40 protein-coding genes and 1 pseudogene are annotated in these 43,397 nt (G+C 69.5%); 20 read left to right on the forward strand and 21 right to left on the reverse strand.

Annotation, left to right across the window (positions count from 1 at the left end; translation table 11 throughout):
• A pseudogene (locus QQJ79_RS05130) lies at positions 1 to 701 on the forward strand (hypothetical protein); the annotation flags it as partial.
• A 9-nt stretch (positions 702 to 710) separates the two neighbouring features.
• On the opposite strand, the gene QQJ79_RS05135 reads toward QQJ79_RS05130, so the two are convergent.
• The gene (locus QQJ79_RS05135; RefSeq protein ID WP_284221827.1) at positions 711 to 935 is read right to left on the reverse strand and encodes a hypothetical protein; all 225 of its coding nucleotides are present in this window, start codon (positions 933 to 935) and stop codon (positions 711 to 713) included.
• A gap of 222 nt (positions 936 to 1,157) precedes the next feature.
• On the opposite strand from QQJ79_RS05135, the gene QQJ79_RS05140 reads away from it, so the two are divergent.
• Complete coding sequence (locus QQJ79_RS05140) at positions 1,158 to 1,520, forward strand: EF-hand domain-containing protein (protein WP_284221829.1); 363 nt, start codon at positions 1,158 to 1,160, stop codon at positions 1,518 to 1,520.
• 6 nt (positions 1,521 to 1,526) lie between these two features.
• Here the strand turns inward: QQJ79_RS05140 and cysQ are convergent, their stop codons facing one another.
• The gene (cysQ, locus tag QQJ79_RS05145; protein ID WP_284221832.1) at positions 1,527 to 2,312 is read right to left on the reverse strand and encodes a 3'(2'),5'-bisphosphate nucleotidase CysQ; all 786 of its coding nucleotides are present in this window, start codon (positions 2,310 to 2,312) and stop codon (positions 1,527 to 1,529) included.
• Positions 2,313 to 2,402: 90 nt separating this feature from the next.
• Here cysQ and chpT point away from each other — a divergent pair, with 90 nt between their 5' ends.
• The 7 genes from chpT (at position 2,403) to QQJ79_RS05180 (ending at position 7,630) form a co-directional block, all read left to right on the forward strand.
• Positions 2,403 to 3,059, forward strand: coding sequence for a histidine phosphotransferase ChpT (gene chpT, locus QQJ79_RS05150; protein ID WP_284221834.1), 657 nt, complete (start codon positions 2,403 to 2,405; stop codon positions 3,057 to 3,059).
• A 100-nt stretch (positions 3,060 to 3,159) separates the two neighbouring features.
• A complete protein-coding gene (locus tag QQJ79_RS05155; RefSeq protein ID WP_284221836.1) occupies positions 3,160 to 3,531 on the forward strand; it encodes a response regulator in 372 nt (123 codons plus the stop codon).
• A gap of 4 nt (positions 3,532 to 3,535) precedes the next feature.
• On the forward strand, positions 3,536 to 4,351 hold the full coding sequence (locus tag QQJ79_RS05160) for a CheR family methyltransferase (protein WP_284221839.1): 816 nt from the start codon (positions 3,536 to 3,538) through the stop codon (positions 4,349 to 4,351).
• A gap of 309 nt (positions 4,352 to 4,660) precedes the next feature.
• Positions 4,661 to 4,882, forward strand: coding sequence for a hypothetical protein (locus QQJ79_RS05165; protein WP_284221841.1), 222 nt, complete (start codon positions 4,661 to 4,663; stop codon positions 4,880 to 4,882).
• Entirely contained in the window at positions 4,879 to 5,274 is a 396-nt protein-coding gene (locus tag QQJ79_RS05170) for a hypothetical protein (protein WP_284221842.1), read from the forward strand. Before QQJ79_RS05165 ends, QQJ79_RS05170 begins: the two co-directional genes overlap by 4 nt.
• Positions 5,275 to 5,302: 28 nt before the next feature.
• A complete protein-coding gene (locus QQJ79_RS05175) occupies positions 5,303 to 7,177 on the forward strand; it encodes a M20/M25/M40 family metallo-hydrolase (protein WP_284221844.1) in 1,875 nt (624 codons plus the stop codon).
• Between the two features lie 6 nt (positions 7,178 to 7,183).
• Positions 7,184 to 7,630, forward strand: coding sequence for a MaoC family dehydratase (locus tag QQJ79_RS05180; RefSeq protein WP_284221846.1), 447 nt, complete (start codon positions 7,184 to 7,186; stop codon positions 7,628 to 7,630).
• 4 nt (positions 7,631 to 7,634) lie between these two features.
• Here QQJ79_RS05180 and QQJ79_RS05185 read toward each other — a convergent pair whose 3' ends face one another.
• The 4 genes from QQJ79_RS05185 to QQJ79_RS05200 form a co-directional block, all read right to left on the reverse strand.
• Positions 7,635 to 9,182 (reverse strand): bifunctional GNAT family N-acetyltransferase/carbon-nitrogen hydrolase family protein, encoded by a 1,548-nt coding sequence (locus QQJ79_RS05185; protein WP_284221848.1) that lies wholly within the window; start codon positions 9,180 to 9,182, stop codon positions 7,635 to 7,637.
• 90 nt (positions 9,183 to 9,272) lie between these two features.
• Complete coding sequence (locus tag QQJ79_RS05190) at positions 9,273 to 10,499, reverse strand: efflux RND transporter periplasmic adaptor subunit (RefSeq protein ID WP_284221850.1); 1,227 nt, start codon at positions 10,497 to 10,499, stop codon at positions 9,273 to 9,275.
• A 4-nt stretch (positions 10,500 to 10,503) separates the two neighbouring features.
• The gene (locus QQJ79_RS05195) at positions 10,504 to 12,888 is read right to left on the reverse strand and encodes an ABC transporter permease (RefSeq protein ID WP_284221852.1); all 2,385 of its coding nucleotides are present in this window, start codon (positions 12,886 to 12,888) and stop codon (positions 10,504 to 10,506) included.
• Positions 12,885 to 13,562 (reverse strand): ABC transporter ATP-binding protein, encoded by a 678-nt coding sequence (locus QQJ79_RS05200; protein WP_284221854.1) that lies wholly within the window; start codon positions 13,560 to 13,562, stop codon positions 12,885 to 12,887. Before QQJ79_RS05200 ends, QQJ79_RS05195 begins: the two co-directional genes overlap by 4 nt.
• Positions 13,563 to 14,010: 448 nt before the next feature.
• On the opposite strand from QQJ79_RS05200, the gene recA reads away from it, so the two are divergent.
• Positions 14,011 to 15,093 (forward strand): recombinase RecA, encoded by a 1,083-nt coding sequence (gene recA / locus QQJ79_RS05205; RefSeq protein ID WP_055827892.1) that lies wholly within the window; start codon positions 14,011 to 14,013, stop codon positions 15,091 to 15,093.
• 265 nt (positions 15,094 to 15,358) lie between these two features.
• Here recA and QQJ79_RS05210 read toward each other — a convergent pair whose 3' ends face one another.
• Positions 15,359 to 15,706, reverse strand: a complete 348-nt coding sequence (locus QQJ79_RS05210) for a DUF393 domain-containing protein (RefSeq protein ID WP_284221858.1) — start codon at positions 15,704 to 15,706, stop codon at positions 15,359 to 15,361.
• A gap of 133 nt (positions 15,707 to 15,839) precedes the next feature.
• Between QQJ79_RS05210 and QQJ79_RS05215 the strand changes: the two genes are divergently transcribed.
• Both QQJ79_RS05215 and alaS read left to right on the forward strand, forming a co-directional pair.
• On the forward strand, positions 15,840 to 16,310 hold the full coding sequence (locus tag QQJ79_RS05215; protein ID WP_284221859.1) for a hypothetical protein: 471 nt from the start codon (positions 15,840 to 15,842) through the stop codon (positions 16,308 to 16,310).
• Positions 16,311 to 16,402: 92 nt separating this feature from the next.
• On the forward strand, positions 16,403 to 19,066 hold the full coding sequence (gene alaS, locus QQJ79_RS05220; RefSeq protein ID WP_284221880.1) for an alanine--tRNA ligase: 2,664 nt from the start codon (positions 16,403 to 16,405) through the stop codon (positions 19,064 to 19,066).
• Here alaS and QQJ79_RS05225 read toward each other — a convergent pair.
• From QQJ79_RS05225 to QQJ79_RS05235, 3 genes are all read right to left on the reverse strand, one after another.
• A complete protein-coding gene (locus QQJ79_RS05225) occupies positions 19,063 to 19,623 on the reverse strand; it encodes a DUF2939 domain-containing protein (RefSeq protein ID WP_284221860.1) in 561 nt (186 codons plus the stop codon). The genes alaS and QQJ79_RS05225 overlap by 4 nt on opposite strands.
• Positions 19,624 to 19,700: 77 nt before the next feature.
• Positions 19,701 to 20,375 carry a DUF2939 domain-containing protein gene (locus QQJ79_RS05230; protein ID WP_284221861.1) on the reverse strand — a complete coding sequence of 225 codons (675 nt, stop codon included), beginning with the start codon at positions 20,373 to 20,375 and terminating at the stop codon, positions 19,701 to 19,703.
• A gap of 203 nt (positions 20,376 to 20,578) precedes the next feature.
• Complete coding sequence (locus QQJ79_RS05235) at positions 20,579 to 21,796, reverse strand: NADP-dependent isocitrate dehydrogenase (protein ID WP_284221862.1); 1,218 nt, start codon at positions 21,794 to 21,796, stop codon at positions 20,579 to 20,581.
• A 189-nt stretch (positions 21,797 to 21,985) separates the two neighbouring features.
• On the opposite strand from QQJ79_RS05235, the gene QQJ79_RS05240 reads away from it, so the two are divergent.
• From QQJ79_RS05240 to QQJ79_RS05250, 3 genes are all read left to right on the forward strand, one after another.
• Positions 21,986 to 22,147 (forward strand): hypothetical protein, encoded by a 162-nt coding sequence (locus QQJ79_RS05240; RefSeq protein ID WP_284221863.1) that lies wholly within the window; start codon positions 21,986 to 21,988, stop codon positions 22,145 to 22,147.
• A 108-nt stretch (positions 22,148 to 22,255) separates the two neighbouring features.
• Positions 22,256 to 23,326 (forward strand): DUF1176 domain-containing protein, encoded by a 1,071-nt coding sequence (locus tag QQJ79_RS05245; RefSeq protein ID WP_284221864.1) that lies wholly within the window; start codon positions 22,256 to 22,258, stop codon positions 23,324 to 23,326.
• Positions 23,323 to 24,228, forward strand: a complete 906-nt coding sequence (locus QQJ79_RS05250) for an NAD(P)/FAD-dependent oxidoreductase (protein ID WP_284221865.1) — start codon at positions 23,323 to 23,325, stop codon at positions 24,226 to 24,228. The genes QQJ79_RS05245 and QQJ79_RS05250 overlap by 4 nt, the downstream gene beginning before the upstream one ends.
• Positions 24,229 to 24,523: 295 nt before the next feature.
• Here QQJ79_RS05250 and QQJ79_RS05255 read toward each other — a convergent pair whose 3' ends face one another.
• Entirely contained in the window at positions 24,524 to 24,682 is a 159-nt protein-coding gene (locus QQJ79_RS05255; protein ID WP_284221866.1) for a hypothetical protein, read from the reverse strand.
• A 96-nt stretch (positions 24,683 to 24,778) separates the two neighbouring features.
• Here QQJ79_RS05255 and QQJ79_RS05260 point away from each other — a divergent pair, with 96 nt between their 5' ends.
• Complete coding sequence (locus tag QQJ79_RS05260; RefSeq protein ID WP_284221867.1) at positions 24,779 to 25,705, forward strand: LysR substrate-binding domain-containing protein; 927 nt, start codon at positions 24,779 to 24,781, stop codon at positions 25,703 to 25,705.
• Here QQJ79_RS05260 and QQJ79_RS05265 read toward each other — a convergent pair.
• The 9 genes from QQJ79_RS05265 to QQJ79_RS05305 form a co-directional block, all read right to left on the reverse strand.
• On the reverse strand, positions 25,702 to 27,492 hold the full coding sequence (locus QQJ79_RS05265; RefSeq protein WP_284221868.1) for a DUF885 domain-containing protein: 1,791 nt from the start codon (positions 27,490 to 27,492) through the stop codon (positions 25,702 to 25,704). The genes QQJ79_RS05260 and QQJ79_RS05265 overlap by 4 nt on opposite strands.
• Positions 27,493 to 27,508: 16 nt before the next feature.
• The gene (locus QQJ79_RS05270) at positions 27,509 to 29,305 is read right to left on the reverse strand and encodes a DUF885 domain-containing protein (protein WP_284221869.1); all 1,797 of its coding nucleotides are present in this window, start codon (positions 29,303 to 29,305) and stop codon (positions 27,509 to 27,511) included.
• Positions 29,306 to 29,372: 67 nt separating this feature from the next.
• Entirely contained in the window at positions 29,373 to 31,193 is a 1,821-nt protein-coding gene (locus QQJ79_RS05275; RefSeq protein WP_284221881.1) for a DUF885 domain-containing protein, read from the reverse strand.
• 72 nt (positions 31,194 to 31,265) lie between these two features.
• Positions 31,266 to 33,320, reverse strand: a complete 2,055-nt coding sequence (gene cckA / locus QQJ79_RS05280; protein ID WP_284221870.1) for a cell cycle histidine kinase CckA — start codon at positions 33,318 to 33,320, stop codon at positions 31,266 to 31,268.
• Positions 33,321 to 33,418: 98 nt separating this feature from the next.
• Entirely contained in the window at positions 33,419 to 33,784 is a 366-nt protein-coding gene (locus QQJ79_RS05285; RefSeq protein ID WP_284221871.1) for a hypothetical protein, read from the reverse strand.
• A 53-nt stretch (positions 33,785 to 33,837) separates the two neighbouring features.
• Positions 33,838 to 34,929 (reverse strand): Glu/Leu/Phe/Val family dehydrogenase, encoded by a 1,092-nt coding sequence (locus tag QQJ79_RS05290; protein ID WP_284221882.1) that lies wholly within the window; start codon positions 34,927 to 34,929, stop codon positions 33,838 to 33,840.
• A gap of 107 nt (positions 34,930 to 35,036) precedes the next feature.
• The gene (locus QQJ79_RS05295; RefSeq protein ID WP_284221872.1) at positions 35,037 to 36,047 is read right to left on the reverse strand and encodes an alpha/beta fold hydrolase; all 1,011 of its coding nucleotides are present in this window, start codon (positions 36,045 to 36,047) and stop codon (positions 35,037 to 35,039) included.
• A complete protein-coding gene (locus tag QQJ79_RS05300) occupies positions 36,044 to 36,652 on the reverse strand; it encodes a uracil-DNA glycosylase family protein (RefSeq protein WP_284221873.1) in 609 nt (202 codons plus the stop codon). Before QQJ79_RS05300 ends, QQJ79_RS05295 begins: the two co-directional genes overlap by 4 nt.
• Entirely contained in the window at positions 36,636 to 36,956 is a 321-nt protein-coding gene (locus QQJ79_RS05305; RefSeq protein WP_284221874.1) for a DUF3253 domain-containing protein, read from the reverse strand. The genes QQJ79_RS05300 and QQJ79_RS05305 overlap by 17 nt, the downstream gene beginning before the upstream one ends.
• A 50-nt stretch (positions 36,957 to 37,006) precedes the next feature.
• On the opposite strand from QQJ79_RS05305, the gene QQJ79_RS05310 reads away from it, so the two are divergent.
• Positions 37,007 to 37,441, forward strand: coding sequence for a PaaI family thioesterase (locus QQJ79_RS05310; RefSeq protein WP_284221875.1), 435 nt, complete (start codon positions 37,007 to 37,009; stop codon positions 37,439 to 37,441).
• 24 nt (positions 37,442 to 37,465) lie between these two features.
• On the opposite strand, the gene QQJ79_RS05315 is transcribed toward QQJ79_RS05310, so the two are convergent.
• Complete coding sequence (locus QQJ79_RS05315; RefSeq protein WP_284221876.1) at positions 37,466 to 38,035, reverse strand: TetR/AcrR family transcriptional regulator; 570 nt, start codon at positions 38,033 to 38,035, stop codon at positions 37,466 to 37,468.
• Positions 38,036 to 38,183: 148 nt separating this feature from the next.
• Between QQJ79_RS05315 and QQJ79_RS05320 the strand changes: the two genes are divergently transcribed.
• From QQJ79_RS05320 to QQJ79_RS05330, 3 genes are all read left to right on the forward strand, one after another.
• Entirely contained in the window at positions 38,184 to 39,383 is a 1,200-nt protein-coding gene (locus tag QQJ79_RS05320; protein WP_284221877.1) for an efflux RND transporter periplasmic adaptor subunit, read from the forward strand.
• Positions 39,384 to 39,387: 4 nt separating this feature from the next.
• On the forward strand, positions 39,388 to 42,615 hold the full coding sequence (locus tag QQJ79_RS05325) for an efflux RND transporter permease subunit (protein WP_284221878.1): 3,228 nt from the start codon (positions 39,388 to 39,390) through the stop codon (positions 42,613 to 42,615).
• A partial coding sequence (locus QQJ79_RS05330; RefSeq protein ID WP_284221879.1) for a TolC family protein occupies positions 42,615 to 43,397 on the forward strand: 783 nt, incomplete at its 3' end. The genes QQJ79_RS05325 and QQJ79_RS05330, both read left to right, overlap by 1 nt.

Genomic DNA, 43,397 nt, shown 5'->3' on the forward strand with positions numbered 1-43,397 from the left:
TGGACCGGGCTGCGCTCGGGCTCGAAGCCGGGGTGGCGCGCCGCGACGGGCGACTGCTGGACCAGGCCGGGCGCGACCTGCGGGTGCTCGTCGAATCCGCCTCGCCGGACTACCGGCCCCTGACCCGGGCCCGCGCGCTGGCGCTCGCCGGCGCCGGATTGATGGCGCTGGCCCGTCTGGCGAAGGACGAGGCCGCGACAACCCAGGGCCAGGCCCTGTTCGCCGCCGCCGCCGACCAGTTCACCCCCGATCACAGCCCGCTGGATTGGGTGGCCGTGCAGCTGGCCCCGGCCGACGCCGATACGCCGCTCGCGCGGTTGATCCAGGCCGAGTCCCTGACGCGTGAACCCGGTCTGATCCTGGGCGCGCTCGCCCGTGAAAGGCGGCTTGCGGCCGAGACGGCCCTCGCCGAGGCCATGGGCGATGTCGAGAGCCTGACCGGGCTGGAAGCCGTCGTCCGGCGCGGTCTGGCCGAGTCCGCCGGGGCCCAGCCGCTGGAATGGGTCGCCGACCAGATCGGCATGGCGCATCTGGCCCTGGCCAAGGCGCGGCTGACGGCGACCGAACCGCGCGCCGTCGGCATGATGTTGGCCGAGGCCATGGAGACCGCCCGCGAATGGGGCGCTCCCGCCCTGATCCGGCGCGCGACGGCCGCGATGCCTGAAACCGTCGGCTTCCAGCGCTCCAGCCCCTCAGACTAGGCTCAGGGGTCAGGGGTCAGGATTGATCGTGATCTCGACCTCGCGGCAGTTGTTTGAGACCAGGACATAGACGCAGTGGTAGGACCCATCCGGGTTCACAACGCACTGCGGCACCCAGGTCTCGTCGCAAACCGTGGCCTTCGGCGGCGGAGCCTGCTGTGCGAGTGACGGGATGGCCGTCAGCGTGGCGGCCGCAAAGAGCGCTCCCGCAACCAGTCTCGAAAAACCCTTCATCGTCGCCTCCTGCGTTAACATTCCATTAACGTTTAAGGTGATCGACAATTCTTTATGCAGTCAAGAGTTGTTCTCTCAAAAGTGGCGTGCCGCCGGCCCCGTTTCGCACCGGCCTGAGCGAGAGCGCCGCTTTCAGACGCTGCCGTCCGCTAGTCCAAGGTTCTCTTAGGCCTTCCTTAACCGCCAACGGCGAGCCTGTGGTTGCAACCACGGAGGATCGCCATGCTTTCCGCGCTTTTCGCAACCGTACTGATATGGGGCGATCCGTCCTCGGCGCTGAGCCCGGGAGCCCGGGCGACGATCGGCAGCTCAACCCATTTCGTCAGCAAGGATCCTGCTGAGCTGGAACGGCAGTACCGCCGCAGCTTCGAGCTCACCGACCGCAACGGCGACGGCTATATTGATCTTGCCGAAGCTCCCATGGCGGAACGGGGACATCAGAACGCAGACGGCGATCGCATCGCGGAAGAGGCGAGCAACTCCCTGTGGGTGCGCCTCATGGACACGGGCAGCGACGGGCGAGTCGATTGGCCGGAAATGAGAGCCTATCTGATGCCCATAGGCATGCGCGCCAACGGCCTGTAACCCGCGTCAGCCTCCCAGCGCCACGAACCCGCCGTTGCCGAAGCCCGGCTTGCCGTATCGCAGCGGCTGACCATCCCCGGACATGACCCGGCCGCCGGCGGCTTCCAGCACCGCCTGACCCGCTGCCGTGTCCCATTCCGAGGTCGGGCCGGTGCGCGGATAGGCGTCGAACCTTCCCTCGGCGATCAGGCAGAATTTCAGCGACGAATCCATGCCCTGCCACTGGACGCAGCCGTGGCGCGAGGCCAGCCGTTCGGCCTCGACGTCGGTCATGGAGTGGCTCATCACCGCCATGGGCGAGGCGGGCCGGTTGCGCACCTTGATCGGCTGCCAGCTTTCGCCGAACCGGCGGCGGAACGCGCCCGCGCCCGGCGCCCCGCTGCGCCAGGTGGTCGCCGTCGCGGGGGCCGTGACCACCCCGGCCACGGGCGCGCCCTTGTGGATCAGGGCGATATTGACGGTGAAGCTCTCACGCCCTTCGACGAAGCCCCGGGTGCCGTCCAGCGGATCGATCAGCCAGAACCAGTCCTCGGCCGAGGCGGGCAGACCGTCGGCGGCGACGGCCTCTTCGGCCACGGTCTGAACGCCCGGATACAGGATCGCCAGACGTGCGAGGATCAGGGCCTCGGCCTCCTGATCGGCGCGGGTGACCGGACTGTCGTCGGCCTTGGACTCAGCCACCACCCCGTTGCGCCAGTAGGGCAGAATGACCCGCGCGGCGTCCTCGGCGAGGTCGGCCAGGGCCTCGGTCAGTGCGCCGGACGCGAGGTCGGCGGTCAGTCGTTTACTCATGCCCGCCGGATTAGAGCATCGGACCGGTTTCGCGAACCGGCAAATCAGGTCAGCGTCCGGCCAGTTTCAGACTGTTGCGCGCAAGGCCCGATGACCGACACCGCCCCCGCCACCCCCCTCCCCGACGGCCAGGCCTTGGCCGCCCTGATCGCCGGCAAGCTGTGCCACGATTTCATCAGCCCGGCCGGCGCGATCAGCTCAGGCCTCGACCTGCTGAAAGACCCCACGGCCCAGGACATGCGCGACGACGCCATGGGGCTGATCGAGGCCAGCGCGAAGAAGATGGTGGCCTTGGTCGCCTTCGCCCGCGTGGCCTTCGGCGCGGCGACCTCATCCGAGCGGTTCTCGGGCGCCGAGCTGGGTGAGCTGGTCTCCGGCCTGACCGAGGGCGGGCGGGCGACGCTGACCTGGACCGTCGCGGACACGAGCTATTCCAAGGCCCAGTCGCGGGCGCTGGTGAACCTGGCCTATCTGACCATGGCCGCCCTGCCGTCCGGCGGGGTGGCGACCATCGCGACGCGGACCGACGGCGCCGCCCTGGTCATCGAAGGTCTGGCCGAGGGCGCCCGCGCCCGCCTGAAGGGGGAGGCCGTCGCCGGCCTGGCAGGCCAGCCGCTGTCCGAGGGCCTGCCAGGCCAATGGATCCAGCCCTACTGGCTCTGGCTGACCGCCCGTGACGCCGGCGGCTCGCTGGATGTGCAGGCCGAGGAGGGGCGGGTCGTGCTGACCGCCCACATGCCTAACTGACACTTAAGCCGGTTTCCCAAGGAGTCATTAACCGGCGCGGGCCGATTATAGGCCCTGTGTACACGCGGGCGTTGTGCGTTCTTGCATTGGAATCCTGATCTTGACCCCCAGAACCTGTCTGATCGTCGATGACAGCCGGATCATCCGCAAGGTTGCGCGCCGCATCGTCGAGGGGCTCGGCTTTGAGGTCGACGAGGCCGCCGACGGGTCCGAAGCCCTCGCCTTCTGCGGCGGGGTGATCCCGGAGGTCATCCTGCTGGACTGGTCAATGCCTGTGATGGACGGCATGACCTTCCTGCGCCGCCTGCGCGCCCTGCCCGGCGGCATGGCCCCCAAGGTCCTGTTCTGCACCATCGAGACCCGCGCCGAGCGCATCGCCGAGGCTCTTCTGGCCGGCGCCGACGACTATGTGATGAAGCCGTTCGACGGCGAGATCCTGACCTCGAAATTCGCTGAAGTGGGGGCCGTCTGACCCCATGAGCCCGGACGACTTCGATCGCCTGCAATCGCTGATGGCCTCGCGCGCGGGCTTCCGGCTGACGCGCGACCGGATGAAGCTGGCCGAACACCGGTTGGGGCCGGTGGCCCGGCGCGAGGGGTTCGAGACCGTCGATGCCATGCTGGGCTCGCTCTGGGCCAGGCCCGTCGCCAGTCTCGGCTGGGCCGTGATCGAGGCGCTGCTGAATCCGGAGACATGGTTCCGGCGCGACCGGGTCAGCTTCGACACCTTGGGCAAGGAACTGCTGCCCGCGCTCGGCAAGGCCCGCGGCGGCCAGCCGGTCAAGATCTGGTCCGCCGGCTGTTCGACCGGCCAGGAGGCCTGGTCCCTGGCCATCGCCGCCCAAGAAGCCGGCGTCGCCGTCGAGATCGTCGCCACCGACCTGTCCCAGCGCGCGCTGGAGAAGGCCCGGTCCGGCGCCTACACCGGGTTTGAAATCCAGCGCGGCCTCAAGGCCGAGACCATGCTGCGCCATTTCGACCAGGCCGAGGACGCCTGGATCGCCCGCGCCGAGCTCCGCGCCATGGTCCATTTCGCCCGGGCCAATCTGGTCGACGCCCCGACTGACGCTCACCAGTTCGACATCATCTTCTGCCGCCATGTCCTGGGCGACGCCGATCCGGCCCGGCGCGGCGAGATGTTCGACAACCTGGAACGGCGGCTGATCGACGACGGCTGCCTGTTCCTCGGCCCCGACGAGCAGCCGGAGAACGACAGCATCGCCTTCCGCCCGGTGGCCGGCCGTAAGGGCCTGTTCGTCAAATCCCCGGCGGCGCTGCGGCGGGTGGCCTGAGACGCTAACCGGGCCTCCGCAAGGCGGGGGCCAACCCTGTCCCGCGCGCCATCTCCCCGCTCTCCGGTCCCGGCAGCCCCTCGCCTGGCGTACGCTTACCGACACAGCAACGAACCGGGGGCCTCGCGGTTATACGCGGGAACCGCCTGGGGAGGCTTGCTTGATCGTTCGTCGCTACAGGGGCCGGGGCCGGACGGCCAGGAGTGAGGAACCGCGCCAGAGGCGCGGCTGGGTCTATCGTGTGTTCATGGCGTGGTTCGCGAAAGGGCGGCGGGTCCGGCTCTAGCTGGAGCCGCTGGTTCGACGCCCATGGCGCCAAGGGAAATCATCCTCGCTGCGGCGATCGGAACGCGGCTGATCGAGGTCAGGCACGAGATGCCGCGCGGCGTGTCGGTGTCGCGCTATCTGCTCACCCGCCCCGGCGCGAGAGAACCAAACAGGTTCACGACCCTGCGCAAGGCCCGCGCCGCCTTTCGGGCGCAGATCGCCGGGCTCCCCTGCAGCGTCCCGACAGGGACGCAGGACGCGTGAGAGCCGGCAAGTCGGAGCTTCCCTTCCCCCAGCGGGTCGCCCGCGTCTGGGGCGGCCTGAATGAGATCGTGCGGACCGGCGGCGACGCTGACGCTGCGGTGGCGGCCTTCTTTCAGGTCACGGTCGAGCAGCTGGACGCATGGCGCGCCGCCGAGGGTCGTCACCGATGCCCCGGCGTCACCACCAGAGGGCATGGTTGCCGGAACTACGCCTCGTCTGTTGTCGACTATGATCCGCGCGCCTGGGTCGCTCGCGACCCGAATTTCTGCCCGACCCATTTGCATTCACAGCGGGAGCCGGCGGTAGCGCGCCCTGCCCCGCCGGAGCCCGCTCCGCAGACCGTCGATCGAAACCCCTCAGCCGAGGATGACGCCGGCCTCACAGCCCGCTAGCCTGCCCCTTCATCGGGGAGGATGACTCATGCGGTTGCTATGGCTGGTCGGGTCGTTGGCGCTCGCGCTGCTGATTGCGGTGCTGACCTTGCAGGTTCCGGCGCCGGCAGGCGTCGGCGCCCCGGTCGCCGCCTTCTCGGCCGGACGGGCCATGGCGGACGTCCGCGAGATCGCCCGCCGGCCGCATCCGGTCGGTTCGGCCGACCATGCGCGGGTCCAGGCCGTCTTGCTGCAACGGATGGCGGCCCTGGGTCTGCAGACCTCGACCCAGACCGGCGCCCTCTCCCCCGCGGCCGTGCGCCGGCTCGAGCGGGAAGGCGGCTCAGTGGCCGGGGTCGAGCTGACCAATCTTATCGGCGTCCTGCCCGGGCAGGATCCCCGCCTGCCCGCCGTCGCCCTGATGGCCCACTACGACACCGTCCCCGACTCCGCCGGCGCGGCCGACGACAGCGCCGGCGTGGCCGCCATCCTCGAGGCCGTCCGCGCCATCCGCGCCCGCGGGCCCGCCGACCGCACCCTGGTCGTGATCCTGACCGACGGCGAGGAGCTGAACCTCGACGGCGCCCGCGCCTTCTGGGGCGGCCACCCCCTGCGCGACCGCATCGGGGCGGTGGTCAATCTCGAGGCGCGCGGCGGCGGCGGCCGGGCCATGATGTTCGAGACCGGGCGCGGCAACGCCGAAACCATCAGCCTGTTCGCCCGCGCCGGGGCCCGGGCCACCGGCGGCGTCTCGTCCAATTCGCTGGCTGTGTTCGTCTATGAGGCCATGCCCAACGGCACCGACTTCACCATTCCCAAGGACCGCGGCGTCCAGGGGATCAATCTCGCCTTCATCGGCAGACCGGAACAGTACCACGCCCCCGTCTCGACCCCCGGCGCGCTCGACCAGGGCAGCGTCCAGCACATCGGCTCGCAGGCGCTGGAGACGGCCGACGCCCTGTTGCGCGCGCCGGCCCTGCCCGCCGCCACCGCCAATCTGGTCTATGCCGACCTGTTCGGCCGCGTCGTCGTCGGCCATGCGCCGATCATGGGATGGGGCCTGCTGGGACTGGCCTTCCTCGGCCTCGGCCTCGCCGTCTGGCGCGCGCGGTCGCACGCGGGCCTGACCTTCGCCGACGCCGGGCGAGGGGCGGTCGACGGCCTCTGGTTCCTGTCGACGGGACTGGTCCTGACCCAGCTCGTGCGCCTGCTGGCCGGGCCGCTGTCAGGACGGGCCGAAAGCGCCGACGCCTACTACACCCTGCTGGCCCGGCTGCCGTGGATGGAGGCGGGCGCCGCCCTGACCGTGCTGGCCGTGGCCCTCGCCCTGTTCGGCGGCCGCACGCGCCTTGATCGCCGCATCGTCGCGGGCGTCATCGCCATCGCCGCCGTCGCAGCCGTCATCCTTGGCGGGCTGAACCCGATCGTCATCGGCGCCGCGGTCATCGCCGCCGGCCTGTCGCTGTTCCCCGGCCTCGCCGCCCGCTCGACCTGGGGCGGCTGGACGGGCCTGATCGGCCTGATCCTGATCCTCGCGGCAGCAGCCCAGGCGCTAGCGCCCGAGGCCGCCTTCCTGTTCGTCTGGACCGGCCTGCTGGCCGCCGTCGCCGCCGCCCTGGCCGCCTTCCTGGACCCCGGCCTGGCCCGTCCCGGCTCGCTGGCCCCCGCCGCCGTCGCCGCCGCGCTCGGCGCCGGATGGATCATGGCCCAGGCCCACACGGTCTTCCTCGGCATCGGCATGGATATGCCGGGCGTACTGGTCCTGCTCGGCCTGCTGGTGCTGATGCTGATCCGGCCGCTCAGCCCGGAACAGGGCCTGGCCCGGCCCCTGCTGGTCGCCGCCGCGGCGGCCCTGATTCTCGGCGCCAGCCTGTCGGTCGCGGCCCAGGTCACGGAGCCGATGATCGCGGCCAGCACGGCCTGACCGATGATGGCCTCGCCCCTCTGGCTCGAAGACCTCCACGTCGGTCAGACCTTCGTCAGCGACCCCGTCACCGTGACAACCGAGGCGATCAAGGCCTTCGCCGCCGAGTTCGACCCCCAGCCCTTCCACCTCGACGAGGAGGCCGCCCGCGACACCCTGTTCGAGGGCCTCGCGGCCAGCGGCTGGCACACGGCCGCCCTGACCATGCGCATGCTGGTGCAGTGTTTCCCGCTGGCCGGCGGCCTCGTCGGCGCCGGCGGCGAGACCACCTGGCCCCGCCCGACCCGGCCCGGCGACGCCCTGACCGTCCATGTCGAGGTGCTGGAGATCACCCCGTCCCGCTCCCGCCCCGACCGCGGCATGATCCGCACCCGCAGCACCACGCGGAACCAGCACGGCGAGGCGGTCCAGATCTCGACGGTCCGCATCGTGGCGTGGCGGCGGCCGGCCTGAAGCCTCAACCCCCGTCCGTCCACACCGTCTTGTAGAGATCAAACCGCCGGTCCCGCAGATTCCGCACCGTGCCCTGCGACTTGGCCCAGGCCAGGTCCGACAGGTCGAGGTCGGCCACCGTCACCGTCTCGACATTCTCGCTGGCCTCGGCCGCCACCCCGTCCCGCGCGAAGGGAAAGTCGCACGGCGTCAGGATGCAGGACTGCGCGTACTGGATGTCCATGTTCTCGACGTTCGGCAGATTGCCGACATTGCCCGACAGGATGACGTAGCACTGGTTCTCGATCGCCCGCGCCTGCGAGCAGTAGCGCACCCGCAGATAGCCCTGCCGGTTGTCGGTGCAGAAGGGCACGAACAGCAGCCGCGCCCCCTCGTCCACCAGCCGCCGCGCGAGCTCGGGGAACTCGGAGTCGTAGCAGATCAGCACCCCGATCGGCCCGCAGTCGGTGGGGATGGCGTGCACCCGGTCGCCGCCCTTGATGTTCCACCAGTGCCGCTCGTTCGGCGTCGGGTGAATCTTCTCCTGCTCGTGCACCGAGCCGTCGCGAAGGAAGACATAGGCGACGTTCTGGATGTCGCCGTCGTCCGTCTGCGTCGGATGGGAGCCGCCGATGATGTTGATATTGTACTCGACCGCCATCTTGCGCATCGCCTCGACGAAGCGCGGCGTATAGCGGGTCAGGGCCTCGATCGACTCCACCGGGCTCAGCTTCTTCGACTCCAGCGACAGCAGCTGAAGCGTGAACAGCTCGGGGAAGACCACGAAATCGGATCGGTAGTCCGAGGTCACATCGACGAAATATTCGATGTTGGCGATGAACTCCTCGAAGCTGGCGACCTTGCGGGCCTGCAGCTGCACCGTCGCCACCCGCACCGTCTCCTTGACCGCGAAGGCCGCGCCCCGGCCGTGCGTCTCAGTGTAATAGGGATTGCGCCAGACCATGTGCGCCGCATGGCCCATCGAGGCCGTGTCCGAGGTCAGGTAGTTCTCCAGCACCCCGATCGGCTCGAAGCCCGAGCGCATGTGGAAACCGATCACCGGATCGTTCAGCTTGCGCGCCGTCACCGCGTCCAGATATTCGCGCGCGTCCGGATAGGCCGCCTTGCGCCGCGCCAGCCCCGGCATCCGCCCGCCGAAGACGATGCCGCGCAGGTTCTCGGCCTCGCACAGGTCGCGCCGCGCGTCATACAGCCTCTGGCCGATGCGCAGCCGCCGCCGGTCGGGATCGACGCATACCTCCATGCCGTAGAACCAGTCGCCGACCGGATCGTGCCGCGCCGCGTATCCGCCGCCCGTGATCTGGGTCCAGGTGTGCGGCGCCATGGCCGTCTTCTCGTCGATGCGGAAACCGGCGGCGTAGCCGACGATCTCGTCGGCGTATTCGACCACGAACTGGCCGTCGGGGAAGGCCGCGATCTGGCCGCGCAGCATGCCCGGCGTATAGGCCGGCATGTCCTTGTAGACCTTGGCCACGAGGGCCGAGATGGCGTTCACATCGGCCAGTTTGGCGTTGCGGATGGAGAGGACGGCGGGCTTGGAGGGTTTTGTCATCCGCCCTGAACGCATGGCGAAGCTTGAGGATCAATCCCTGGCCGGCGGTCCTACAGGTCATTTTTGTCCTGACCCGCGCCGGGCCCCGCCCTATTCAAGGCCGGGCGAGGAAGACCGGACCCTTACCGCCATGCCGTCCGAAATGGACTGCCCCGGATGGAGCACCACCCGCTCGCCCGGCCTCAGCCCGGCGCGAACCTCGGCGAGGTCGCCATTGTTCTGGCCGATCTCGACCCGCTGCAGGCGGGCGCGGCCGCCCTCGACCTTGAACACGGCCCACTGTCCCTCGTGCCGGAACAGGGCGGCCACGGGCGCCCGGACCACCGACTCGGCCTGCCAGACCGTCACCGCCGCCTCGACCCTGTACCCATGACCCACCGCCGCCCAGGCCGCGGGAGGATCGACGGGATCGATGATCACATTGACCCGCTGCTCCTCGACGCCGAGGGCCGAGATCTTGAGGAAGCCATACGGTTCGACCTGCCGGACCCGACCCTGAAGCGCCGGGCCGTCGCCCCAGGCGTCGATCACGGCCGGCGCCCCCTCGGAGATCCGCGCCGCGTCGCTCGACAGCAGTTCGGCGACCACCTCGAGATCGCGGGGGTCGCCGATCTCCATCACCGGCGCGCCCTGGACGACCACGCTTTCGCTCTCCTGCAACACCCGCAGCACCCGGCCTGTCACGGGCGCGCGAATGGACACGGCGCGGGCGCCGGAACCCGCGGCCGACGGCTCGATCAATCGCACGCGAGCCGCCTCGAGGGCCGCCTGCCGCACGCCGACGCCCGCCCGGGCGTTGCCGACGGCGGCGGCGGCGGTGCGGACATCGAGGCGGGCCCGATCGAGGGCGCTCCGGGAGGCGATATCGGCGGCGAATAGGGTCTCGGTCCGTTCGGCCTCGATCCGCGCATGGGCCAGCCGGGCCTCGACGCCTTCCAGCTCGGCGCGGGCGAGGGCCAGGGCGGCTTCGGCCGAGCGAACCCCGGCCTGGATTTCCAGCCGGGACCGCGCGTCCACGAAGATCGCCGGGGCCGGCTGGATTGTCGCGATCACCGCCCCGGCCTCGACCCGTTCGCCCGCGCGGTTGCCGATCCGAAGCAGCCGGCCCGACACCGGAGCGGACACCACATAGACGTTCCGCGCCCGCGTCCGCGCCTCGTCGCGAACCGCGACCGTCAGCGCACCCCGGCTGATCTCGCCGAGGTCCACGAGGACCGGCCGCGGCCGGAAGGCGAAGACCAGCAACCCGGCCAGCGCCAGCGCGGCGGCGACCCAGAACAGGGTCCGGAATTTGAGATTGAACCGGTTGATCTTCATGGCGCTACTCTCCGGTCTTCAAGGCTTCGGCCAGATCGAGCCGGTCGATCTGACTTCGCACCATCAGGCTCGCCACGACGGTGATGACCAGCACCACCGCCCCGGCCATGCCGAAGGTCGCGGGCGCGACGGCGAAGGGCAGCCGGAACAGATCCGAACTCATGGCGTGGGCCAGATACCAGGCGAGACCGGCCCCCGCCGCCGCGCCCAGCGGCAAGGCCAGAAGGGTCAGAAAGGCCACCTCCCCCAGCAGTATGTAGGACACGTCAGCGCGGGAAAAGCCGAGCACCCGCAGCGAGGCCAGCTCGCGCCGGCGCTCGGCGAAGGAAATGCGAACCGTATTGTAGACCACGCCCGAGGCGATCAGGCCGGCGAAGAGGAAGAAGGTCAGGATGGAGCGGCCGAGATTCTCGTCGAGCATGGCGGCCAGGCGTTTGACGGCCTCCGCCTGCAGACCCACGCCGGCGACCGACGGGGTTTCCTTCAGGCGCGCATAGAGACTCCCGGTCCGGTCGGCGTCGACCGTCAGCCAGGCGCCCGACACCAGCGCCCCCTCTTCCAGGGCCCGGTTCAGATCCTCGATCCGCATCCGCGCCCCGGAGCCGACATAGCTGGCGGTGACGGCCGAGACCGGCAGCGCCAGCAAGGGCCGCCGGCCTTCCGTGACCTGCGCCTCGACGGTGTCCCCGGCCTCGATCCCGAGCTTGGCGGCCAGGTCGCTGGACAGGACCAGCCCGCCGGGATGCGGCTGGACCGGCCGGTTGTCCGTGTCGACCATCCGCGACAGGGTCCCGTCCAGCGGCGCGCCGGTGATCACCGCCCGCTCCTCGCGCGCGCCGTGGCGCAGGCGGACCGGGACGACGCGAAACGGCTCGGCGGCCAGCACCCCGTCCTCGCGGGCGAGACTGAACAGGGCGGCGCGCGACCGGGGCTCGACGAAGCTCACCGACACATCGTGGGGGTTCGATACGTTGAAGCTGGAATCGATCATCACCTCGATCCCGTCCATCATCGACAGGGTCCCGATCAGAAGGGCGCCCGAGGCGGCGATCCCGGCCACGGTCAGGGCCGCGCGCCAGGGCCAGCGGATGATCTGGCGCAGGATCATGCGCGACTGCTGGTCCAGCACCCTCATCCGGGTGATCCACGCGCCCGCGACCTTGGAATAGTCAGGCGGCGGCGCGGGGGTCATGGCTTCCGCCGGGTTCAGGGCCGCGGCCCGCCGCACGGCCAGGGCCGCGCCGCCCATGACCGTCAGCATCGCCACGCCGATCACGGTGGCGTAGTCGGCCGGGTCGGCCTGAAACAGCAGGAAGGGAAAGCGGTAGTATTCCATATAGAGCTCCGCCATGCCCCGGCCGAGCCATATCCCCGCCGCGCCCCCGATCAGCACCCCCGTCGCCGCTATGACGGCGACCAGTTTGAGATAGTGGCCGATGATGTCGCGGTCGCGGTAGCCGAAGGCCTTCAACAGTCCGATGCCGGCGCGCTGGACGGCGATCAGCCTTGAAACCACGACATTGACCAGGAAGGCCGCCACCAGCAGGAAGACCGGCGGCAGGACCCGGCCCATGGTCGCCAGCTGGTCGATCTCGCTGGATACGAAGGCGTCCGATATCTGGTCGGCGCGGCCATAGGCGCCCGGCGCCCCATAGGGCTCGAGAAGACGGTCCAGACGGGCGATCACCGCCGGCTCCGAAGCGTCGCGAGAGAGGCGCACCACCGCCTCGTTGAAGGCCTCGTCCTGGTTGACGGCCTGCGCCAGGGCACCCCGTCGCATCCAGAGCACGCCGAACAGGCGGTCATCGGGCACGAACTGGCCCGGGCCGATGGCGTAGACATGCTCGGGCGACAGGGCGATCCCGACCACGGTCAGGCGCCGGCGACCGCCGTAGAGGGTGGCCGGAACCGTGTCGCCGATCTCCAGCCCGTGCGCGTCGGCGAAGGCCTGGAGCACGACCGCCTCATCCCTCTGTCCCGCGACCGGCAGACGGCCGCGCACCAGATGGAGCCGATTGACCGCCGCCTCGCCCACGTCCGGCAATGACAGGACCTCGCCGGTCGCGGGGGCGCTCATCCCCTCCATGGCGAAGAGCGCCGGAACGCGGATGCGGGTCGTCGCGGCCTGGACGCCGTCGATGGCCCGGATGTCGGCGATCAGACGCTGGGGCGCGCGCACAGTCGGGGCCCACAGGTCCGCGAACAGATAGCGCTCATAGTAGGCCCGTCGGGTCTCCTGCAGCGAACTCAGCATTCCGGCGGCGAGCAGATGGACGGCGACGCCCCCCGCGATGACGAAGGCGATCGCGAGCGCCTGGGTCTTCATGCCCCAGAGCTCCCGCACCAGCTTGCGGTCCAGCGCCCCCATCCAGGCCGGAAGACGGTTCACCAGGAGATCTCCCCGGGCGCCCGCTTGTCGGCGTTCTCGCGAACCTCGCGCACCCGCCCGTCGGCGAAGATCACCACGCGGTCGGCGATGGCGGCGATGGCGGCGTTGTGCGTGATCAGCAGGGTCGTGGCGCCGAGGGTGTCGTTGACCGTCTTGAGCGCCTCCAGCACCAGAATCCCGGTCGCCGAATCCAGCGCGCCCGTCGGCTCGTCGCAAAGCAGCACGGACGGCTGTTTGGCCACGGCGCGGGCGATGGCCACGCGCTGCTGCTCGCCGCCGGACAGCTGGGCCGGAAAGTGATCCAGACGGTTCTCAAGACCGACCATGGCTAGGGCCTGTTCCGGGCTCAGGGGAGCCTCGGCGATCTCGGTGACGAGGGCCACGTTCTCGCGCGCCGTCAGGCTCGGCATCAGGTTGTAGAACTGGAAGACGAAGCCGATGTGCCGGCGGCGATATTCGGTCAACTGGTGCTGGTTCGCCCGGCTGATGTCCTCGCCGCGGAACAGAACCTCGCCCTCGGTCGGGATGTCCAGCCCGCCGAGGATGTTGAGAAACGTCGACTTGCCGCTGCCGGACGCGCCCAGCACCACGACCAGTTCGCCGTCGGGCAGATCGAGATCCACGCCGCGCAGGGCGTGAACCGCCGCGGCGCCGGCCCCATAGACCCGGGTCACGCCGCGGGCGCGAAAGCACAGCGGGTGCGGCGGCGCCCGTTTATCCTCGGAGCCTGTCATCGGCCGGGCGGGCGCCCTGGGTCGCCCGGCGCGTGTGATTGTCTCGTCCATTGTGGCATGAGGGCAGGATCCGGGCTGGTTCTCGCAATATGCCAGCGAACGAACCCTCGACCCGTGATCTGGATCAAGCCGTGCTGGGAACCGGCCCGGCCGGCGAGCGTCAAGGACCGTTCCAGACCGTCCGCCGCCGCCTCACGATCCGGCGGGCGGCGACCCTACGTCAAAATCGGTCGTATCCGGCCGGCGTTCAAAAAAGAACATATTGGCAACCAGAACAAACCATGCACATAGTGCCGCTCACAAAGGGAGTGGGTCACGGTCATCGGACCGAAGGCGGGCCTCTCCTCCAGAGTACCCAGCGGGAATCATGGCAAGGGAGAGCGGCAAGGTGGCGGCACAGGCGAATCTGAAATTGGTGACCCGGGACGACGGCGATAAACAGCGGGCTCTGGAGGCGGCGATCGCCCAGATCGACCGCGCCTTCGGCAAGGGCTCGGTGATGAAGCTCGGCAAGGGCGGGGTGGTGGCGGAGATTCCGTCCGTCTCGACCGGCTCCCTGGGCCTCGACATGGCGCTCGGCATCGGCGGCCTGCCGCGCGGCCGGGTGATCGAGGTTTTCGGGCCGGAAAGCTCGGGCAAGACGACGCTCGCCCTGCACACCGTGGCCGAGATCCAGAAGGCCGGCGGCACCGCCGCCTTCGTCGACGCCGAACACGCGCTCGACCCGGGCTACGCCCAAAAGCTGGGCGTCAACCTCGACGACCTGCTGGTGTCCCAGCCCGATACGGGCGAGCAGGCGCTCGAGATCGTCGACACCCTGGTCCGCTCGGGCGCCGTGGACATCGTGGTGGTCGACTCCGTCGCCGCCCTGACGCCGCGCGCCGAGATCGAGGGCGAGATGGGCGACAGCCTGCCCGGCCTGCAGGCCCGTCTGATGAGCCAGGCCCTGCGCAAGCTGACCGCCTCGATCAACAAGTCGCAGTGCATCGTCCTGTTCATCAACCAGATCCGTCACAAGATCGGCGTCATGTACGGCTCGCCCGAGACGACGACGGGCGGCAATGCGCTGAAATTCTACGCCTCGGTCCGCCTCGACATCCGCCGCACCGGCGCGATCAAGGACCGCGACGAGGTCGTCGGCAACACCACCCGCGTGAAGGTGGTCAAGAACAAGGTCGCCCCGCCGTTCCGCGAGGTCATCTTCGACATCATGTACGGCGAAGGCATCTCCAAGCTCGGCGAGATCATCGACCTGGGCGTCAAGGCCGGCATCGTCGAGAAGTCCGGCAGCTGGTTCTCCTACGACAGCCAGCGCATCGGCCAGGGCCGCGAGAACGTGCGCGCCTTCCTCAAGGCCAATCCCGACATCGCCGACTCGATCGAAAAGGCCGTGCGCGCCTCGACCACCAAGATCGCCGAGGAACTGCTGGGCACGCCCGAGCCGGACGAGGGCCAGGACCTGGAGGGGTAGGGCCGGCCATTCCTCCCTTTCAGGGAAGGGGGACCGTCGGAACGACGGTGGAGGGGCGTGTCCTTCGCACCGAGCCTGCGGTCAGACCCCTCCACCACGCTGCGCGTGGTCCCGTCGGCGGATCGGCTCCGCCGACCCTCCTCCACCCCCTGCGGGGGAGGCATGAACCTTCTCCGGCCGGGTCCCGCGACCCGCCTCGACCCCCGCGGGGCCGGGCCGGACGGAGCGGGCCGCCTGGTCTCCACCCGGACCGGGCGGCCCTTTTTTATCGTCGAAGCCGACGGGCCAGCGCCGGACGAATCCGCAGAAAGGCGATGTACAGCCGCTCCAGCAGCCCCAGCACCATCGTGTTCCGCGCCGCGAGGCCGAACGGCCGCAACAGGGGTATGGCGCGCCACATGGCGGCGAAGGCCGCGGCGCCCGACAGCATGGCCCCGTCCTCGCGCGCATGGAACCGGGCCAGCAGTTCGGCCCGGTCGAGCGGGCAGCTTCCCTGACCGTTCGCCACGTCGGTGAAGGCGATGGCGCCGCGCCGGTCCAGCCTGCGCATCACAGCGATCTCGCGCCGGCACAGGGGGCAGTCGCCGTCAAACCAGACCTCAAGCGTGGACATGGGCGCATCCTACACCTCCGTCGGCCCTCACGCCCGGCGATGCCCGGTCGTGCGGCGATCTGTCCGGAGCCCGTCCCCGCCCTCTTGCACCGGCCCGCCACCCGCGCGAACGTCACACCCAAGGGAGCCCGCTATGACCGACGTCGCCAGCACCGTGACCCTGGCCCGCACCGCTCTCTACGCCGGCCTGCTGGCCGGGGCGCTCGACATCAGCGCCGCCATCATCACCAATCTTCAGGTTCCCGCCCGGGTCGTGCTGCAGTCCGTCGCCGGCGGCTGGCTCGGTCCGGCGGCGTATCGCGGCGGCTGGCCCACGGCCTGGCTCGGTCTGGCCTCCCATTTCGCCCTCATGCTGGTCATCGCCGTCATCTTCATCGCCGCCGCCGCCGCCTTCCCTGCGCTGCGCCGCTTCTGGTTCCCCGTCGGGGTAGCGTTCGGCGTCGCGGTCTGGCTGGCCATGACCTTCCTCGTGGTGCCGATGTCGGCCTCGACGCTGACGCCGCCCGCCGACCTGATGACCGCGCTGAAACCCGTCGCGGTCCATATCCTGGCCGTGGGCCTGCCCATCGCCTGGGTGGCGCGCCGCATGCTCGGCGCCGGCTGAGCCGTCACCATCACGGGCGGGTGATGCATTGGGGCTGAAACCCCTATATGACGCCCGTTCCCCGTTTCTCCCCCGACCGAACGCGCACCGTCATGTCCAGCCTCAAACAGATCCGCTCGACCTTCCTCGACTATTTCGCCGCCGACGGGCACGAGAAGGTCCATTCGGCCCCGCTGGTGCCGCAGAACGACCCGACCCTGCTGTTCGTCAATGCGGGCATGGTGCCGTTCAAGGACTATTTCACCGGCGCCTCGACCCCGCCCTGGCCCCGCGCCACCAGCTCGCAGAAATGCGTCCGCGCGGGCGGCAAGCACAACGATCTGGACAATGTCGGCTACACCGCCCGGCACCTGACCTTCTTCGAGATGCTGGGGAATTTCTCCTTCGGAGACTATTTCAAGGAACACGCGATCGATCGCGCCTGGAACCTGGTCACGAAGGATTTCGGCCTCGACCCGAACCGCCTGCTGGTCACCGTCTATATCGATGACGACGAGGCCGCGGCGATCTGGAAGAAGGTCACCGGCTTCAGCGACGACAAGATCATCCGCATCGCCGGCTCCGACAATTTCTGGGCCATGGGCGACAACGGCCCCTGCGGGCCCTGCACCGAGATCTTCTGGGACTACGGCGACCACGTGCCCGGCGGCCCTCCGGGTTCGCCGGATGAGGACGGCGACCGGTTCGTCGAGATCTGGAACAACGTCTTCATGCAGTTTGAGAAGGAGAACGACGAGATCGTCCGCTCCCTCCCGAAGCCCAGCGTCGACACCGGCATGGGGCTGGAGCGCATCGCCTCGGTCCTGCAGGGCAAGAATTCTGTCTTCGACACTGACCTGTTCCAGACCCTGATCGCGGCCTCGGCCGACGCCACCTCGACCGATCCCAACGGCGCCATGGCCGCCAGCCACCGGGTCATCGCCGACCACCTGCGCTCGTCGTCCTTCCTGATCGCCGACGGCGTCACCCCCTCGAACGAGGGCCGCGGCTATGTGCTGCGCCGGATCATGCGCCGGGCCATGCGTCACGCCCACCTGCTGGGCGCCGCCGACCCCCTGATGCACCGGCTGGTGCCGACCCTCGTCGCCGAGATGGGCGAGGCCTTCCCCGAGCTCAAGCGCGCCCAGGCCTTCGTCGAAGACACGCTGAAGCAGGAAGAGATCCGCTTCCGCACCACCCTCGGCCGCGGCATGGGCCTGCTGGAGGACGCCTCGCGCGACCTCGGCGAGGGCGGCGTGTTGTCGGGCCAGACCGCCTTCACCCTCTATGACACCTACGGCTTCCCGCTCGACCTGACCCAGGACGAGGCGCGCCGTCGCGGCTTCACCGTCGACACCGACGCCTTCGACGCCGCCATGAACGAACAGAAGGCCCGCAGCCGCGAGCATTGGACCGGGTCGGGCCAGACCGCCTCGACCGGCGAATGGCTGGCCCTGCGCGACCGGCTCGGCCCCACCGTCTTCACCGGCTATGACGCAGTCGAGGGCACGGGCGAGGTCCTCGCCATCGTGCGTGGCGGCGCCTCGGTCGACGAACTGGCGCCCGGCGAGACCGCCGAGGTCCTGTTCGACCAGACCCCCTTCTACGGCGAGGGCGGCGGCCAGGCCGGCGACAAGGGCGAGATCGAATGGACCGACGCGCACGGCGAGACCGGCGCGGGGACCGTCCTCGACGTCCAGAAGCATGCCGGCGACCTGTTCGCCCACCGCATCGAGGTGACCTCGGGAACCCTCGCCATCGGCGCCCGCGCCCAGCTACGCTCCAGCGCCGCCGCCCGCCTGACCACCCGCGCCAACCATTCCGCCGCCCACCTGCTGCACAAGGCCCTGGCCAATGTGCTGGGCGGCCATGTGGCCCAGAAGGGCCAGATGGTCGACGCCGAACGCCTGCGCTTCGACTTCAGCCACAACGCCCCGGTCACCGAGGACGAACTGGCCCGGATGGAGGATGAGGTGAACGCCGTCATCCGCCAGAACCTGCCCGCCGAAACGAAGATGATGGGCCCGCAGGAGGCCATCGCCGCCGGCGCCGTCGCCCTGTTCGGCGAGAAATACGGCGACGAGGTCCGGGTGCTGACGCTCGGCCGCGCCCTGACCGGCGAGGGCCCCTACTCCGTCGAACTGTGCGGCGGCACCCATGTCGCCCGCACCGGCGACATCGCCCTGTTCAAGATCGTGTCGGAGACCGGCATCGCCGCCGGCGTGCGCCGCATCGAGGCCCTGACCGGCGAGGCCGCGCGCCAGTATCTGCTGGCCCAGGCCGGGGTGGCGAAATCGCTGGCCCAGTCGTTCAAGGTCCAGGTCGCCGACGTCCCCGCCCGCGTCGAGGCCCTGGCCGCCGACCGCCGCGCGCTGGAGAAACAGGTCGCAGAGCTGAAGAAGCAGCTGGCCCTCGGCGGCGGCGGCGCCTCCGCCAACGCCGCGCCGGAGGAGATCAACGGCGTCAAGCTGATCGCCCGCGTCCTCGACGGCGTCGACGGCAAGGGCCTGCGCGGCGTGGCCGAGGACTTCCGCAAACAGGTCGGCTCGGGCGTCGTGGCCCTGGTCGGCGTGACCGAGGGCAAGGCGGCCATCACCGTCGCAGTGACCTCGGACATGGCGGGTCGCGTCAACGCCGCCGACCTCGCCCGGGTCGCTGTGATCGCCATGGGCGGTCAGGGCGCCGGCGGCAAGCCGGATTTCGCCCAGGGCGGAGCCCCGGACGGGTCGAAAGCCGAAGAGGGCCTCGCCGCGGTGCGGGCGGCGCTGGCGGGTTAGGCCTCCGGCCCCGTCTGCAGGTCCACCGCCGCCAGCTTCCAGTCGAACAGGCCGCGGCGCTCCAGGATCAGGGCGAGGTGGTCGTCCGGCTGGTCCCGGTCGGTCAGGGTGACGGCGAATTCGTTCAGGCTGCGATAGCCCCAGGACTGGTGGATGTCGTCGCCATCGGCCTCGTCCCCGGCCGGTTCGGGCGCGGGGCGGCGTGTGGGATCGGGCGCCTCGGCCGTGGTGACCATGTGCGCGACCACCTCAGGCGTGACCAGAGTGTCGACCGCCCCGGACAGGATCATCGGCGCCAGCATCATCCCGAGGCCGCCGAGACCGCTGTCGGTCACGCGCGGATCGCGGCTCATGCGCGCCATCAGTTCAGCGTTGAGCTCGGACTTCAGGCTTTCGCGCAGCGACGGAAAGTCGACCAGCGTCTCGATCCTGTCCTCATCCCCGGCCTTGGCCGCGCGGATCAGGGCCTGCGCCGCCAGCACTGGCGCGGCGGCCCAGGCGATTCCGAACAGGGCCAGGGCCCCGACGGCGACGCCGACGATCAGTGATCTGTTCATGCAACCCTCTGGCGTCGTAACGCCTCCCTACCGCTACGGTTGCCCGAGTCGCGCAGGGCCGCCAAGGGTGCAAGGGATCAACCGCCGTTCTTGCCGCTCCCGCGGACCGTCGGAGCAGGCGGGGCGGCGGCCGCCGGCGCGACGCCATCGGGCAGACCGATATGGACCAGCTTCCACTCGAACGGCCCCTTGCGCTCGAAGGTGAAGACCGTCTCGGACCCGCCCTCGTCAGCGACGCTCATCCGGGCGCGGTTCATGCCCCAGTAGACCGGCTTCGGCATCGGACCGCCGGTGTCGGCGTTGTCCGGCGAAGGCAAGCCGCCTTCGACGCGCTGCGAGGCGTACCGCCCCTCGCCGCGGGTCAGGGCCGCAATGGCCGCGGGGGTCAGATAGGCGTCGACGTCCGGCGCGGGAGCCGCCGTCGCCTGTTCGATCTGGCGTCGGACGGCGCCGATGGGGTCTTCCATGAAGGACGGCGCCGGAGCCGAAGCGGCCGGATCGCCGTCGAGTTGCGGCCGCAGGGACTGGCGGACGGCGGCATAGTCGATCAGTCGTGAAAGCCCGGCGACGTCGCTGGCCTCGGCCGCCGAACGGATGCCGAAGAATGCGACAGCCGGGGCGGCGAAGAAGACGAACACCGCCATCAATACGGCGAACAGGATCAGCTTGCCGAACAGCCCCCCGCCCCCGCGCCGGCGCGTCTGCTTCCGGGCCCATACCGGCTGATGGTGCTCTTCGGTTGGCGCGTTCAAGGCCGTCCTCCCTCGTGAGAGGACATCATGCACGAACCCGTCGCGGGCTCAAACGAAAGGCCCGCCGGACGCGAGTCCGGCGGGCCTCCCTTGGTTTGGCCGCGGTCAGAGGGCTCCGCCTTCTCGACCCGACGCGGCCTCGCGCTTCGCGCATCCCGTGCGCTCAAGCAGCGAGCGACCGCGTCGCTGGCGTTAGCGCCCTTCTAGGATGCCTTCATCGCCGCGGTCAGGTTCTCGGCCACCTTGTCGAGGAAGCCCTCGGTGGTCAGCCAGCCCTGCTGATCGCCGACGAGCAGCGCCAGGTCCTTGGTCATGTAGCCGGCCTCGACGGTCTCGACGACGACGCGCTCCAGCGTATCGGCGAAGGTGGCCAGCTCGGCGTTGCCGTCCAGCTTGGCCCGGTGCGAGAAGCCGCGGGTCCAGGCGTAGATCGAGGCGATGGAGTTGGTCGAGGTCGCCTCGCCCTTCTGGTGCTGGCGGTAGTGGCGGGTGACGGTGCCGTGCGCCGCTTCCGACTCCAGGATCTTGCCGTCCGGCGTCATCAGCACCGAGGTCATCAGCCCCAGCGAGCCGAAGCCCTGCGCCACCACGTCGGACTGGACGTCGCCGTCGTAGTTCTTGCAGGCCCAGACGAAGCCGCCCGACCACTTGATGGCCGCGGCCACCATGTCGTCGATCAGGCGGTGCTCATAGGTCAGGCCGGCGGCCTTGAACTTGTCGGCGAATTCCTTGTCGAAGACGTCCTGGAAGATGTCCTTGAAGCGACCGTCATAGGCTTTGAGGATGGTGTTCTTGGTCGACAGATAGACCGGGAAGTTGCGGCCCAGACCGAAGGCGAAGCTGGCGCGGGCGAACTCGGTGATCGAGTCATCGAGGTTGTACATGCCCATGGCCACGCCGGCCGAGGGGAACTGGAACACCTCGTGCTCAATGACCTTCCCGTCGTCGCCGGTGAAGGTCATCATCAGCTTGCCGGGGCCGGGGACGAGGAAGTCCGTGGCCTTGTACTGGTCGCCGAAGGCGTGACGGCCGACGACGATCGGCTGGGTCCAGCCGGGCACCAGACGCGGCACGTTCGAGCAGATGATCGGCTCGCGGAAGACCACGCCGCCGAGGATGTTGCGGATCGTGCCGTTCGGCGACTTCCACATCTTCTTGAGGCCGAACTCCTTCACCCGCGCCTCGTCGGGGGTGATGGTGGCGCATTTCACGCCCACGCCGTGCTTCTGGATCGCCTTGGCCGCGTCGATCGTCACCTGGTCGTCGGTGGCGTCGCGGTGCTCCATGCCCAGGTCGTAGTAGTCGAGCTCGACGTCCAGGAAGGGGAAGACCAGCTTGTCCTTGATCATCTGCCAGATGATGCGGGTCATCTCGTCGCCGTCGATGTCCACGATGGGATTGGCGACCTTGATCTTGGCCATGCGGTGTTCGCCTCTGTCTGGAAGGGGGAGTGTGGCGGGCGGTATAGCGGGGCGCGCGGGCTGGCGCAAAGGGCACGGTCGGGCCGGTTAACCCTCATTTCGCAAAGGCTTCTGCGGCCAAGCTGAACCCTATCCCGCCGGCCTCGTTTCAGCATCCTGACAAACGCCTTTCGGGTACGGGGGAATCTCTTGAGATCAGAAACCACGGCGCTGGTTCAGCGCTGGATCATCGCGTTTTCCGAGACGCCCATCCTGATCGACCACGATCTGATGCAGCGCGTGCTGAGCGAATACGACGCCCGGGTCGCGGACACCGGCAGTGCGCCGTCGGTCTCCCGTTTGACGGACTGACAAAGCGGACGCTTCCCTCGCAGATTCCGGTTATCGTTCGGAAGGGCGGCGGCCTGCGGGATCAGGGGATGGACCATGCGCAATCCTGGAAGAACTTGTCTTGCGGCCATGACGCTGGCCGCCTGCAGCCCTGCGGATCAGGCGCCGGCGGCTTCCGTCCCTGCACAGGCGACCGCGAGCGACCCTGGCGCGCCCGCCTCGGCGGCGCTTAGCGAAAGCCGCAAATTCCGCGACTGGCTGGCTGTCTGCGACAACGTCAACGACTGCGTCGCCTTCGGTCCCGCGAGCGAGGGCACGGGCTGGGTCCGGGTTGGGTCGGCCCCCGGCCCGGATGGCGCGCGGACGGTGACGGTCGGCTTCTGGCCTTCAGGCGGCGACGGCCTGACCGGCCCCATCACCTTGACCCTGGACGGTCGGCGCCACATCGCGACGCCGGTCGCCGGGGACCATGATCCCGTCAGTACAGCAGAAGTCCGCGCGGCCGACGCAGCCGCGGCCGCCTCAGATCTGGCGGGCGGACGGACCCTGACGCTGGCGGCGGGCGGCGAGACGGTCCCGATATCGTTGTCGGGCGCGGCGGCGGCCCTGCTCTGGATCGACGAACGTCAGGGACGGCTGGACACCGTGACGGCCCTCGTCCGCAAGGGACCCCGTCCCGCCACCTCCGTGCCCGGCGCGCCCGCGGCGCCGCCTGTGGTCGCCGCGCCGCCGATCGCCCAGACGGGGTTCGGCGACACTGGCCAGACCCTGCCCCCCGCGCTGGAGGATGTCCCCGCCGTCAAGGCCTGCCGGGCCGAGACCGGCGGAACCGGGTTGAGCGACGCGGTGATGTCGGCGCGGCTCGACGCCTCCACCGAACTCTGGGCGGTCCCCTGTTTCGCCGGGGCCTACAACATCGGCCACGACTGGTATCTGACCGGACCGAACGGGCGGAATCCCCGGGCCGTCAGCCTGCAGTCCGCGGACGGCGAAAGCGGCGCCGGCACGATCAACGGCGGCTACGACGCCGGCGCCCGCACCCTGACCGCCTTCTCCAAGGGGCGGGGCATCGGGGATTGCGGCACGGCCTCGACCTGGACCTGGACGGGCCGCGCCTTCGTACTCAGCGCGGAAACGGCGATGACCGAGTGCTGGGGCGTCCCGGTTGATTACTGGCCCAGCACATGGCGCACGCGGTGAACGATCCCGAAATCCTGATTGTCGGCGGGGGTCCGGCGGGGCTGACGGCGGCGACCTATCTGGCGCGGTTCCGGCGGCGGGTTCTGGTGGCGGACGGCGGCGCGCCGCGCGCCTGCTGGATTCCGGTCAGCCACAATATGCCCGGCTTTCCGCAGGGGATCACCGGCGACTCCATCCTGAAGCGAATGACCGAGCAGGCCCTGGAATACGGCGCGGTCATCGAGGCTGGGCGAATCGAAAGCCTGTCGAAGGACGCCGGCGGTTTCATCGCCCGCCTGAACGGCCGCGAGGTGCGGGTGCGGGCGGTCCTTCTGGCCACCGGCGTGATCGACCACCATCCCGACCTGCCGGGCGTCGAACGCGCCATCGAGCGCTCGCTGGTCCGCATCTGCCCGATCTGCGACGGCTATGAAGCGATCGACAAGGCGGTGGCCGTCATCGGCCAGGACGACAGGGGCCTGCGCGAGGCGGCCTTCCTGCGCACCTATTCCGACCGGGTCACCCTGATCCATATCGGTCCGCCGGAAGCCCTGGCCGCGACCGCTGAGCTCGACCGGTTGGGGATCGAACTGATCCGCGCGCCGATCGACAATGTCAGGCTGGAGGGCGACCGTGTGACCGCGCTGAGCTGGGGCGGAGCTTTTCGCACTTTTGATCTGGTCTATTCAGCGCTCGGAACCTCGCCGAACGCAGCGCTGGCCGAGGCCCTCCAAGCGCGGACGGGCGAGGACGGGCGTCTGGTCGTCGATGCCCGGCAGCAGACCAGCATTGACGGCCTGTACGCGGCCGGCGACGTGGTCCGCGGCCTGAATCAGATCGCGGTGGCCTCGGCCGAGGCGGCCGTGGCGGCGACGGCCATCCACAACGCCCTGCGCGAGGCGGACGGCTGGACGCTCGGCTGAGGCCAGACACGGCTCGACCCGAACCCCGGAAGCAGGAGACTCCGGAGTTCGGGCCACGACCCGGGGAGGGGCCGACGGTCACGGGCGGGGGAAGGGTGGTCTCCTGCGGCGGACCGGATTCTGTGGGGCGTCAGCGGGTCGTGGGCGTGAGGATACGCGACGGCGTGCGCAGACGCTGACGGGTCCGGCTGCGGCGCCAGTCCTTCAGGACCTCGGCCCAACCCCATGGGGTTTCCTTATGGGTGTGGTGCGCTTCTTCCATCCTCGCCTCCCTGGATCGAGCTTTGGTGATTTGTCAGGCGGACCAGCCGGCGGGCGACCGTCCGCTCCAGGGCGTCACGACCAGTCCGCGCGAACGGGCGTCGGACCGGCGCTTCATGCGGGCCGCCACGCCGACCATGGCGCTGAACCAACCCGATGAGTCTTCCCTGTGGGTGCTGTGGACGTTTTCCATCACGACCTCCTGTGTTGTGGTTGCGATGACGAATATCTAGGCTTGACGGCGTGGCCCCACAAACCAGATGATCGGCGCAAACCACAAGGACACCTTATGGCCGATCCGCTCGCCGGCATCCCCCTCGCCTCCATCCGGGTGTTCGAGGCCGCCGCCCGTTTGAAGAGTTTCACTCGCGCCGCCGAGGAACTGGGCATGACCCAGGCCGCCGTCAGTTGGCAGATCAAGGCGCTTGAGGGCCGGCTGGGTCAGAGCCTGTTCCGCCGCCTCCCGCGCGAGGTCCAGCCGACCGAGGGCGGAGAGCGGCTTTCGCGCGCCGCGACGGAGGCCATGACCCTGTTGCGCCGGGCCGTCAGCGACCTGACGGAGGCGGACGAGCACATCCTGTCGATCACCACCCTCGCCTCCCTGGCGGCCCAATGGCTGGCGCCGCGCCTCGGCGGATTCCAGGTCGCCAACCCGGGTCTGGCGGTGCGGCTGGACACCAATCCCAACCTGCTGGACCTCGCCCGCGAGGGGTTCGACATCGGCATCCGCTCCGGCTCCGGCGACTGGCCCGGCATGGAGAGCCAGCTGTTGATGCCCAGCGTCTTCACGCCGGTGTGCAGCCCGGCCATGGCCGAGCGGCTGAATCTGAAACAGCCCGGCGACCTGCTCGATGCGCCACGCATCGGCATGGAGAAGGAATGGGCCGCATGGTTCGCGGCGGCGGGCGTCAACGGCGGGACCCAGCCCATGAGTCGGCTGACCGCCGACTATCAGGTGCTGGAAGTCGCGGCGGCGCTCGGCGACCAGGGCGTAGCCCTCGCCTCGCCCATCCTGTTCGCGCGCGAGCTTCGCAACGGCCTGCTGGTGCGGCCCTTCACCCAGACGGTGTCGTTCCACACCGGCTACTATCTGGTCTGGCCCGAGGGACGGCGGCGCTCGCCCAAGATCGCCCGTTTCCGGGAGTGGCTGGCCGCCCAGGCCGACGCCGATCCCACGATCGTCGCCGCGCGGGGGACTTCTGGCGGGGCCGTCTAGGCCCGCATCAGCCCTTCCAGCACCGCCAGCGGCACGGAGCCGTTCAGCAGCACCCGGTCGTGGAAGGCCTTCAGATCGAAGCCCGGACGCGCCTCGGCCTCGGCCCGCAGCCGGGCGATCACGGTCTGGCCCAGCTTGTAGGAACAGGCCTGGCCGATCGAGACGCAGTAGCGATCGATCTCCTTCTCGGCCGACTCCGGCGGCTCGCCGCATTCCTCGATCATGTAGCGGATGGCCTGGTCGCGGCTCCAGCGCTTGTGGTGCAGGCCGGTGTCGACCACGAGGCGCACGGCGCGGAACAGATAGGACTGCAGGTATCCGACCCGGCCCAGCGGATTGCCCGCATAGACGTCCAGATCGTCGGCGGCGACGCGCTCGGCGTACAGGGCCCAACCCTCGTTGAAGGCCGAATTGCCGGCGACGCGGCGATAGATCGGCAGGCTGCCGGCCTCGCGCGCGACTGTGATCTGGAAATGGTGGCCCGGCGAGGCCTCGTGATAGGTCAGGGTCGGCAGACCCCATTTCGGCCAGTTCGCCGTGTTCGACAGATTGATGTAATAGGCGCCCGGCCGGGTCCCATCGAGCGAGGCGGCCTGGTAGTAGCCGCCCGGCGCGCCCAGCTCGATCGACGGCGGCACCCGGCGGATTTCGACCTTCGCGCCCGGCAGGGTGTTGAACACCCGCGGCAGCATCGGCTCCAGCTCGGCCATCTGCCGGTTCAGGGATTCGATCAGCTCGACCTTGGCCTCGTCCGTGTTGGGCCAGAGATGCTGCGGGTCCTCGCTGAGGGTCTTGATCCGGGCGCCGACCGAACCCTCGGTCATGCCCATTCGCTTGAGGATCGTATCGATCTCGGCCTGGATGGAGGCGACCTGCTGCAGGCCGATGTCGTGGATGTCCTGGGCGCTGTAGTCCGTGGTGGTGAAGGCGCGAAGGGCGAGGGCGTAGGCCTTGTCGCCCTGCGGCAGTTTCCAGGCCCCGGCGTCTTCGGTCGCATTCGGGCGCTGGGCCTCGAAGACGGCGATCTGGCGGCTCAGGGCCGGCTTGATCTCGGCGTCGATCACACTGGCGGCCTGGGCGCCCCAATCGCCCATCATATTGCGCTCGTCCGTCTTGCGGATCAGCGCCTGGAGCATGGCCATGTCATAGGCCGGCGTATCGCGCAGCGTCCGCAACTGGGTCAGGGTCTTGTCCATCAGGAAGCTGGGCAGCATGACGCCGAGCGCGGCGTCGGCCGCGATCCTTTCGCTCTCCTGATCCAGCAGCCGGGCGAAGGCTGACAGCCGCGAGATAAAGGCCTCGGCGTCGGCCTCGGTCTCAAGCCGGTGCTGGTTGGCCATGAAGTCCGGTACGGAGAAATAGGCCCCGGACCGCTGGGTCACGACATAGGGCCCGCCCCCGCCGTAGGGGATGTCCGCCGCGCGGGCCGCGCCCTCGGCGGTGAAGCGATAGACGGCCAGCGAGACCCGGGCCTGATCCGACAGGCCCTCATCCGACACGGTCTGGATTTCGGCCCAGCGGGCGCGGGCGCGGACGCGGTCGGCCTCCGCGTCCGCGATCCCGGCCTGACGCAGTTGACCCGAAAGAGCGGCCCGTGCGCCCCTGTCGAGACCGAGGTTGGTCGCATACTCCGGCGACAGGTCGACATTCTCCTCGAACCAGCGCGTCAGCATGGCGTCCAGCCGCGCGTCGGCAGGCGACATCGCCGGTGTCTGGGCCATGACGGGCAGGGCCGCCATCAGGCCGAGGCCGGCGGAAGACAGCATCAGGCGGCGGCGGTCGATCATGCTCAGGCTCCGGGTCTTATGAAGCCATCGCCGCGCGGACGCGCCGCTCGAGGATGGTCAGGGGAATGTTGCCGCCGTCGATCACCGCGGCGTGGAAGCGTTTCAGGTCAAAGCCCGGCCGGTCCTTCAGACTGCCTCGCAGGGCGGTGATGAAGGTTTCGCCGATCTTGTAGCTGCACGCCTGCCCGGGCGCGACGCAATAGCGTTCGACCTCGGCCTCGTTGGGATCGCCGACGTTCTCGGTGAAATACTGGATGGCCCGCTCGCGGCTCCAGTCCTGGGCGTGCAGGCCCGTGTCGACCACCAGACGGCAGGCCCTGAACAGGAAGCTCTCCAGATAGCCGATGCGACCGAAGGGGTCGCCGTCATAGACACCCAGCTCATCGGCCAGACGCTCTGAATACAGGCCCCAGCCCTCGCCATAGGCCGAAAAGCCGCCGACCCGCCGGTAGATCGGCAGTTCGCCCGCCTCGCGCGCCAGGGCGCCCTGGAACAGATGGCCCGGCGCCGCCTCGTGATAGGTCAGGGTCTTCAGCGTCCAGCGCGGCCACTCCGCCGTGTCACGCAGGTTGATGTAGTAGATTCCGGGCCGCGACCCATCCAGACTGCCGCCCTGGGCGTAGCCGCCCGGCGCGCCGGCCTCGATCGCCGGCGGCACGCGGCGCACCAGAAAGTCATTGCGCGGAATGCGCGGGAAGACCTCGGGCATGCGGGCGCGGATGCTGGCCATCTCCGCATTGACAAAGGCCAGCAGTTCCTCGCGCCCGGCGTCGGTGTTGGCGAAGCGGAAGCGCGCCTCGGTGCGCAGGCCGGCCAGCCGTTCGGCGACCGTCCCCTGCGTATAGCCCTCGCCCTTCAGCAGAAGGTCGATCTGGTTCTGAAGGTCGGCGACCTGTTCCAGACCGATGCGGTGAATGTCCGCGGGCGAATAGTCGGTGGTGGTGAAATTGCGCAGGTTGAGGGCGTAATAGGCCTCGCCGTCCGGAACGCGCAGGACCCCGGCCTGATGGCTGGAGCGGAGCCGCAAGGCCTCGACCGCGGCGATCTGACGGGTCAGCGCATCCCGTACCCGACCGTCGAACATTCGGGCGGCGCCTTCGCCGAAATTCGGCAGACCCTTCTCGGTCGACCGGCGCACAAGCGACCGGATCATGGCCTGCTCTTCGCCCGGCTGGTCGCGCAGCGCGGTCAGTTGGAGCCTTGTCTTGTCCAGTACGAAGTCGGGCGCGATCACGCCCATCTCGGCATTGGCCAGCATCCGCTCCGTGTCCTGATCGAGCGCGGTCGGAAAGGCATCGAGACGGTTCAGGAAGGCGACCACGTCCTCCTCGGTCTCGATCGGATGGGTGCTGTCCAGGAAGTCCGGTACGGTCGCATAGGCGCCGCCCAGCTGTGACACGCCATAGGGTGTCTGCCGCCAGCCGTCCGGCGTGTGCCAGGGAAAGCGGGCGTAGCCGACGGCCAGCTCGCGCTGGAACAGGGCGATGTCGAAGCTCAGCCGTCCTTCCGGCGAGAGGGCCTCGGCGCTTATGGCCCGCAGCCGGTCCAGCCGTTCGCGGTTGCGCGGGACTTCCGCCTGGAAGGCGGCGACCGAGCGGTCGTTCAGCCGGCCCCTCTGCGCCGCGCGCGCGCCGACGTCGAGCCCGAGAGACGTTGCGCTTTCAGGACTGCGATTCAGACCGTCCTCAAACTGGCCCTGCAGCAGGGCGTCCAGCCGGTCGTCCTCGAACGCCGGGGTCTGTGCGACGGCGGGCAGCGCCGCCGTCAGGCCGAGGCCCGCGGAGGACAGCATCAGGCGACGGCGGTCGAGCATGGAATATCCTCTGGCTGCGAAGTCGGTCCTCCGACCCGGCGCGGCGAGCGGAGGACCGGGTTTCGTCTCAGGTCCGCTGGGCCGCGATCCAGTCGGTCATGATCTTGTCGAGCACGGTCAGCGGCACGCCGCCCGCGTTCATGCCCGCGTCGTGGAAGGCCTTGATGTCGAACCGGTCGCCGAGGGCGGCCTGGGCCCGGGCGCGCAGTTCGATCCATTTGTTGTGGCCGACCTTGTAGCTGGAAGCCTGACCCGGCCAGACGCAGTAGCGCTCGACCTCGGTGGTGACGGCGGTTTCGGAGTCGCCCAGGGTCTCGACCATGTAGCGGATCGTCTGTTCGCGGCTCCAGCGCTTGTGGTGCAGGCCGGAGTCGGCGACCAGCCGCGTGGCGCGGAACAGCAGCGACTGCAGATAGCCGATCTGGCCGATCGGATTGTCGGCATAGACGCCCATCTCATCGGCCAGTTGCTCGGCGTAGAGGCCCCAGCCCTCGGAATAGGCCGAGAAGCCCAGCACCTTCATGAGCAGAGGACGGTCGGCCTGTTCCTGCTGCAGGGCGATCTGGTGGTGATGGCCCGGCGACGCCTCGTGATAGGTCAGGGTCGGCAGCTGCATGCGCGGCCATTCGGCCGTGTCGCGCAGGTTGATGTAATAGGCGCCGGGCCGGGAACCGTCGAGCGCCGGCGAGTTGTAGTAACCGCCCGGCGCGCCCGCCTCGATGAAGGTCGGCACGCGGCGGATTTCGACCGGGGCGGCCGGGATGCGGCCGAAATACTGCGGCAGCCGCGTCGCCATATCGGCCATCTGGGCGTTGAGGTCGGCCAGCAACTGCTCCTTGCCCGCGTCGGTGTTGGGATAGAGCTGGCTCGGGTCCTTGCCGAGGGCGGAGATGCGCTCGCCGACGGTTCCCTGGGTCAGGCCCTGGGCCTTGAGCAGGACATCGGCGCGGGCCGAAAGCTCGGCTACCTGTTGCAGGCCAAGGTCGTGGATTTCGGCGCCCGACAGGGTCGAGGTCGTGTAGCTGCGGATGCCCCAGTCGTAATAGGCCTCGCCGTCCGGCAGACGCCAGACTCCGGCGTCATGGACAGCGTCGGCGCGGCGGGCGCGCATGGCCTCGGCCTGGCGGCGCAGGGCTGGATAGACCTCGCCCTCGACGATCCGCTGGGCCCGGGCGCCCCAGTCGCCGGCCAGGTTCTTCTCGGCCGTCCGGCGCACGACGGAGGTGGTCAGAACCGACTGGCCCGCGGGGGTGTCGTAGAGGTTGGCGAGTTGCAGCAGGGTCTTGTCGATGATGAAGTCGGGCGGCACGGCGCCGGCCGCGAAATCGGCCTGCATCCGCGCCGTTTCCTGATCCAGCGCGGTCGGGAAGGCGGCGACGCGCGACAGATAGGCCTCGGCGTCCTCGGCGGTCTCGATCGCGTGCTGGGTGTCGAGGAAGTCCGGCAGGCTCTGGTACGAGCCGGTCAGCTGCGAGATCGTATAGGGCGCGCCGTTGCCGTACGGGAACCGTTCGCCCATGATCTGGGTCTCGCCGAAGAAGCGCAGGGCGTCGTAGTAGACGCCTTCGGTCACTGGCAGGGCCGCTCGATCGATGGCCCGGAGCTGATCCATCTGGCCGTGGAAGACCACGCGATCGGCGTCGATCTTGGCCTGGGAGCGGTCGTCGAGGCGCGACTTCATCGCCGCCATCGGCCCCTTGTCCATGCCCAGCGACGTCAGGGTCTCAGGCGACTCCAGCAGGAAACTCTGGACGATCGCGTCCATCAGGGCGGTCAGGGCGGCGGAGGCGGAGGCGGCCGCGGCAGGCGTTTGCGCCAGGGCCTGGCCGCAGGCGGCGAGGCCCGCTCCCGCAGCGGCGGTGAACAGCAGGCGGCGGCGATCGATCATCATGGCGGCAGGCTCCGTGGCGCGAGGCGCCAGAGGATGGCGCCCGATGCGGATTGGCAAGTTACCGATGGTTCAGCTTGCGTGCAGTTCCTGCTTCACGCGTTCGGCCAGGGTCTTGATGTCCAGCGGCTTGGGCAGGAAGGAGACCCCGACCTCGTCCTGCAGCAGGTCCGAGAAGTCGCTTTCGGCGTAGCCGGAGATGAACAGGACCGGCGCATCGCCGAGGTATTGCCGGGCCTTCTTGAGCAGGGCCGGGCCGTCGAGACCGGGCATGATGACGTCGGAGATCATCATGTCGATGGTCCCGGCATGTTCCTCGGCGAGGATCAGCGCTTCCTCGCCGTCGGCGGCCTCGATCACCTCATAGCCGCGCTGACGCAGCAGGCGGGCGGCGATGCCGCGCACGGCGGCCTCGTCCTCGACGAACAGGATGCGGCCGGCGCCGGACAGGTCACGCGGCGCCTTGGCGACCTTCTCGACCACCGGCGTCTCGGCCAGCTCGGCCTCGGCGGCTTCGGGCAGGAAGATGCGGAACACGGCGCCGCCGGCCGGGGCGTTCGACACATTGATGTGGCCCCCCGCCTGTTCGACGATGCCATAGACGGTGGCCAGGCCCATGCCTGTGCCCTCGTTCACCGCCTTGGTGGTGAAGAAGGGTTCGAAGATCTTGTCGAGGAGCTCCGGCGGAACCCCGGGGCCGGAATCGCTGACCTCGATCAGGGCCACGGCGGCCGTGGAGGCCGCGCTCCAGCCCAGAAGCCGGGCCTCGTCGGCGGTCAGGCGAGCGGTGCGGATGGTCACCACGCCGGCGCCCGGCTCGACCACGCCGCGCATGGCGTCGCGGGCGTTGACGGCGAGGTTCATCACCGCCGTCTCGAGCTGGCTCTTGTCGGCCAACACCACCGGCAGGTCGCGGCCGTAGTCGGTCTCGAGCCGCACATCCTCGCGCAGCAGGCGGCGCAGCAGGACGGCGAACTCGCCGACCAGCTCGCCCAGATCCAGCCGCTCGCGCCGCACCGTCGACTTGCGCGAGAAGGCCAGCAGCTTGCGCACCAGATCGGCGGCGCGGATGGCGGTCTGACGGATTTCGTTGAGCCCCTCATACGAAGGGTCGCCGACCGGATGCCGTTCCAGCAGGCCGGACAGCTGCAGCTGGATCGCGGTCAGCAGGTTGTTGAAGTCGTGCGCCACGCCGCCGGCCAGCTGACCCACGGCCTGCATCTTCTGGGCCTGCGAGAGCTGCAGCTCCATCGACTTCTGGGCCGAGACGTCGAACAGCCAGATGCGGCGGCGGTCGCCTTCAGGGGCGACATAGAGGTGGAGCATGCGGTCGGGAAAGGCGCGGGCGACCAGTTCGATCGGGCCGGAAGAACCGGCGTCCAGCTTCAACCGCGCCTCGGCCACGCCCGCCGGATCGAACAGATGGCCGAAGGCGGCGTCGCGGGCCGCGGCCGGACCGGTCAGGACTGACAGGGCCGCGTTGGGCTCTTCGACCTTGCCGGAGAACAGATCCTGGGCGTCGATCACCGCCGAGCCGAAGGGCGCGCCGGCGGCCATGGCGCGGCTCTCGACGGCGTTGGAGGTCGCGGCATGGCGCGGCGAGACAGCGGCCCCCACGGGCAGCACGGCCTCCGGTGCGGCACGGACGAGAAACCGCCCCTCCCCGGCCTGACCGATCAGGACTTCCTGCTCGCGGTCGCCGATGACCACGATGGCGCGGCCCTGTTCGCCGGCGCGGGCCTGGGCGAAGGCCATGTAGAGGGCCGAGGCCGACTTCCCTTTCGGCAGGGCGACCGTGGCGCCGTTGGCCTCCGCCCAGGCGCCGTTGAAGGCCAGCACCTGGCCGGTCGACCAGACCAGCGCCGCCGGCTCGGCCATGGCGTCCAGCAGTTCGACCGTGGCGTCGCCGATCGGCTTGCGTGTCTCGCTGCGGGCGAAGGCGAACAGGCCGATCAGGGCCACGGCGCCGACGGTGAAGATCAGCACCAGCCCCGGCGCGCTCGTCGGATCGGCGCGGAACGCCGGATAGGCCAGGGCTCCGACCGCGACCACGAAGCCGACCGCCATCACGATCAGCAGCGGATCGAAGGGTCGGCCCCTGGTGGAGGTCACAGCGGTTGCGGTCATGGCGCCTCAGCCCGAATCAGCACGGGAAGCATGCGCCATAGTGTTCCGTATGCGCCCGGCGCGCGAATCCAGGATTCCGGGGCGGAAGCGAGCCAAACCTAGTCGTCGTCCCCGAAGACGTCGTCATGCGACACCGTCCGCCGGCGCCTGATCCTCGGGTAGTCAGGCGTCGTTCCCGAGACGAAACTCAGGGCGTCCCAGGACACGCGCCAGATCCGGAAAAGGCCGAGGGCGGACAGGACGCCGCCGATCATCAGGCCGACGACATAGAAGCCGAGGAAGAGCGAATCCAGGGGAGACAGCCGCCGATACCCGCGCCGCTCAGCCAGCCACCAGTCGGGAACCTCGGGCTTGACCTCGCCGTAGAGCCAGGCCACGCCCGCGCTCCAGACGACGAACAGGGCGAGCCAGCAGAGCGATGCGCCGACGGCGCGCCATATCCACGGTTTGGGCCAGCCGTTCATCCCGCCAGCCTAGCCGATGGCGTCGCGAAGGCGAACGGATGGATTCCCGCGTGTCAGGCGGCCTTGCGCTGCTCGGCCTTCAGGTCGCGCGCGGCGTTGATGCGGGCCTCGGCGATGGAGTCGGCGATCTGGTGGGTCGGGCGCTTCTCGGCTTCCGAACGCTCCAGCACCTCCGCCAGCGTGTCCATCAGGCGCGACAGCTTGGTCTCGACCCAGGCCGGGTCATAGGCGCCGCCGGTCTGGCGAGCCGTCAGTTCCGAGGCGACGTTGATGATGCCGCCGCCGTTGACGACATAGTCGGGGGCGTAGAGCACGCCGCGCTCGAACAGGATCTGGCCGATGTCCGGCGTGGCCAGCTGGTTGTTGGCGGCGCCGACCACGGCCTTGACCGTCAGCCGGTCCAGCGTCTGCGGGTTCAGCGTCGCCCCGAGGGCGCAGGGGGCGTAGATGTCGGCCTTGACGTCATAGATGGCGTCCGGGGCCACGATTTCCGCGTTGGTGCGGGCGGCGACCTCGGCCAGCAGGGCCGTGTTGACGTCCGTCATGATCAGCTTCGCGCCGGCCGCGTACAGCTTGTCCGCCAGATAGCCGCCGACGTGGCCGATGCCCTGCACCGAGACGGTCAGGCCGGTCAGGTCGTCCTGCTTCCACAGTCGACGGGCGACGGTGAGGGTCGAGCGGAAAACGCCCTCGGCGGTGACGGGGCTGGGATCGCCCGAGGCCTCGGGACCGTCGTTCAGACCCAGCACATAGGGGGTGACCTTGCGGGCCTCGGCGATGTCGGAGACCGACACGCCGACGTCTTCCGCCGCATAGTAGATGCCGCCGAGGGTATCGACCGCACGACCGAAGGCGCGGAAAAGCTCGGGGGTCTTCTGGGTGCGGGAGTCGCCGATGATGACCGACTTTCCGCCGCCCATCTCCAGATCCGCGACGGCGTTCTTGTAGCTCATGCCGCGCGACAGGCGCAGGACGTCCTCAAGAGCTTCGGCGCTGGAGGCGTAGTTCCACATCCGGGTGCCGCCGACGGCCGGGCCGCGCGCGGTTGAGTGAACAGCGATAATGGCGCGGAGGCCGGTCTTTTCATCAAAGACCGCGTGCACGCCTTCGTGGTTCGCGAAGGACGGGGAATCAAACAGCGTCATGCTCACTTGGGCGTCTCCCGGGGTATTTTTTGTTTGGGCGGCTGATACGCCGGGACGCTTAACAGGGCAAGCATGGCGGTTTCGCGACGAGGAATGGCCGGTGGCCACTAGCCGCTTCTTCCCTGTCGAAGCGCCGGCAGCACCGCCCCGGCTCCCGACGGCAGCGGCGCCGCGGGGTCGCGCAGCCAGGCCTCGACGTCGCGGTACATGACCTCGGCCTGCAGGTCGCGGTTCAGGATGTGCCAGCCGTCGGGATAGAAGCCGGTGCGAAAACCGGGCCGGTCCCCTGCCCGCTCCAGCGCGCGGCGCATCGGGTCCGGCCGGATGACATTGTCGTTCGCTCCGTACAGCAGCAGGGTCGGGACGCGTATGTCGCCAAGGCGGAGTGACGCCGTCTCCATCAGATCGACCAGGCCGTGCAGGGCGTCGAACCGGGTCGAGATGAGGCTGTTCGGGTCGCGATAGTTGCGAAACAGCTCCATGCGGTTGTCGGAGGCCGGAAGCGCCCGGACCGCCCATTCGGGCGCATCGACGGCGCGGTCGCCCATGGCGCGGGCGGCGATCCACAGGCCGGCGGAATTCACCGGCCCCTGCGCCGACCAGCCCCAGACGGCCGGGGCCAGAAGGACGACGCGGTCTGCCTCCGGCGGCCGGTTCGAGCCGAAGGCGGCGACGGCCACCGCCCCGCCCATGCTCTCCCCCGCAACCGCAATGACGGCGCGCGGATGGCGGGCGCGGGCGAGGGCGACGGCGGTGCGCAGATCCCCGGCCATGCGCGCCTCTCCGGCCCAGACGCCGCGGCCCGGTGCCTCGCCGAAGCCCCGCTGGTCGATGGCCCAGGTCTCTATGCCCCGCTCGGCCCACCAGGGCCCCGCCAACCGAAAGGCGGCGCGCGAGTCGTTCATCCCGTGCAGGGTGACGATGACGGCCCAGGGTTCGCCGCTGTCCGGCGCCCAGCGCGCCAGCGGCAGACGGGCGCCGTCGTCCATGACGAGCGCCTGCGCTTCCAGAGCCGGTCCGGCGAATCCGGGGGGCGGGACCATCGGCGGCTGGATGGCCGGCGTGGCGCAGGCGGCCAGTGCAAGCAGGGCGAGGAGGAGGCCGAGGGCGCGGATCATGGCGTCAGGATGCCACGCACCCGCTCGCGCAGGTAGGGCAGGACCTCTTGCTCGAACCAGGGGTTCTTTCTCAGCCAGGCGGTATTGCGCCACGACGGATGCGGCAGGGGCAGGATCGAGGGGGCGCAGTCGCGCCAGGCCCGCACGGTTTCGGTCATGTTCGCCTTCGCCCGCTCGCCCAGGGCCCAGACCTGGGCGTAGCCGCCGACCAGCAGGGTCAGTTCGACCTCGGGCAGGCCCGCCAGCAGTTGCGGCCGCCACAGTTCCGCGCAGCGCCGCGGCGGCGGATAGTCCCCGCCCTTCGGCGCTGTGCCGGGATAGCAGAAGGCCTGGGCCGCCACGCCGATGCGCCGGTCGGCGTAGAAGGTCTCACAGTCCACGCCCAGCCAGTCGCGCAGGCGGTCGCCTGAGGGATCGGTGAACGGCAGGCCGCTCTCATGCACGCGCCGGCCCGGGGCCTGGCCGCAGATCAGCAGCCGGGTCTCCGGAAAGACGCGGACCACCGGGCGCGGCGTATGCGGAAGCTGGCCTAGACAGGCCCGGCAGGCGCGGATGTCGTCCAGAACGGCCTGAAGGCCCTCCGCCGGATCAGGCGAAGTCGTCATCGTCCTCGACGACGGGCGGCAGGGCGGCGAGCGCCGCGGCGGTCTCGGCCTCGGTCGGCAGGCGCAGGCGGATGACGCCCTTGAAGGCGTTGGGATCGATCGCCTTGCCCTTCTTGGTGATCGTCAGCTTGCCCTGACGCATCAGGGCGAGAGCGCAGTGCCGCACCTTGGGCAACATCCGCTGCCATTGTTCGGGCTGCAGCTCCTTGGCCACATCGGCCGGTTCAATGCTCTTGCCGCCGACGCCCTTGGGGTCGGCCTTCGCCAGTTTTTCGAAGATGGCGGTTTCGATGGGGTCGCTCATCGCGCCTATATGCTGCATTGCGAGAGCGATAGTAAGGCGGAGCGCGAACGATGGTTCAGAAGGTCACGGTGACGGAGGGCGAGTTCGCCGGCTGGCAGATGTACGATCTGCACGGCACCTTCGATCAGGTGGTGGGCCCGTTCTACTTCAGGCCGGACCCCGACGGAGGCATGCGCTGCGCCTTCCGCGCCGAACCCAAGCATATGAACGCGGGCCACCGGATGCACGGCGGCTGCCTGATGACCTTCGCCGACATCGCCCTGTTCCAGACCGCCTATCAGGAGATGGAAGGGGCTTCCGGGGTGACGGTGTCGCTGGATTCCACCTTCATCGACGGCGCCTATGTCGGCGAACTCGTCGAGGCGACGGGCGAGGTGGTCCGCGCCGGAAAGAGCCTGATCTTCGTTCGCGGCCAGATCCACGCGGGCGAGCGGGTGCTGATGACCTTCTCGGGCGTGATCCGGAAATTCCAGCCGCGCGACTGAGCGTCGATAACCGCGCTACCGGTGTCAGTTGTCGATAATGTTCTGAAGGATCAAGGCCATCCGGTCGGCCAGCCGTTCGCATTCGGCCGGAGTCAGGCCGAAACCGGCGGTGATCTCGCGGCTCACCGCCATGCCCATGATGGTCGCGGCGGCGAGGCGGGCCCGCACCGCCCCGTCCTCTCCACCGATCCAGGCCGCGAAGGGATCGAAGAAGCTCTCGCTGCCGGTTCGCTGAACCAGTTCCATAGCCTTGGCCGAGCCGATGGAGCGAAGCATGATCAGCAGCTTCTTGAGCTTGCCCTCGCCGCCGCCCTCGAATATGACGTCGCGGGCGACCCGTCGGCCGAAATCGGCCCGTTCGCCATCCATCAGGTCCCGGCCGTTCGCGCAGCTGTCGAGGACCGTCAGGAACAGCTCCTCCTTTGAGCCGAAATAGCGGGACACCAGGGCGGCGTCGACGCCGACGTCCCCGGCGATGTCGCGCATGCCGACGTCGTCATAGCTTTCCCGCGCGAATCGCTCGCGGGCGGCGGCCAGGATGGCGGCGCGGGTCGCCTCGGCATTCCGGGGCCGGGGCGCGACGTGGCAAAACAATTCGTGATCTCCGCAATAGCCCCAATATGCATATGGCTTTGTCATCACCCGTTGACAAGCGAAAGCACGATCACCATTAAGTCACCGGGCGTTGACTACCGGCTTCCTCCCCGTTCGCCGCGGTCGACATGACAGGGATTGATCATTCATGCGCACCGCCAAAATCTTGGCCGCGTCCGTCCTGATGACGGCCGCGCTCTATGGCTGCTCCGGGCCGAGCGAGGCCCAGGCTCCGCCCGCGCCTTCGGTGACCGTGGCGGTCCCGTTGGTCCAGGCTGTGCAGGACTGGGACGAATTCACCGGCCGGTTCGAGGCGACCCAGTCGGTCGAGGTGCGGGCGCGTGTCGGCGGCTATGTCTCGGGCGTGCATTTCCGCGACGGCGACTATGTGCGCCGCGGCCAGCTGCTGTTCTCGCTCGATCCGCGCCCGGCCCAGGCGGCCCTGGCCTCGGCCCGGGCCCAATTGTCGCAGGCCCAGGCGCAACTGGCGCTGGCGCAGAGCGAACTGACGCGGTCCGAGACCCTGCTGGCCTCCCAGGCCGTGTCCCAGGCTGAGGTCGACACCCGGCGCGGCGCCCTGCAGACAGCCCAGGCGGCCATCGCCGCCGCCAACGCCAACGTCCGCGCCCGCCAGCTGGACCTCGAATTCACCCGCGTCACCGCCCCCATCTCGGGCCGCGTTTCGGATCGCCGCGTCGACGCCGGCAACCTCGTCGCCGGCGGATCGTCGGCGGCGGACGTCCTGACGACCGTCGTCTCCAGCGCGCCGATCCATTTCGTCTTCGACGGCTCCGAAGCCGTGCTGCTGAAATACCAGCGGCAGGTCCGTCGCGGGGCCGCCCCGATCCAGGTGCGGCTGCAGGATGAGACGGGCTTCACCCGGTCAGGCACGCTCGATTTCACCGACAACACCGTCGACACCGCCTCGGGCGTGATCCGGCTGCGGGCCGTGATTCCGAACCCGGACGGTTTCCTCAAGCCCGGCATGTTCGGCCAGGCCCGGCTCGCCGGGGCCGGAACCTATGACGCCATGCTGGTGCCCGACGCGGCGGTGGCGACGGATCAGGCCCGACGGATCGTCTATGTCGTGGCCGCCGACGGCTCCGTTTCGCCCCGCCCGGTCCAGCTCGGCCCGGTGGTCGACGGGCTGCGCATCATCCGCTCAGGCCTCCAGCGCACAGACAGGGTCATCATCGCCGGGGTTCAGCGCATCCAGCAGCCCGGCATGAAGGTCCAGGCCCGCAACGGCCAGATCCGTCCGGTCGCCCGCGAAGCCCAGGTCCCGGTGACCCAGGCCGCGCCCGCTTCCAGCGCCACCTTCGCCAACAGCCTGTCCTCGGGCGACTGAGCCCATGAACATCTCACGCTTCTTCATCGACCGGCCGATCTTCGCGGCCGTGATCTCGGTGTTCATCACCCTGCTGGGCGTCTTCGCCTATCCCCTGCTGCCGCTGTCGCAGTACCCGGAGATCGCGCCGCCCACGATCGCCGTCACCGCCGTCTATCCGGGCGCCTCGGCCGAGACCATGGCCGAGACCGTGGCCGCGCCGATCGAGCAGGAGGTCAACGGCGTCGAGCGGATGCTCTACATCTCGTCCTCCTCGACCTCGGACGGGGTGGCGACCGTCACCGTCACCTTCGAGCCGGGCACGGACCTGGACGCCGCCCAGGTGCTGGTCCAGAACCGCGTCTCCCTGGCCGAGCCGCGCCTGCCCGAGCCGGTGCGCCAGATCGGCGTGACGGTGAACAAGCAGCAGCAGGATTTCCTGCTGATCATCGGCCTGACCTCGCCCGACCGCAGCCTGGCCAATGACTATATCGGCAACTACGCCAACTCGGTGATCCGGGACCGGATGCTGCGCCTCGACGGCGTCGGCGCGGTGCAGGTGTTCGGCGGCGGCAACTATTCGATGCGGGTCTGGATCGACCCGAACAAGGCCGCCGCCCGCAATCTGACGGCCCAGGAAATCGTCGGCGCCCTGCGCGGCCAGAATACGTCCGCGGCCGCCGGCGCCATCGGCCAGCCGCCCTTCCCCACCAACGCTGCGGCCTTCCAGCTGCCGGTTCAGGTGCAGTCCCGCCTCAGCGATCCCGAGCAGTTCGGCCAGATCGTCATCAAGACCGACGCCGAGGGCCGCGTCACCCGCGTCAGCGACGTGGCGCGCGTCGAACTGGGTTCGCAGGACTACGGCATCCGCGGCTATTTCGACGGCCAGCCGGGGGTCGCCCTGGCGATCCAGCAACAGCCCGGCGCCAACGCCCTGGAGACCGCCGAACGGGTCCAGGCCGAGATCGCCGCCGTGCGCGCCGGTCTGCCCCAGGGCATGGCCATCTCCGTGCCCTACAACCCGACCGAATTCGTCGCCGAGTCCGTCGAGGCGGTGCAGCATACGGTGTTCGAGGCGATGATCCTCGTCGTCCTGGTGGTCATCGTCTTCCTGCAGACCTGGCGGGCGGCCATCATTCCGATCGTGGCCATTCCGGTTTCGCTCGTCGGCACCTTCGCCGTGCTGCTGGCGCTCGGCTATTCGATCAACTCGCTGTCGCTGTTCGGTCTGGTGCTGGCCATCGGCATCGTCGTCGATGACGCCATCGTCGTGGTCGAGAACGTCGAACGCTACATCCGCATGGGGCTGTCGCCCCGCGAAGCCGCGTACCGGTCGATGAAGGAAGTCTCCGGCGCCCTGATCGCCATCGGTCTGGTGCTGGTGGCGGTGTTCGTACCGACCGCCTTCGTGCCCGGCATCCCCGGCATCTTCTACCAGCAGTTCGCGGTGACGATCGCCTCGGCCTCGGTGATCTCCCTGCTGGTCTCCCTGACCCTCTCGCCGGCCATGGCGGCGGTGCTGCTGAAGCCGCACGACCTGACCCACGAGCCGACGCGCAGGCCGGGCCTGCTGGGCAGCGTGGTCTACTATGGCGGCTGGGCCGGACGGCGGTTCAACGAGGGTTTCGACTGGCTTTCGGACAAATACGGCCGCCTGACCGCGCGGCTGGTGCGGACCGTGGGCGTGGTGCTGGCTATCTACATCGGCCTGCTGGCCCTGACAGCCTGGCGCGTGGTCGACACCCCGACGGGCTTCATCCCGGAGCAGGACCAGGGCTATCTCATCGGCGTCATCCAGCTGCCCGCGGGCGCCTCGCTGGAACGCACCGAGGCCGTGATGAGCCGCGCCTCGGAGATCATCAAGAACACCGAGGGGGTCGACGGCACCGTCGCCTTCGCCGGCCTGGATGGATCCAGCTTCTCGTTCGGCTCCAACGCCGCGACCATCTTCGTGCGGCTGGACGAGTTCGATCATCGCACCGCCGAACAGTCCGCCGTCGCCCTGGCCGGAGCCATCACCGGCGCCACCTTCGGCATCGAGGACGCCAACATCTTCGTCATCGCCCCGCCGGCGGTGCAGGGACTCGGCAATGGCAACGGCTTCAAGATGATGGTGCAGGACCGCTCCGGCGCCGGCTACCGGGCCCTCGAAGGCGCCACCTTCGCCATGATGGGCGCCGCGGCCCAGTCGCCGGATCAGGTGCAGCAGGTGTTCTCGACCTACAACACCGGCTCGCCCCGCATCTCGGCCGACATCGACCGCGACCGGGCCCTTATGATGGGGGTCCAGCCGGCCGATGTGTTCAGCACGCTCGGCATCTATCTGGGCTCGGCCTACATCAACGATTTCAACTTCCTGGGCCGCACCTTCCGGGTCACGGCCCAGGCCGAGCCGGCCTATCGCGATGACGTCGCCGACATCGCCAATCTGAAGACCCGCTCGGCCTCCGGCGCCATGGTGCCGATCGGTTCGGTGGCGACGCTGAGGGACGATTCCGGCCCGGCGCGCGTGGTGCGCTACAACCTGTTCCCGGCCTCGGAGCTTCAGGGTCAGGCCGCGCCCGGCGTCTCGTCGGGACAGGCGCTGGACGCCATGGAAGGTCTGGCCGCCAACGCCCTGCCGGCCGGCTTCTCCTACGAATGGACCGAGCTGGCGCTGCAGGAGCGGTCGTCCTCGGGCGGAACCACCCTGGTCTTCCTGATGGCGGTCGTCTTCGTCTTCCTGGTGCTGGCGGCCCAGTACGAGGCCTTCACCCTGCCGCTGGCGGTGGTGCTGATCGTGCCGATGTGCGTGCTGGCGGCAATGCTCGGGATCGGGCTCCGCGGTCTGGACAACAACATCCTGGTCCAGATCGGACTGGTGGTGCTGATCGCGCTGGCGGCGAAGAACGCCATCCTGATCGTCGAGTTCGCCAAACAGGCCGAGGACGAGGGCATGAACCGCTGGGACGCGGCCGTTCAGGCGGCGCGCACCCGTCTGCGGCCGATCCTGATGACCTCCTTCGCCTTCATCTTCGGCGTCGTGCCGCTGATGCTGGCCACGGGGCCGGGGGCGGAGATGCGCCAGTCTCTGGGCACCGCCGTCTTCTCCGGCATGCTGGGCGTGACCGTTTTCGGCCTGGTCTTCACGCCGGTCTTCTATGTCGTCAGCCGCTGGCTGGCCTCGAAGGTGCACCGCGGGCGGAACAAGGTCGCCGCCCCGCCTCATGAGGCCGATCCCGCTCCGGCCACACCCCTGCCGGGAGACGCCTGATGACCCCCTTTCCGAACCCCCGGATCCTGACCGCAACCGCCTTCGCCAGCCTCTTGCTGGCGTCGTGCGCGGTCGGGCCGAAGGCGCCTGACGCCCCCTTCCCCCCCTCGGCGTCGGGCGCCTTCGTAAGCTCTGCTCCCACCATGACCTCCGACGCCGCGCGTGACGACTGGTGGCGGCTGTACGACGATCCCACCCTGGACGGCCTGGTCCGCCAGGCCCTGGCCGGGAACAATCAGCTCGAGGCCGCGAGCGCCAATCTGCGCGCCGTCCGCGCCACCCTGAACGAAACCCGCGGCGCCCGCCTGCCGCGCCTCAACGCCTCAGGCTCGGCCCTCTACAGCCGCCAGTCGGCGGGCTCGATCCCGCCCGGCGGCGGCGCTCCGGGCGGTCCTCAGGACGAGGTGGAGACCTACGACGCCGGTCTCGACGTCAGCTATGAGATCGATCTCTGGGGCCGGGCCTCCGCCGCCATCCGCGCCGCCCGCGCCGACGCTGACGCCACCGAGGCCGCCGTCGACATCATCCGCGTCACGGTCGCGGCCGAGACGGCCCGGGCCTATGCCGACGCCTGTTCCGCCAACGCCCAGATCGCGGTCGCGGAGCGGACCATAGAGCTTCAGTCCGACACGGTTGGCCTGACCCGACGCCTGCTCGACGCCGGCTCGGGCAACGGTCTGGACGTGGCCCGCGCCCGCTCGGCGCTGGAGTCGAGCCGCGCCGCCCTGCCGCCGCTTCGCGCCCAGCGCCACGGCGCCCTGTTCCAGCTGGCGACCCTGACC

The sequence above is a fragment of the Brevundimonas denitrificans genome (assembly GCF_030160755.1).
Taxonomy (GTDB): Bacteria; Pseudomonadota; Alphaproteobacteria; order Caulobacterales; family Caulobacteraceae; genus Brevundimonas; species Brevundimonas denitrificans.

What these genes read in the sequence shown, in the direction of transcription:
- QQJ79_RS05265 (WP_284221868.1), bottom strand. Translation starts at nt 27,492, where the DNA reads ATGATCGACCGCCGCCGCCTGATGCTGTCTTCCGCCGGCCTCGGCCTG.
- QQJ79_RS05180 (WP_284221846.1), top strand. Translation starts at nt 7,184, where the DNA reads ATGGCCTCGCCCCTCTGGCTCGAAGACCTCCACGTCGGTCAGACCTTC.
- QQJ79_RS05285 (WP_284221871.1), bottom strand. Translation starts at nt 33,784, where the DNA reads ATGAACGGCTGGCCCAAACCGTGGATATGGCGCGCCGTCGGCGCATCG.
- QQJ79_RS05215 (WP_284221859.1), top strand. Translation starts at nt 15,840, where the DNA reads ATGACCGACGTCGCCAGCACCGTGACCCTGGCCCGCACCGCTCTCTAC.
- QQJ79_RS05140 (WP_284221829.1), top strand. Translation starts at nt 1,158, where the DNA reads ATGCTTTCCGCGCTTTTCGCAACCGTACTGATATGGGGCGATCCGTCC.
- QQJ79_RS05245 (WP_284221864.1), top strand. Translation starts at nt 22,256, where the DNA reads ATGACGCTGGCCGCCTGCAGCCCTGCGGATCAGGCGCCGGCGGCTTCC.
- QQJ79_RS05185 (WP_284221848.1), bottom strand. Translation starts at nt 9,182, where the DNA reads ATGACAAAACCCTCCAAGCCCGCCGTCCTCTCCATCCGCAACGCCAAA.
- QQJ79_RS05290 (WP_284221882.1), bottom strand. Translation starts at nt 34,929, where the DNA reads ATGACGCTGTTTGATTCCCCGTCCTTCGCGAACCACGAAGGCGTGCAC.
- QQJ79_RS05310 (WP_284221875.1), top strand. Translation starts at nt 37,007, where the DNA reads ATGGTTCAGAAGGTCACGGTGACGGAGGGCGAGTTCGCCGGCTGGCAG.
- QQJ79_RS05325 (WP_284221878.1), top strand. Translation starts at nt 39,388, where the DNA reads ATGAACATCTCACGCTTCTTCATCGACCGGCCGATCTTCGCGGCCGTG.
- QQJ79_RS05135 (WP_284221827.1), bottom strand. Translation starts at nt 935, where the DNA reads ATGAAGGGTTTTTCGAGACTGGTTGCGGGAGCGCTCTTTGCGGCCGCC.
- QQJ79_RS05270 (WP_284221869.1), bottom strand. Translation starts at nt 29,305, where the DNA reads ATGCTCGACCGCCGTCGCCTGATGCTGTCCTCCGCGGGCCTCGGCCTG.
- QQJ79_RS05165 (WP_284221841.1), top strand. Translation starts at nt 4,661, where the DNA reads ATGGCGCCAAGGGAAATCATCCTCGCTGCGGCGATCGGAACGCGGCTG.
- QQJ79_RS05320 (WP_284221877.1), top strand. Translation starts at nt 38,184, where the DNA reads ATGCGCACCGCCAAAATCTTGGCCGCGTCCGTCCTGATGACGGCCGCG.
- QQJ79_RS05160 (WP_284221839.1), top strand. Translation starts at nt 3,536, where the DNA reads ATGAGCCCGGACGACTTCGATCGCCTGCAATCGCTGATGGCCTCGCGC.
- QQJ79_RS05275 (WP_284221881.1), bottom strand. Translation starts at nt 31,193, where the DNA reads ATGATCGATCGCCGCCGCCTGCTGTTCACCGCCGCTGCGGGAGCGGGC.
- QQJ79_RS05175 (WP_284221844.1), top strand. Translation starts at nt 5,303, where the DNA reads ATGCGGTTGCTATGGCTGGTCGGGTCGTTGGCGCTCGCGCTGCTGATT.
- QQJ79_RS05235 (WP_284221862.1), bottom strand. Translation starts at nt 21,796, where the DNA reads ATGGCCAAGATCAAGGTCGCCAATCCCATCGTGGACATCGACGGCGAC.
- QQJ79_RS05225 (WP_284221860.1), bottom strand. Translation starts at nt 19,623, where the DNA reads ATGAACAGATCACTGATCGTCGGCGTCGCCGTCGGGGCCCTGGCCCTG.
- chpT (WP_284221834.1), top strand. Translation starts at nt 2,403, where the DNA reads ATGACCGACACCGCCCCCGCCACCCCCCTCCCCGACGGCCAGGCCTTG.
- QQJ79_RS05260 (WP_284221867.1), top strand. Translation starts at nt 24,779, where the DNA reads ATGGCCGATCCGCTCGCCGGCATCCCCCTCGCCTCCATCCGGGTGTTC.
- cysQ (WP_284221832.1), bottom strand. Translation starts at nt 2,312, where the DNA reads ATGAGTAAACGACTGACCGCCGACCTCGCGTCCGGCGCACTGACCGAG.
- alaS (WP_284221880.1), top strand. Translation starts at nt 16,403, where the DNA reads ATGTCCAGCCTCAAACAGATCCGCTCGACCTTCCTCGACTATTTCGCC.
- QQJ79_RS05210 (WP_284221858.1), bottom strand. Translation starts at nt 15,706, where the DNA reads ATGTCCACGCTTGAGGTCTGGTTTGACGGCGACTGCCCCCTGTGCCGG.
- QQJ79_RS05305 (WP_284221874.1), bottom strand. Translation starts at nt 36,956, where the DNA reads ATGAGCGACCCCATCGAAACCGCCATCTTCGAAAAACTGGCGAAGGCC.
- QQJ79_RS05295 (WP_284221872.1), bottom strand. Translation starts at nt 36,047, where the DNA reads ATGATCCGCGCCCTCGGCCTCCTCCTCGCCCTGCTTGCACTGGCCGCC.
- QQJ79_RS05300 (WP_284221873.1), bottom strand. Translation starts at nt 36,652, where the DNA reads ATGACGACTTCGCCTGATCCGGCGGAGGGCCTTCAGGCCGTTCTGGAC.
- QQJ79_RS05255 (WP_284221866.1), bottom strand. Translation starts at nt 24,682, where the DNA reads ATGGAAAACGTCCACAGCACCCACAGGGAAGACTCATCGGGTTGGTTC.
- QQJ79_RS05190 (WP_284221850.1), bottom strand. Translation starts at nt 10,499, where the DNA reads ATGAAGATCAACCGGTTCAATCTCAAATTCCGGACCCTGTTCTGGGTC.
- cckA (WP_284221870.1), bottom strand. Translation starts at nt 33,320, where the DNA reads ATGACCGCAACCGCTGTGACCTCCACCAGGGGCCGACCCTTCGATCCG.